Annotated in this window: 56 protein-coding genes, 1 tRNA gene and 1 pseudogene (1 of these 58 cut by a window edge); 26 read left to right on the top strand and 32 right to left on the bottom strand. The window is 71.4% G+C overall.

The window, feature by feature from the left end:
• Window positions 1-102: 102 nt before the first annotated feature.
• Both BJ979_RS11570 and BJ979_RS11565 read left to right on the top strand, forming a co-directional pair.
• On the top strand, window positions 103-654 hold the full coding sequence (locus BJ979_RS11570) for a YceI family protein (RefSeq protein ID WP_179568003.1): 552 nt from the start codon (window positions 103-105) through the stop codon (window positions 652-654).
• Window positions 655-725: 71 nt separating this feature from the next.
• Window positions 726-1,289: a TspO/MBR family protein gene (locus tag BJ979_RS11565; protein WP_179568001.1), complete on the top strand. Its 564-nt coding sequence runs from the start codon at window positions 726-728 to the stop codon at window positions 1,287-1,289.
• A gap of 21 nt (window positions 1,290-1,310) precedes the next feature.
• Here BJ979_RS11565 and BJ979_RS11560 read toward each other — a convergent pair whose 3' ends face one another.
• Window positions 1,311-2,285, bottom strand: coding sequence for an aldo/keto reductase (locus tag BJ979_RS11560; RefSeq protein WP_179570284.1), 975 nt, complete (start codon window positions 2,283-2,285; stop codon window positions 1,311-1,313).
• Window positions 2,286-2,471: 186 nt separating this feature from the next.
• On the opposite strand from BJ979_RS11560, the gene BJ979_RS11555 reads away from it, so the two are divergent.
• Both BJ979_RS11555 and BJ979_RS11550 read left to right on the top strand, forming a co-directional pair.
• Complete coding sequence (locus BJ979_RS11555; RefSeq protein ID WP_179567999.1) at window positions 2,472-3,053, top strand: methylated-DNA--[protein]-cysteine S-methyltransferase; 582 nt, start codon at window positions 2,472-2,474, stop codon at window positions 3,051-3,053.
• The gene (locus tag BJ979_RS11550; RefSeq protein ID WP_179567997.1) at window positions 3,050-3,652 is read left to right on the top strand and encodes a DNA-3-methyladenine glycosylase I; all 603 of its coding nucleotides are present in this window, start codon (window positions 3,050-3,052) and stop codon (window positions 3,650-3,652) included. The genes BJ979_RS11555 and BJ979_RS11550 overlap by 4 nt, the downstream gene beginning before the upstream one ends.
• 57 nt (window positions 3,653-3,709) lie before the next feature.
• Here BJ979_RS11550 and BJ979_RS11545 read toward each other — a convergent pair whose 3' ends face one another.
• The 13 genes from BJ979_RS11545 to BJ979_RS11485 all read right to left on the bottom strand — a co-directional run bounded on the left by BJ979_RS11545 (window position 3,710) and on the right by BJ979_RS11485 (window position 14,445).
• Complete coding sequence (locus tag BJ979_RS11545; RefSeq protein WP_179567995.1) at window positions 3,710-4,462, bottom strand: YaaA family protein; 753 nt, start codon at window positions 4,460-4,462, stop codon at window positions 3,710-3,712.
• Entirely contained in the window at window positions 4,462-4,983 is a 522-nt protein-coding gene (locus BJ979_RS11540; protein ID WP_179567993.1) for a P-loop nucleotide/nucleoside kinase family protein, read from the bottom strand. Before BJ979_RS11540 ends, BJ979_RS11545 begins: the two co-directional genes overlap by 1 nt.
• A gap of 13 nt (window positions 4,984-4,996) precedes the next feature.
• Window positions 4,997-5,257, bottom strand: coding sequence for a F0F1 ATP synthase subunit epsilon (locus BJ979_RS11535; protein ID WP_179567991.1), 261 nt, complete (start codon window positions 5,255-5,257; stop codon window positions 4,997-4,999).
• Window positions 5,258-5,259: 2 nt separating this feature from the next.
• Complete coding sequence (gene atpD, locus BJ979_RS11530; protein WP_179567989.1) at window positions 5,260-6,729, bottom strand: F0F1 ATP synthase subunit beta; 1,470 nt, start codon at window positions 6,727-6,729, stop codon at window positions 5,260-5,262.
• 23 nt (window positions 6,730-6,752) lie between these two features.
• Window positions 6,753-7,652, bottom strand: a complete 900-nt coding sequence (locus BJ979_RS11525; RefSeq protein ID WP_179567986.1) for a F0F1 ATP synthase subunit gamma — start codon at window positions 7,650-7,652, stop codon at window positions 6,753-6,755.
• A gap of 101 nt (window positions 7,653-7,753) precedes the next feature.
• Entirely contained in the window at window positions 7,754-9,391 is a 1,638-nt protein-coding gene (atpA, locus tag BJ979_RS11520; protein WP_179567984.1) for a F0F1 ATP synthase subunit alpha, read from the bottom strand.
• 24 nt (window positions 9,392-9,415) lie between these two features.
• Complete coding sequence (locus BJ979_RS11515; RefSeq protein ID WP_179567982.1) at window positions 9,416-10,204, bottom strand: F0F1 ATP synthase subunit delta; 789 nt, start codon at window positions 10,202-10,204, stop codon at window positions 9,416-9,418.
• A complete protein-coding gene (locus tag BJ979_RS11510) occupies window positions 10,205-10,768 on the bottom strand; it encodes a F0F1 ATP synthase subunit B (RefSeq protein ID WP_179567980.1) in 564 nt (187 codons plus the stop codon).
• A gap of 27 nt (window positions 10,769-10,795) precedes the next feature.
• Window positions 10,796-11,020, bottom strand: coding sequence for an ATP synthase F0 subunit C (gene atpE / locus BJ979_RS11505; RefSeq protein WP_179567978.1), 225 nt, complete (start codon window positions 11,018-11,020; stop codon window positions 10,796-10,798).
• A gap of 54 nt (window positions 11,021-11,074) precedes the next feature.
• Window positions 11,075-11,869: a F0F1 ATP synthase subunit A gene (gene atpB, locus BJ979_RS11500; protein ID WP_343046681.1), complete on the bottom strand. Its 795-nt coding sequence runs from the start codon at window positions 11,867-11,869 to the stop codon at window positions 11,075-11,077.
• Window positions 11,870-11,975: 106 nt separating this feature from the next.
• On the bottom strand, window positions 11,976-12,449 hold the full coding sequence (locus tag BJ979_RS11495; protein WP_179567976.1) for a Cg1360 family ATP-synthase-associated protein: 474 nt from the start codon (window positions 12,447-12,449) through the stop codon (window positions 11,976-11,978).
• 2 nt (window positions 12,450-12,451) lie between these two features.
• A complete protein-coding gene (locus BJ979_RS11490) occupies window positions 12,452-13,768 on the bottom strand; it encodes an MraY family glycosyltransferase (protein WP_179570280.1) in 1,317 nt (438 codons plus the stop codon).
• On the bottom strand, window positions 13,765-14,445 hold the full coding sequence (locus BJ979_RS11485) for an L-threonylcarbamoyladenylate synthase (protein ID WP_179567974.1): 681 nt from the start codon (window positions 14,443-14,445) through the stop codon (window positions 13,765-13,767). The genes BJ979_RS11490 and BJ979_RS11485 overlap by 4 nt, the downstream gene beginning before the upstream one ends.
• A gap of 43 nt (window positions 14,446-14,488) precedes the next feature.
• On the opposite strand from BJ979_RS11485, the gene BJ979_RS11480 reads away from it, so the two are divergent.
• Entirely contained in the window at window positions 14,489-15,106 is a 618-nt protein-coding gene (locus BJ979_RS11480) for an HAD family hydrolase (protein WP_179567972.1), read from the top strand.
• A gap of 53 nt (window positions 15,107-15,159) precedes the next feature.
• Here BJ979_RS11480 and prmC read toward each other — a convergent pair whose 3' ends face one another.
• From prmC to BJ979_RS11435, 9 genes are all read right to left on the bottom strand, one after another.
• Window positions 15,160-16,020, bottom strand: coding sequence for a peptide chain release factor N(5)-glutamine methyltransferase (gene prmC / locus BJ979_RS11475; RefSeq protein WP_179567970.1), 861 nt, complete (start codon window positions 16,018-16,020; stop codon window positions 15,160-15,162).
• A gap of 32 nt (window positions 16,021-16,052) precedes the next feature.
• Window positions 16,053-17,135, bottom strand: coding sequence for a peptide chain release factor 1 (prfA, locus tag BJ979_RS11470; protein ID WP_179567968.1), 1,083 nt, complete (start codon window positions 17,133-17,135; stop codon window positions 16,053-16,055).
• A 3-nt stretch (window positions 17,136-17,138) separates the two neighbouring features.
• A complete protein-coding gene (gene rho / locus BJ979_RS11465) occupies window positions 17,139-19,214 on the bottom strand; it encodes a transcription termination factor Rho (RefSeq protein WP_179567966.1) in 2,076 nt (691 codons plus the stop codon).
• Between the two features lie 168 nt (window positions 19,215-19,382).
• Window positions 19,383-20,321, bottom strand: a complete 939-nt coding sequence (thrB, locus tag BJ979_RS11460; RefSeq protein WP_179567964.1) for a homoserine kinase — start codon at window positions 20,319-20,321, stop codon at window positions 19,383-19,385.
• Window positions 20,318-21,403 carry a threonine synthase gene (gene thrC, locus BJ979_RS11455; RefSeq protein ID WP_179567962.1) on the bottom strand — a complete coding sequence of 362 codons (1,086 nt, stop codon included), beginning with the start codon at window positions 21,401-21,403 and terminating at the stop codon, window positions 20,318-20,320. The genes thrB and thrC overlap by 4 nt, the downstream gene beginning before the upstream one ends.
• Window positions 21,404-21,406: 3 nt before the next feature.
• Window positions 21,407-22,729 carry a homoserine dehydrogenase gene (locus BJ979_RS11450; RefSeq protein WP_179567960.1) on the bottom strand — a complete coding sequence of 441 codons (1,323 nt, stop codon included), beginning with the start codon at window positions 22,727-22,729 and terminating at the stop codon, window positions 21,407-21,409.
• Window positions 22,726-24,177, bottom strand: coding sequence for a diaminopimelate decarboxylase (gene lysA, locus BJ979_RS11445; protein WP_179567958.1), 1,452 nt, complete (start codon window positions 24,175-24,177; stop codon window positions 22,726-22,728). Before lysA ends, BJ979_RS11450 begins: the two co-directional genes overlap by 4 nt.
• Before the next feature lie 183 nt (window positions 24,178-24,360).
• The gene (locus BJ979_RS11440; RefSeq protein WP_179567956.1) at window positions 24,361-25,227 is read right to left on the bottom strand and encodes an LmeA family phospholipid-binding protein; all 867 of its coding nucleotides are present in this window, start codon (window positions 25,225-25,227) and stop codon (window positions 24,361-24,363) included.
• Window positions 25,228-25,282: 55 nt separating this feature from the next.
• Window positions 25,283-26,941, bottom strand: a complete 1,659-nt coding sequence (locus BJ979_RS11435) for an arginine--tRNA ligase (RefSeq protein ID WP_179567954.1) — start codon at window positions 26,939-26,941, stop codon at window positions 25,283-25,285.
• Window positions 26,942-27,058: 117 nt separating this feature from the next.
• Between BJ979_RS11435 and BJ979_RS11430 the strand changes: the two genes are divergently transcribed.
• The gene (locus tag BJ979_RS11430) at window positions 27,059-27,640 is read left to right on the top strand and encodes a hypothetical protein (protein ID WP_179567952.1); all 582 of its coding nucleotides are present in this window, start codon (window positions 27,059-27,061) and stop codon (window positions 27,638-27,640) included.
• A gap of 10 nt (window positions 27,641-27,650) precedes the next feature.
• On the opposite strand, the gene BJ979_RS11425 is transcribed toward BJ979_RS11430, so the two are convergent.
• Window positions 27,651-28,334 carry a pyridoxine/pyridoxamine 5'-phosphate oxidase gene (locus BJ979_RS11425; RefSeq protein ID WP_179567950.1) on the bottom strand — a complete coding sequence of 228 codons (684 nt, stop codon included), beginning with the start codon at window positions 28,332-28,334 and terminating at the stop codon, window positions 27,651-27,653.
• 88 nt (window positions 28,335-28,422) lie between these two features.
• Here BJ979_RS11425 and BJ979_RS11420 point away from each other — a divergent pair.
• Window positions 28,423-28,495, top strand: a tRNA-Arg gene (locus tag BJ979_RS11420).
• Window positions 28,496-28,570: 75 nt separating this feature from the next.
• Here the strand turns inward: BJ979_RS11420 and BJ979_RS11415 are convergent.
• A complete protein-coding gene (locus BJ979_RS11415) occupies window positions 28,571-30,010 on the bottom strand; it encodes a helix-turn-helix domain-containing protein (protein ID WP_179567948.1) in 1,440 nt (479 codons plus the stop codon).
• A gap of 201 nt (window positions 30,011-30,211) precedes the next feature.
• On the opposite strand from BJ979_RS11415, the gene BJ979_RS11410 reads away from it, so the two are divergent.
• From BJ979_RS11410 to BJ979_RS11375, 8 genes are all read left to right on the top strand, one after another.
• Window positions 30,212-32,098 (top strand): phosphoenolpyruvate carboxykinase (GTP), encoded by a 1,887-nt coding sequence (locus tag BJ979_RS11410; protein ID WP_179570278.1) that lies wholly within the window; start codon window positions 30,212-30,214, stop codon window positions 32,096-32,098.
• Between the two features lie 92 nt (window positions 32,099-32,190).
• Window positions 32,191-32,811 (top strand): sigma-70 family RNA polymerase sigma factor, encoded by a 621-nt coding sequence (locus BJ979_RS11405; protein WP_343046680.1) that lies wholly within the window; start codon window positions 32,191-32,193, stop codon window positions 32,809-32,811.
• Window positions 32,798-33,547 (top strand): hypothetical protein, encoded by a 750-nt coding sequence (locus BJ979_RS11400; protein ID WP_179567944.1) that lies wholly within the window; start codon window positions 32,798-32,800, stop codon window positions 33,545-33,547. The genes BJ979_RS11405 and BJ979_RS11400 overlap by 14 nt, the downstream gene beginning before the upstream one ends.
• A gap of 38 nt (window positions 33,548-33,585) precedes the next feature.
• The gene (locus BJ979_RS11395; protein ID WP_179567942.1) at window positions 33,586-34,416 is read left to right on the top strand and encodes an arginase family protein; all 831 of its coding nucleotides are present in this window, start codon (window positions 33,586-33,588) and stop codon (window positions 34,414-34,416) included.
• A 107-nt stretch (window positions 34,417-34,523) separates the two neighbouring features.
• Window positions 34,524-35,948, top strand: coding sequence for a dihydrolipoyl dehydrogenase family protein (locus tag BJ979_RS11390; RefSeq protein ID WP_179567940.1), 1,425 nt, complete (start codon window positions 34,524-34,526; stop codon window positions 35,946-35,948).
• Entirely contained in the window at window positions 35,915-36,385 is a 471-nt protein-coding gene (locus BJ979_RS11385; RefSeq protein WP_343046679.1) for a hypothetical protein, read from the top strand. The genes BJ979_RS11390 and BJ979_RS11385 overlap by 34 nt, the downstream gene beginning before the upstream one ends.
• Window positions 36,382-37,188: an SDR family NAD(P)-dependent oxidoreductase gene (locus tag BJ979_RS11380; protein ID WP_179567938.1), complete on the top strand. Its 807-nt coding sequence runs from the start codon at window positions 36,382-36,384 to the stop codon at window positions 37,186-37,188. The genes BJ979_RS11385 and BJ979_RS11380 overlap by 4 nt, the downstream gene beginning before the upstream one ends.
• A gap of 59 nt (window positions 37,189-37,247) precedes the next feature.
• Entirely contained in the window at window positions 37,248-38,006 is a 759-nt protein-coding gene (locus BJ979_RS11375; protein WP_179570274.1) for an alpha/beta fold hydrolase, read from the top strand.
• 6 nt (window positions 38,007-38,012) lie between these two features.
• Here BJ979_RS11375 and BJ979_RS11370 read toward each other — a convergent pair whose 3' ends face one another.
• Both BJ979_RS11370 and BJ979_RS11365 read right to left on the bottom strand, forming a co-directional pair.
• Window positions 38,013-38,369 (bottom strand): SIP domain-containing protein, encoded by a 357-nt coding sequence (locus BJ979_RS11370; protein ID WP_179567936.1) that lies wholly within the window; start codon window positions 38,367-38,369, stop codon window positions 38,013-38,015.
• Window positions 38,370-38,474: 105 nt separating this feature from the next.
• Entirely contained in the window at window positions 38,475-39,893 is a 1,419-nt protein-coding gene (locus BJ979_RS11365; RefSeq protein WP_179567934.1) for an amidase, read from the bottom strand.
• Window positions 39,894-40,012: 119 nt separating this feature from the next.
• Here BJ979_RS11365 and BJ979_RS11360 point away from each other — a divergent pair, with 119 nt between their 5' ends.
• The 3 genes from BJ979_RS11360 to BJ979_RS11350 are packed head-to-tail and all read left to right on the top strand — an operon-like array spanning window position 40,013 to window position 42,095.
• Complete coding sequence (locus BJ979_RS11360; RefSeq protein WP_179567932.1) at window positions 40,013-40,429, top strand: GntR family transcriptional regulator; 417 nt, start codon at window positions 40,013-40,015, stop codon at window positions 40,427-40,429.
• Window positions 40,426-41,316 (top strand): ABC transporter ATP-binding protein, encoded by an 891-nt coding sequence (locus BJ979_RS11355; RefSeq protein WP_179567930.1) that lies wholly within the window; start codon window positions 40,426-40,428, stop codon window positions 41,314-41,316. Before BJ979_RS11360 ends, BJ979_RS11355 begins: the two co-directional genes overlap by 4 nt.
• Window positions 41,313-42,095 (top strand): ABC transporter permease, encoded by a 783-nt coding sequence (locus tag BJ979_RS11350; RefSeq protein ID WP_179567928.1) that lies wholly within the window; start codon window positions 41,313-41,315, stop codon window positions 42,093-42,095. The genes BJ979_RS11355 and BJ979_RS11350 overlap by 4 nt, the downstream gene beginning before the upstream one ends.
• A 70-nt stretch (window positions 42,096-42,165) precedes the next feature.
• On the opposite strand, the gene BJ979_RS11345 is transcribed toward BJ979_RS11350, so the two are convergent.
• The 3 genes from BJ979_RS11345 to BJ979_RS11335 all read right to left on the bottom strand — a co-directional run bounded on the left by BJ979_RS11345 (window position 42,166) and on the right by BJ979_RS11335 (window position 44,278).
• The gene (locus BJ979_RS11345) at window positions 42,166-42,744 is read right to left on the bottom strand and encodes a GNAT family N-acetyltransferase (protein WP_179567926.1); all 579 of its coding nucleotides are present in this window, start codon (window positions 42,742-42,744) and stop codon (window positions 42,166-42,168) included.
• 107 nt (window positions 42,745-42,851) lie between these two features.
• Window positions 42,852-43,550 carry a uracil-DNA glycosylase gene (locus BJ979_RS11340; protein ID WP_179567924.1) on the bottom strand — a complete coding sequence of 233 codons (699 nt, stop codon included), beginning with the start codon at window positions 43,548-43,550 and terminating at the stop codon, window positions 42,852-42,854.
• A complete protein-coding gene (locus tag BJ979_RS11335; RefSeq protein ID WP_343046676.1) occupies window positions 43,547-44,278 on the bottom strand; it encodes a Type 1 glutamine amidotransferase-like domain-containing protein in 732 nt (243 codons plus the stop codon). Before BJ979_RS11335 ends, BJ979_RS11340 begins: the two co-directional genes overlap by 4 nt.
• Before the next feature lie 97 nt (window positions 44,279-44,375).
• Between BJ979_RS11335 and BJ979_RS11330 the strand changes: the two genes are divergently transcribed.
• Together BJ979_RS11330 and BJ979_RS11325 are read left to right on the top strand one after the other, a co-directional pair.
• Window positions 44,376-45,899 carry an MFS transporter gene (locus BJ979_RS11330; RefSeq protein WP_179567921.1) on the top strand — a complete coding sequence of 508 codons (1,524 nt, stop codon included), beginning with the start codon at window positions 44,376-44,378 and terminating at the stop codon, window positions 45,897-45,899.
• Between the two features lie 92 nt (window positions 45,900-45,991).
• Window positions 45,992-47,572: an AMP-binding protein gene (locus tag BJ979_RS11325; RefSeq protein WP_179567919.1), complete on the top strand. Its 1,581-nt coding sequence runs from the start codon at window positions 45,992-45,994 to the stop codon at window positions 47,570-47,572.
• 30 nt (window positions 47,573-47,602) lie between these two features.
• Here the strand turns inward: BJ979_RS11325 and BJ979_RS11320 are convergent, their stop codons facing one another.
• Window positions 47,603-48,373 carry an SDR family oxidoreductase gene (locus tag BJ979_RS11320; RefSeq protein ID WP_179567917.1) on the bottom strand — a complete coding sequence of 257 codons (771 nt, stop codon included), beginning with the start codon at window positions 48,371-48,373 and terminating at the stop codon, window positions 47,603-47,605.
• Window positions 48,374-48,440: 67 nt separating this feature from the next.
• Between BJ979_RS11320 and BJ979_RS11315 the strand changes: the two genes are divergently transcribed.
• From BJ979_RS11315 to BJ979_RS11290, 6 genes and pseudogenes are all read left to right on the top strand, one after another.
• Entirely contained in the window at window positions 48,441-49,559 is a 1,119-nt protein-coding gene (locus BJ979_RS11315; protein WP_179567915.1) for an acyltransferase family protein, read from the top strand.
• A 136-nt stretch (window positions 49,560-49,695) separates the two neighbouring features.
• A pseudogene (locus BJ979_RS11310) lies at window positions 49,696-51,033 on the top strand (bifunctional o-acetylhomoserine/o-acetylserine sulfhydrylase); the annotation flags it as partial.
• A gap of 82 nt (window positions 51,034-51,115) precedes the next feature.
• On the top strand, window positions 51,116-52,321 hold the full coding sequence (gene metX, locus BJ979_RS11305) for a homoserine O-acetyltransferase MetX (protein ID WP_179567911.1): 1,206 nt from the start codon (window positions 51,116-51,118) through the stop codon (window positions 52,319-52,321).
• 359 nt (window positions 52,322-52,680) lie between these two features.
• Window positions 52,681-53,841 (top strand): sensor histidine kinase, encoded by a 1,161-nt coding sequence (locus tag BJ979_RS11300; RefSeq protein ID WP_218853771.1) that lies wholly within the window; start codon window positions 52,681-52,683, stop codon window positions 53,839-53,841.
• On the top strand, window positions 53,838-55,130 hold the full coding sequence (locus BJ979_RS11295) for a hypothetical protein (protein WP_246286762.1): 1,293 nt from the start codon (window positions 53,838-53,840) through the stop codon (window positions 55,128-55,130). Before BJ979_RS11300 ends, BJ979_RS11295 begins: the two co-directional genes overlap by 4 nt.
• Window positions 55,131-55,168: 38 nt before the next feature.
• Window positions 55,169-55,840, top strand: coding sequence for a response regulator transcription factor (locus tag BJ979_RS11290; protein ID WP_141163299.1), 672 nt, complete (start codon window positions 55,169-55,171; stop codon window positions 55,838-55,840).
• A gap of 121 nt (window positions 55,841-55,961) precedes the next feature.
• Here the strand turns inward: BJ979_RS11290 and BJ979_RS11285 are convergent, their stop codons facing one another.
• Window positions 55,962-56,290, bottom strand: the final stretch of a protein-coding gene (locus BJ979_RS11285; protein ID WP_179567908.1) for an MFS transporter. It continues 910 nt past the right edge of the window; only the last 329 of its 1,239 coding nucleotides appear in the window; its start codon lies off the right edge, out of view — the gene reads right to left on this strand; the stop codon is at window positions 55,962-55,964.

The following is a 56,290-nucleotide window of genomic DNA, read 5'->3' as shown; positions in this document are numbered from 1 at the left end:
CCATGACGGCCCGGGATGCTCATCCCGGGCCGTCATGTCATGTTCCGAAACATTTCGGCGATTCGGGGAATGGAATCCGGTTCCATGCGATTGCATGGATTCATGACCACTCAGACTCACCCCGACTTCGCCACCGGCACCTGGAAGCTCGACCCCACGCACTCGGCGCTGAACTTCAGCGTGCGCCACCTCGCGATCAGCAAGGTGCGCGGCAGCTTCGAGACCTTCGACGTCACCATCACCGCCGGCGAGACCGCCGCCGACCTGACCGTCGACGCGACCATCGACGTCGCGAGCGTCAACACCAACCAGGCCCAGCGCGACGAGCACCTGCGCACGAGCGACTTCTTCCAGGTCGACGAGCACCCCACCGCGACCTTCCGCTCGACCTCGGTCGTGCTCGACGGCGACGACTTCACCGCCGAGGGCGAGCTCACGCTGCGCGGCGTCACCAAGGCCGTCACCCTCAAGGGCGAGCTGGGCGGCGTCGTCGTCGACGGCTACGGCCAGACCAAGGCGGGCCTCGAGGCGACCACCAAGATCAACCGTCACGACTTCGGCGTCAGCTGGAACGCCGCCCTCGAGGCCGGCGGCGTCACCCTCGGCGACGACGTCACGCTGAGCTTCGAGCTGCAGTTCGTCCTGCAGAAGTAACGACCTCCGCTTCCCCTGAGAGGGCGGCTCCCGCGATCGCGGGAGCCGCCCTCTCTTCGTAGCGTCGGGGCATGAGCACCGCATCCGCCCCGTCCTCGCTCCCCCGCCGCTCGGCCGGAACCGGTCCCGCGGCCGCGATCGGAATGCTGGTGGTGTTCCTCGCGATCTCCTTCGCGGTCGCCGCCCTCGGATCCCTCGCCACGCTGCAGAACGTGCAGGGCTGGTACGCGGATGCCGACAAGGCCTTCTGGACTCCGCCGAACGCCGTCTTCGGCCCGGTCTGGACGGTGCTGTACTCGCTCATGTCCGTCGCCGCCTGGCTCGTCTGGCTGCGCCGGGATCGCGACGGCGAGCCCGGGCGTCGCCTCGCTCGGCGTGCACTGGGAGCGTACGTCGCCCAACTCGTGCTCAACGCCGTCTGGACGCCGGTGTTCTTCGGGCTCTACCCGTTCGCCGGGCCGGCGGCGCTCTGGATCGGACTCGCGATCATCGTGCTGCTCGACGCCGCGGTACTGGTGACGATGCTGCGGTTCTGGCCCGTGCGGCGCCTGGCCGCGCTGCTCCTCATCCCCTACTGGGCGTGGGTGCTCTACGCGACGACGCTCAACGCCGCGCTCGCGGTGCTGAACCCCTGACCTGGCGGCAGTCCGGGTCGCTCAGTCGGCGACTGCGGCCGATGCCGGGAACAGCCGCGAGATCGCGCTGACCTCCTCGACGTCGGGGGTCCAGGCGGAGGCGGCGGCCGCGTTCTGCTGGATCTGCTCCGGCTTCGTCGCTCCCGCGATCACACTGGTCAGCGCCGGCTGAGCCAGCAGCCAGCCGATCGTCGCCTCGAGGATCGTCACGCCGCGCTCGGCCGCGAACGCCGTCATCGCCTCGATCGCATCCCACGGGGCATTGTCGGCGATATGGGGGCGCTGGCGGGAGATGCGGGTGTCGGCGGGGCGCTCGGTGCGCGAGAACTTGCCACTGAACAGACCGTTCGCGAGCGGGAAGTACGGCAGGAAGCCGACACCGAAGTGCTCGGCCGCCGGCAGCAGTTCCTGCTCGACGCCGCGCTCGAGAAGGCTGTACTCGTTCTGCGCCGAGACGAAGTGCGCGGTTCCGAGCAGCTGAGCGGTGAGCTCGGCCTCGGCGAGCTGCCAGCCCGAGAGGTTCGAGTGCCCGATGTAGAGCACCTTCCCCTCCTTCACGAGCTCGTCGAGCGCCGCAAGAGTCTCGTCGATCGGCGTGATCGGGTCGGGCGTGTGCAGCTGGTAGAGGTCGATCCGGTCGGTTCCGAGGCGGCTGAGCGAGCCCTCGACGGCCTGGCGGATGTAGCGGCGCGAGCCCTTCGCACCCCACCCGCTGATGGGAGCCGGGTAGCCGGAGTGGCCGAACTTGGTCGCGACGACGACCTCATCACGGCGCGAGCCGAGTGCGCGCCCCAGCATCCGCTCGCTCAGACCGTACTCGGCGCCGTACATGTCGGCGGTGTCGAAGAGTGTCACGCCGGCGTCGATCGCCGCGCCCACGACGGCGTCGGCGCCCTCCTGCTCGAAGGTCAGGGTGCCGGTGCGGCCGAGGTTGTTGCAGCCGAGGCCGACGGCGGAGACGCGGAGGCCCGAGCGGCCGAGGGTGCGGTATTCCATGCTCACGAGGCCAGCCTAGGACGGGATGAGGGGACGCCGCCCGGGTCGGCATCGGCGTGCGAGCGCGGCGGCCGCGCGCGGACTCGCGCGCGATCATGATCCCTCCCCATCACCGCCGTCGAGCTGTTCTCCACGGGCGGACGGATCACCCGGCCGGATGTCCGCGCCCCTCGCTACCGTGAGCACATGACGACCACCGTCCAGAACCCCCGCGCTCTGCGTCGCGTCGACTCCCCCATCGGCCGGCTCGAACTCGTCGGCGACGGCGAGGCCGTCGTGGCGCTCAGCATCGAGTGCCGTGGCCGGCTGCCGCACGACGAGCTGCCTGAGTCGAGCGACGCGGTGCTCGATCGCGCGGCCGAGCAGCTCGACGAGTACTTCGCCGGATCGCGGCGCGACTTCGACGTGCCGGTGAAGCTCGGCGGCACGACGTTCCAGACCTCAGTGTGGGAGGAGCTGGTCGACCTGGAATGGGGCGAGGTCGTGACCTACGGCGACCTCGGCCGGGCCACGGGCCGGGCCACTGCGGGGCGCGCCGTGGGCGGCGCCGTCGGGGCGAATCCGGTCCCCATCCTGGTCCCCTGCCATCGCGTGCTCGCGAGCGACGGCCGCATCACGGGCTACAGCGCCGGTGAGGGCGTCGCGACCAAGGCGTGGCTGCTCGAGCACGAGGGCATCCCCTTCCGGCTCCCCAGCACCCGCGAGGTCGAGACCGCCGTCGAACTCGCTCTCGGCCTCGACGAGGCCGCTGCCGAGAGCGCAGCGTGACGGAGCGCCCGGCGCTGCACACGGGCGCCGACGGCGTCGCCCGCTGCAGCTGGAGCGGCGACGACCCGGAGTACCAGCGCTACCACGACGAGGAATGGGGGCGGCCGCTGCACGGCGATCGCGCCCTCTTCGAGAAGCTGAGTCTCGAGGCCTTCCAGTCGGGCCTGTCGTGGATCACGATCCTGCGCCGCCGGCCGACCTTCCGCGCTGCCTTCGCCGACTTCGACATCACGACGGTGGCCGCCTTCGACGACGACGATGTCGTGCGGCTGCTCGCCGACCCGGGCATCATCCGCAACCGGGCGAAGATCGACGCCACGATCGCGAACGCCCGCACGCTCGCCGACCTCGTGCGCGACGACCCCGGCGCCCTCGACCGGCTCGTCTGGAGCTTCGCGCCGCCCGCCCGCGCGGCGGCCGACCGACCGCGAGCCTTCGACGACGTCCCCGCGATCACCGCCGAGTCGACCGCCGCGAGCAAGCAGCTCCGCAAGCTCGGGTTCCGGTTCGTCGGGCCGACGACGTTCTATGCGCTCATGCAGTCCGCCGGACTGGTCGACGACCACCTCGCCGGCTGCTGGCGCGCCGACGTCGCCTGACCGGTCCGCCTCGAACCCGGGCGACACTTCGCGCTCCGAGCCGTCGCTCCGCCGACGTCAGGGCTGCTCGACCACCAGATCGAGCTCGCCCACCGCACCACGGCGCAGAACGAATCCGGCTGACTCGGCCCAGGCGAGCAGCTCGTCCAGCGACGCGGGTGCGACCTCGGACTCAGCGAGAGCGCGAGTCAGACGCCCCTTGGCGGCCTTGTTGAAGTGGTTGAGCGCGCGAGCACGGCCGTCCGCGCCCTCGGTCACGACGCGCAGGTAGGCGCTGTCGGCGCGCACCGGCGCCGGGCCGAGGCCGGCGTACGCCTCCGAGCGCAGGTCGAGCACCACGCCGTCGACTCCGGCGAGAAGCTCCGTCTGTGCGGCCCGCCAGTGGCGGCCCAAGGAGAGACCGGGCAGGCGCGAGTCCGCGCTGAGCCGGTAGGCCGGAACCGGGTCGAGAGCACCCACCAACCCGAGCAGCGCCGAGGACACGACGACGCTGCGGCCGAGCCATGCGCGAGCCGGAGCCGCAAGCGAGGCGGCGTCGAGCGACTCGTAGAGCACGCCGTCGAAACGATCGATGGCCGGCATCGTCGGCGCATCGGCGAGATCGACGTTGAGCGCCGCATCCGCCGCCGACTTCGGCCCGAGCTTGAGCGCTCGGGCGGCGGCGGGAAGATCTCGGGAGAGCTCGGCGACCGCGGCGAGGGTCGCGCGTCGGTGCTCGGTGAGAGCAGGGAACGACAGCGCGGCGAGATCCAGCCCGGAACCCGAGCCGCCGCGACGCTTCGTCTCCGAGGGAGGCAGAAGCAGCAGCATCAGGCGCGCACGAACTCCACGGCCTCGGCGACGCACTCCTCGAGCGGGCGGAGCGTGTCGATCGTCAGGCGTCGCACGTCGGCGGACTCGCCGCTCCAGTCCTCCCACTCGTCGAGACTGCGCTCGACGGCGTGCCAGGTCGGCTCCTCGAGCGGAGCCAGGTCGCGCTCACGCGATTCCAGGCGCGAACGATGCACCTCCGGATCGGAGCACTCGACCGCGATGAACCGGACTGCGACGTCGCGGCGGGCAGCGAGGCGCACCCACTGCTCGCGCGCCGGCGTCACCGCGTTCACGGCATCGACGATCACGCCGCGTCCGCTCTGCAGCACCGCATCAGCGAGGGTCTCCGCCACGAGATAGGCGGCGAGACCCGTCGGCTGATCGCCGTCGATGCCGGCCTGCAGGATCGCGGATTCGATCGGATCGACCGACACGACCGCGAGGCCGAGTCGCTCGCCGATCGCATCCGCGATCGCGCTCTTGCCGACGCCGGGAAGCCCGGCCATGGCGATCAGCACGACGATGCTCGGATCAGACGAGGGTGGCGTCGCCTGCGACGACCGTCACCACGTCGTTGTCGACCGAGAGGAAGCCGTCGGCCGCGTTCGCGGTGACGACCTCGCCCTCCGTCGTGGTCACACGCACCTCGCCCTGGGCGAGGATCGCGAGGATCGGCTCGTGTCCGGCCAGGATGCCGATCTCTCCCTCGGTGGTCCGCGCGACGATCTGTCGCGCGGACCCCGACCAGAGTTCGGCGTCGGCGGAGACGACGCTCACCTTGAGGTCGGCCATGATCAGCCGTTCTCCTTCTGGATCTTGGCCCAGTTCTCCTCGACGTCCGAGATCGGGCCGACGTTGAAGAACGCCTGCTCGGCCACGTGGTCGAAGTCGCCGCGAGCGATCGCGTCGAACGACTCGATCGTGTCCTTCAGCGGAACCGTGGAGCCCTCGACACCGGTGAACTTCTTCGCCATGTAGGTGTTCTGCGAGAGGAACTGCTGGATGCGGCGCGCGCGGGCGACGGTGATCTTGTCCTCTTCGCTGAGCTCGTCGACACCGAGGATCGCGATGATCTCCTGCAGCTCCTTGTTCTTCTGGAGGATCTGCTTGACCGTCGTCGCGACGCGGTAGTGGTCGGCGCCCAGGTAACGGGGGTCGAGGATGCGGCTGGTCGAGGTCAGCGGGTCGACGGCCGGGTACAGGCCCTTCGACGCGATCTCGCGCGAGAGCTCGGTCGTCGCGTCGAGGTGCGCGAAGGTCGTCGCCGGGGCCGGGTCGGTGTAGTCGTCGGCCGGCACGTAGATCGCCTGCAGCGAGGTGATCGAGTGACCGCGCGTCGAGGTGATGCGCTCCTGCAGAACGCCCATCTCGTCGGCGAGGTTCGGCTGGTAGCCCACCGCGGAGGGCATGCGGCCGAGCAGCGTCGAGACCTCGGAGCCCGCCTGCGTGAAGCGGAAGATGTTGTCGATGAAGAGCAGCACGTCCTGCTTCTGCACATCGCGGAAGTACTCCGCCATGGTCAGGGCCGACAGGGCGACGCGCAGACGCGTTCCCGGCGGCTCGTCCATCTGGCCGAAGACGAGGGCGGTCTTGTCGAAGACGCCCGCCTCCTCCATCTCGTGGATGAGGTCGTTGCCCTCACGGGTGCGCTCGCCGACACCGGCGAACACCGACACACCACCGTGGTCCTGCGCGACGCGCTGGATCATCTCCTGGATGAGGACGGTCTTGCCGACGCCCGCACCGCCGAAGAGGCCGATCTTCCCACCCTGCACGTAGGGGGTGAGGAGGTCGATGACCTTGATGCCGGTCTCGAAGAGCTGCGTCTTCGACTCGAGCTGGTCGAACGACGGCGGCTTGCGGTGGATGGGCCAGCGCTCGGTGATCTCGATCTTCTCGTCGGGACCGAGGTTGAGGATCTGACCCGTGACGTCGAAGACCTTGCCCTTGGTGACGTCGCCGACGGGCACCGAGATGGCGGCGCCGCTGTCGCGCACCTCCTGGCCGCGGACGATGCCGTCGGTCGGCTTCAGGGCGATCGCGCGCACCAAGTCGTCGCCGAGGTGCTGGGCGACCTCGAGGGTGATCGTGGTGGTGTCGTCGCCGATCGTGATGTCGGTGTGCAGCGCGTTGTAGATCTCGGGGATCGCGTCGTGCGGGAACTCGATGTCGACGACGGGGCCGGTGACGCGGGCGACGCGTCCGACGCCGGCCGGCGCGGTCGACGACCCGGAGGTCTGGTTCTCGGTCGCGGTGGGAGTCATCTCGTGTCTCTCTTTTCCTGTGGTCACTTCGCCGAGCTGAGGGCGTCGGCGCCGCCCACGATCTCGGAAATCTGCTGGGTGATCTCGGCCTGGCGGGCGTTGTTCGCCAGTCGGGTGTAGTCGCGGATCAGCTTGTCCGCGTTGTCACTCGCGGCCTTCATGGCCTTCTGGGTGGCGGCGTGCTTGGCGGCCGACGACTGCAGCATGGCGTTGAAGATGCGGCTCTCGATGTAGACCGGGAGCAGCGAGTCGAGCACCGTGTCGGCGTCGGGCTCGAACTCGTAGAGCGGCAGAGCGCCCTGGGTCTCGACCTCGTCCGAGCCCTCGACGACCTCGAGCGGGAGCAGGCGCACGGTCTCGGGCGTCTGCACCAGCATCGAGACGAAGCGGTTGTACACGACGTGGATCTCGTCCACGCCGCCCTCCTCGGTCGGCTGCACGAACTTGTCGACGATCGTCTGACCGATCTCGCGCGCCGTCTCGAAGTCGGGGCTGTCGGTGCCGCCGATCCACTGCGCCTCGGACTCGCGGCGGCGGAACTGGAAGTACTGCACCGCCTTGCGCCCGATCAGGTAGTGCACGACCTGCTTGCCCTCGTTCTCGAGGCGCGTGCGCAGCTCGGAGGCCTCACGCAGCACCTGCGAGTTGAACGCGCCGGCGAGGCCGCGGTCGGAGGTGAACACGACGATCGCGGCGCGGGTCGGGTTCTGGGGCTCGGTCGTGAGGATGTGATCGACGTTCGAGTACGTCGCCACCGCCGACACCGCACGCGTGACCGCGCGGGCGTAGGGGGTGGACGCGGCCACCCGCTGCTGGGCCTTCTGGATGCGGGAGGCCGAGATCAGCTCCATGGCACGGGTGATCTTCTTCGTCGTCTGGGCAGAGCGGATCTTCTGCCGGTAGACGCGGAGTTGGGCTCCCATGTCGTTTCCTTGTCTGTTGTCGGTGCGGGCCCGGCGGCTCGGGGCTTCTCAGCGCCCGAGCCGCCGACCGCATCGGCGGTGTTCTCGGTGGGGGTGTCGCGTCAGCGACGGCCCTTGACGATCTTCTCCTGGTTGATGTCCTCGGCGGCGAGCTCGTCGCTCGACTCGGTGCCGGGGGCGCCGAGGGCGCTGCCGTCACCCGCCTGGAACTCCTGCTTGAAGGTGTCGATGTTCGACACCAGCTGCTCGACGACCTCGTCGCTGAGCACGTTCGTGTCGCGCAGCGTGGTCAGCACCTCGGTGTTGCGACCGAGGTAGTCGAGGAACTCGCGCTCGAAGCGCAGCACGTCCTCCACCGGCACCTCGTCGAGGTGGCCGTTGGTGCCGGCCCAGATCGAGACGACCTGCTGCTCGACGGGGAACGGCGAGTACTGCGGCTGGCGCAGCAGCTCGGTGAGGCGGGCGCCACGAGCGAGCTGGCGGCGGCTGGCCGCATCCAGGTCGCTCGCGAACATCGCGAAGGCCTCGAGCGAGCGGTACTGCGCGAGCTCGAGCTTCAGCGTGCCGGAGACCTTCTTGATGCTCTTGACCTGGGCGTCGCCACCCACGCGCGAGACCGAGATGCCCACGTCGACCGCCGGACGCTGGTTGGCGTTGAAGAGGTCGGACTGGAGGAAGATCTGACCGTCGGTGATCGAGATCACGTTGGTCGGGATGTAGGCCGAGACGTCGTTCGCCTTGGTCTCGATGATCGGCAGACCGGTCATCGAGCCGGCGCCCAGCTCGTCGGAGAGCTTCGCGCAGCGCTCGAGCAGACGCGAGTGCAGGTAGAAGACGTCACCGGGGTACGCCTCGCGGCCCGGCGGGCGGCGGAGCAGCAGCGACACGGCACGGTAGGCCTCGGCCTGCTTCGACAGGTCGTCGAAGATGATCAGCACGTGCTTGCCGCCGTACATCCAGTGCTGGCCGATGGCCGAGCCGGTGTAGGGGGCGAGGTACTTGAACCCGGCCGGGTCGGAGGCGGGGGCCGCGACGATGGTGGTGTACTCCATCGCACCGGCGTCCTCGAGCGCGCCCTTCACCGAGGCGATGGTCGAGCCCTTCTGGCCGATCGCGACGTAGATGCAGCGCACCTGCTTGTTGACGTCGCCCGACTCCCAGTTGGCCTTCTGGTTGATGATCGTGTCGATCGCGATGGCCGTCTTGCCGGTCTGGCGGTCGCCGATGATCAGCTGACGCTGGCCGCGGCCGACGGGGATCATCGCGTCGATGGCCTTGATACCGGTCTGCAGCGGCTCGTGCACCGACTTGCGCTGCATGACGCCGGGAGCCTGGAGCTCGAGGGCACGACGACCCTCCGCGGCGATCTCGCCGAGGCCGTCGATCGGGTTGCCGAGCGGGTCGACGACGCGACCGAGGAATCCGTCGCCGACGGGCGCCGAGAGCACCTCGCCGGTGCGGGTGACCTGCTGGCCCTCCTGGATGCCGTCGAACTCGCCGAGCACGATGACGCCGACCTCGTCCTCGTCGAGGTTGAGGGCGAGGCCGAGCGTGCCGTCGGCGAACTTGATGAGCTCGTTCGCCATGACGCCGGGGAGACCCTCGACGTGCGCGATGCCGTCAGCGGCATCGGTGACGACGCCGACCTCGGTGGTGCCGGCCTTCGTCGGCTCGTAGCCGGCGACGAAGTCCTTGAGCGCGGCGCGGATCTCGTCGGGGCTGATCGTGATGTCTGCCATGAGGTTCCTGTTCTGTGTGCCGGGTCAGCCGGCGAGCTGGATTCGGAGATCGTTGAGACGCGAGACGACGCTGCCGTCGATCACATCATCGGCGATCTGCACTCGGATCCCGCCGATGACGGCCGGATCGATGATCACGTTGAGCTGCGGAGCGGTTCCGTACCGCGCCTCGAGCGAGGCGGCCAGGCGCTTCTGCTGCTCGGCGCCGAGCGGCGCCGCGACAGTGACGGTCGCGACGACGGCGCCCGAGGCCGAAGCCACGATCTCCGCCGCGCGGCTCAGGGTCTGACGCACGCGACGACCGCGCGGGCTCTGCACGAGGTGTCCGACGATCGTGACGGCCGCCGGCGAGGCCTTGCCCCCGAGCAGCTTGTCGACGAGCGCGGCCTTCGCGGCGGGGTCGCCGAGCTTGCTGCTGAGAGCGAGCTCGAGCTCCGCGTCGCTGGCCACGACACGCTGCACGTCGAACAGCTCCCGCTCGACCGAGGCGCCCTTGGGCGCGGCCGAGACGGTCGCCCGGATGCCGAGCTCCTCGACGCCGTCGACCAGGTCGGACGGCGACGACCAGCGCTGCTCCGCCGCGGCGACAAGCACCTCGGCGGCAGCCGCCTCCAGCGAGCCGAACACGCGCGACACGATCGTGCGCTTGTCGGCGCCGCTCACGGCGGGATCGGCCAGGAGCGAGCGGAGCTGCAGCGACGAGTCGATGGCGCGCGCGGCCGAGAGCAGCTGCTCACCGGTCGCGGCGGTCGCCTTCTGAGCGCCGAGGGCGGCGATGCCGGCCTCGAGCGCGCTCCTGGTCGCGGAACCCATCTACTTGCCTGCCTTGCCGGCCGTCTCGCTGGCCTCGAGGTCCGCGAGGAAGCGGTCCACGAGCGCGGTCGACTTCGCGTCGTCGTTCAGCGCCTCGCCCACGACACCCGACGCGAGATCGAGTGCGAGCGATCCGACCTCGCTGCGGAGCGAGACGAGAGCGGCGGACCGCTCGGCCTCGATCTGCGCGTGGGCGTTCGCGGTGATGCGATCGGCCTCGACCTGCGCCTGCTGCTTGAGCTCGGCGATGATCTTCTGACCGTCGGTGCGGGCCTGCTCGCGGATGCGGCCGGCTTCGGCACGCGCCTCGGCGAGCTGGGCGGTGTAGTTGTCGCGCGCGGCGCTGGCCTCGGCCTGAGCGGCCTCGGCGCGCTCGATCCCGCCCTCGATCGCGTCCCGTCGGGCGTCGAGCGCGGCGTTGAGACGCGGCACGACCTTCCAGATGAAGACCACGAGGACGATCGCGAAGACCACGAGCGACCAGACGATGTCGTAGATCTCAGGCAGCAGCGGATTGCGAGCCGGAGTCTCCTCCGCGGCGGCGGTGAGGAATGCGTTGAGCATCCCGCCTCCTTCAGGCTAGGGAGCGGCTTACGGGAACGGGATGAAGCCGACGGCGATCGCGATGAACGCGAGCGCCTCGGTGAAGGCGATGCCGAGGAACATCAGACCGGTGAGGCGGCCCTGCAGCTCGGGCTGGCGCGCGACCGACTCGACGGTCTTTCCCACGACGATGCCCACACCGATGGCCGGGCCGATCGTGGCGATGCCGAAGGCGAGAGGGGCGAGGTGTCCGGTGACGTCAGCGAGGTTCACTGTGTTTCCTTCCGAAAGGGTGGCTGGAGTCCGAGGCCGGATGCCTGGACGTTCTTAGTGCTCGTCGGCCAGCGCGAGCTGGATGTAGACGGCGGTGAGGAGGGTGAAGACGTAGGCCTGCAGAGCTGCCACCAGCAGCTCGAAGAGCGTGAAGGCGAAGCCGAAGGCGAAGGTGCCGACGGAGAAGAGACCCCAGGCGCCACCCAGCGAGAACAGGAAGAACTGCGTCGCCGAGAAGCAGAGCACCAGCAGCATGTGGCCGGCGACCATGTTCATCAGAAGACGGATGGCGAGCGTCACGGGCCGGAGGATGAAGGTCGAGATGAGCTCGATCGGCGTGACGATGATGTACAGCGGCCACGGCACGCCCGACGGGAAGAGCGAGTTCTTGAAGAACGCGCCCGGGTGCTTGCGGATGCCGGCATAGATGAACAGGATCCAGGCGACGACGGCGAGCACGAGCGGAAGGCCGACGACCGAGGAGCCGGCGATGTTCAGGAACGGGATCACGCCCGTCAGATTGAGGCCGAGCACCAGGAAGAAGATCGACATCAGGATCGGCATGAAGCGCTTGCCGTCCTTCTCACCGAGGGTCTCGATGATGATGTTGTTCCGGACGAAGCCGAGCAGGAACTCGAGGCCGGCCTGGAAGCGACTCGGAACCACCTTCATCCGGCGGGTCCCGAGCCAGAAGAGCAGGACGATGACGACCATGACGAGCAGGCGGATCAGCATGATCCGGTTGAGCTCGAAGGGGGTCCCCTCGAAGAGCACGGCCTGGGGGAAGAACTCGTCCAGAGAGGGGCCGTGGAACGAGTCACCTCCGTCATCGGTCGCAGACGGAAGCACAGAGGTGAAGGCGTTGAATAGCAGCGCAGTTCTCCTGAATCGGGGCGCGCCGACGCGCGACGATCAAACGGGGAGGTGAGACGACCCTAACAGAGATTCACACCTGTCAGACACCGCCGCGGGGCTCGTCAGCCTGCGCGTCAGCGCCGTCCACGTCGCCCGGGAGCGTGGTCTCCACGTAGGGCACGCGCGACTTCTGGAACGCGACGACATCGATGACGAGCGAGCCCATCACGGACACCACGACCGTGATGAAGAACACGTAGGGGTTCAGCCACGGCTGACCGCGCAGGAGGATCGAGAAGACCAGGAACAGCACGAGCTTGAGCAGCCAGCTGCCGAGCACGACGCCGAAGAAGAGCGGGCTGCCGAGGTCTCCCCCGGTGACCCGGCCCGCGAGCAGCACGCTCGCGGCGGTGAGGGCCAAGAAGACGGCCGCGGCGAGTGCGCCGATCAGACCGCCGAGGAGTCCGGGCACCCCGGCCGCGATCAGCCCGATCCCGCCGCCGAGGACGGCGACGACGAGGGCGAGGATCGCGCCGTCACGGAGGATGCGGCGGAACAGCGGGGCGGTGGTCACGATCAGGGCTCCTGTCGGGGCGGGCGGCCGGTGCGGCCGGGCAGGGGGATGCCGCCGGTCGCGACGCGGCGGAGGGCGGCCTCGGCCGCCGCATCCGTGGGCTCCTCGTCGTCGCGGGCGGCCGAGTCGAGCGGGTCGTACTGCGCGAGCTGCGCATCCGGCTTCGCGCTCTGCACGGCGACCTCGACGGCCTTGCGCCGACTGAGCGGCGAGAGGGTGATGATCGCGCAGACCAGGAATCCGAGCGCGGTCACGATGAGCGCCCACCACCAGTCGACGAAGAGGAAGAGCAGGCAGCCGACCGAGGCGGCGAGCGTCCAGCCGTAGAAGATCAGCACGGCGTGCAGGTGCGAGTGGCCCATGTCGAGCAGGCGGTGGTGCAGGTGCTTGCGGTCGGCGCTGAACGGCGACTTGCCGGCGCGCAGGCGCCGCGTGACGGCGAGGGCGAAGTCCATGAGCGGCACGATGAGCACCGCGAACGGCAGCAGGATCGGGATGAACGCCGGGAGCAGCCCCGATCCGCCGAGCACGACGCCGCTGTCGGGCGTCGGCACCTGCACGGTCACGTTGCCGGGATCGAGCTGGCCCGTCGCGGCGATCGTCGAGGCGGCCATGAGCAGACCGACGAGCAGGGCGCCCGCATCCCCCATGAACAGCTTCGCTGGACGCCAGTTCAACGGGAGGAAGCCGATGCAGACGCCGATCACCGTCACGGCGAGGAAGGACGCCAGGTTGAAGTACTCGGTCTGGGTCGGCCCGACGCTGAGCACGTAGGTGTAGATGAAGAACACGCCGCTCGCGATGATCGCGACACCGGCCACCAGGCCGTCGAGTCCGTCGATGAAGTTGACCGCGTTCATCACGAGCATGCAGATGAAGATCGTCGCCGCGAGCGAGAGGAACGGCGAGCCGATCAGCAGACCGCCGGGGATCGGGAGCGACGCGAGCTGGGCGCCCTGCCAGGCGAGCAGCGCGGCCGAGATGACCTGGCCGGCGAGCTTCGTGACCCAGTCGAGGTCGATGAGATCGTCGATCACGCCGATCACGACCGTGAGCAGCGCGGCGCCGAGCACTCCCAGGATCTTGCCCGAGTCGGAGAACACGAGCTCGAAGGCCGGCAGCTTCGAGGCGACCGCGAAGGCGGCGATCACGCCGACGAACATCGCGATGCCGCCGAGGCGCGGCGTCGGGCGGGTGTGCACGTCGCGGGCGCGGATCTTCGGGTACAGCCGGTACTTGTGGCTGAGCCGGTAGATCAGCACCGCGACCGTGAAGGTCACGATCGCCGCGATGCCCGCGACGAGGACGTAGAAGACTATTCGCACCGATCGGCTCCCACGACGCGGATGATCTCGTCGTCGGGGATGACGCCGTGGCGCAGGAAGCGCAGCTTGCCCTCGGGGTGGTCGAGCAGCGTCGCGTCGACGATCGTCGAGCCGGTGCTCGCCGCCGCATCCGCGTAGCCCTCCCCCGCCGGTCCGCCGTCGAGGTAGACCGCGACGCTGTCGCCGAGCATCTCCTCGGCCTCCTGGGCCGTCATCGCGGCGGGCTTCCCGGTGAGATTCGCGCTCGACACGGCGAGCGGCCCGGTCTCGGCGAGGAGCTCGAGTGCGAGCGTGTCGCTCGGCATGCGGAGGCCGACGGTGCCGCGGGTCTCGCCCAGATCCCAGTCGAGGGTGGGGCGGGCGCGCAGCACGATCGTGAGGCCGCCGGGCCAGAACTCGTCGACCAGATCGCGCACCGGCTGCGGAACCGACTCGGCGAGGGCCTCGAGCGTGGCGATCCCGGGAACCAGCACGGGCGGCGGCGCGGTGCGATCGCGGCCCTTCGCCTCGAGCAGACGGTTCACGGCGGCCGCCGAGAACGCGTCGGCGCCGACCCCGTAGACGGTGTCGGTCGGCAGCACCACGAGCTCGCCCCGGCCGATCGCCTGCCGCGCGAGCCGCATGCCGGTGAGGAGCTCGGATGCGTCGGAGCAGTCGTAGATCGAGGTCATGGCGGTGGCAATCCTACTGTCGACCACCTGGAAGACTGGACCCGTGACTCTGCTCTTCGCCTTCGACATGGACGAGGTCATCTACGACTACGACTGGCGACGCCGGATGGCGGGCCTCAGCACGCTGACCGGGCTTCCGGTCGACGAGCTGCGCGCACGGTGGTGGACGCATCCCGAGGGCGAGATGAAGGCCGAGGCCGGCGGCTGGCGCACCGGCGACGAGTACCTCGCCGCCGTCAACTCCACGCTCGGCATCGACGTGCCGGGTGATGCCTGGCTGGCAGCGCGACGCGACGCGATGGCGCCGCGCCCCGCCGTCATCGCGGCGATCGAGCGGGCGAAGCAGCTCGGCGAGGTGACGATGCTCACCAACAACGGCGCGTTCATCGGCGAGAACCTGCACCGCCTCGTGCCCGAGGTCGCCGAGCTGTTCGGCGACGGCCTGCGCGCCACCGCCTACTACGGCGCCCGCAAACCCGACCCAGCCGTGTTCCGCGCCCTGCTCGCGGCCTACGACCGCGCCCCCGAGGACGTGTTCTTCGCCGACGACCTGACCGAGAACGTGGCCGGCGCCGCCTCCGTCGGGATCACGGCTCACCACTACACGGATGCCGAGCGACTGCTCGAGGCGATCGAGGACTTCGCGAGCGCTCGGGTCTGACCTGCGGCGCCGGCGTCTGCGCCGCCGTCCGAGCCGGAGCGGCGCTCCGGCCGTCAGCGCAGTGCGGTCGTCGCGCGGTCGCGGCCGAGCAGATCGCTCGACGTCGCCGCGGCGCGCCAGCCGTCGGCCGTGAGCAGCTCGCGGATCTCGGCGCCCTGCAGCTCGCCGTGCTCGAGCACGAGCGTGCCCCCCGGACGCAAGAGCGCAAGCGCGCGCTGCGAGAGGGCGCGCACGACGTCGAGGCCGTCCTCTCCCCCGTAGAGCGCGGCCGGCGGGTCGTAGAGACGCACCTCGGGGTCGCGCGGCACCGCGGCGGCCGGGATGTACGGAGGGTTCGAGACGACGACGTCGACGAGCCCGTCGAGCTCCGGCACGGCGACGGCGAGATCGGCGAAGACGAGGCGCAGGTTGTCGGCGCCGCTCTCACGCACGTTCTGCGTCGTCCAGGTGAAAGCCTGCGGCGAGTTCTCGACCGCGATGACGCGCGCGTGGGGAACCTCGGTGGCCAGTGCGATCGCGATGGCGCCGCTGCCGGTGCCGAGGTCGATGCCGACCGGCTCCGGCGTGGGCACGGCGCGCAGCGCGTCGATCGCGATCTGCGCGACCGTCTCCGTCTCCGGTCGCGGCACGAACACCCCCGGTCCGACCGCCAGCTCCAGCATGCGGAACGGGGCGCGTCCGGTGATGTGCTGCAGGGGCTCGCGAGCCGCGCGGCGCTCGACCAGCTCGACGACCTGAAGGCGCTGCTCCGCATCCACGCCGGCGCCGGTCGCGACCTTCGCCTGGATCTGACCGCGACTCAGGCCGAGCACGTGCCCGATCAGCAGCTCGGCATCCGCCTCGGGCGTCGGGATGTGCGCGGCCGTCAGCACGCGCACCGCCTCGCCACGCAGCTCTGCCACCGTGCGCGGCATCGTGCGCCCCGTCTCGGTCCCGGCCGACACGATCACGACGCGGTGTCGCCGAGGTCGGCCAGCTGGGCCTCCTCGTCGGCGGAGATCAGCGACTCGATGACCGGGCCGATCGCGCCGTTCATGACGGCGTCGAGGTTGTAGGCCTTGTAGCCCGTGCGGTGATCGGCGATGCGGTTCTCGGGGAAGTTGTACGTGCGGATGCGCTCCGAGCGGTCCATGGTGCGGATCTGCGTCTTGCGCGCATCCGAGGCCGCCGCCGCGAGCTCCTCCTGCTGACGCGCGAGCAGGCGCGCACGCAGCACGCGCATCCCCGCCTCGCGGTTCTGCAGCTGGCTCTTCTCGTTCTGCATCGACACGACGATGCCGGTCGGCACGTGCGTGATGCGCACGGCCGAGTCGGTCGTGTTGACGCTCTGACCGCCGGGGCCCGACGAGCGGAACACGTCGATCTTCAGATCGTTCTGGCTGATCTCGAGCTCTTCGGGCTCATCCACCTCGGGGAAGACGAGCACGCCCGTCGTCGAGGTGTGGATGCGGCCCTGCGACTCGGTCGCCGGAACGCGCTGCACACGGTGCACGCCGCCCTCGTACTTGAGGCTCGCCCAGACACCCTGCGCCGGGTCGGTCGCGGTCGACTTGATCGCGACCTGCACGTCCTTGTAGCCGCCGAGATCGCTCTCGGTGCGCTCCAGCAGCTCGGTCTTCCAGCCGCGGGACTCGGCGTAGTGCACGTACATGCGCAGCAGGTCGGCCGCGAACAGCGCCGACTCCTCGCCGCCCTCGCCGCCCTTGATCTCCATGATCACGTCGCGCCCGTCGTCCGGGTCGCGCGGGATCAGCAGTCGGCGCAGCTTCTCCTGGGCGGCGGCCAGCTGCTCCTCGAGCGCCGGCACCTCCTCGGCGAAGGCCTCGTCCTCCTTGGCCAGCTCGCGCGCGGCCTCGAGGTCGTCGCCGAGCTGCGTCCACGCGGAGTGGGCGTGCACGATCTGGCTCAACTCGGCATAGCGCCGGTTGACCTTCTTCGCGCGCGCGGCATCCGCGTGCAGGGCCGGGTCGGCCAACTGCTCCTGCAGCTGATCGTGCTCGGCCCGCAGCGCGGCGACGGACTCGAACACCGATTACTCCTTGTGCGCGGCGCCGCCCTGGTGGCCGCCCGCCGGGAGCGAGTTCTGGATCTGAACCAGGAACTCGGTGTTCGACGACGTCTCCTTGAGCTTGCCGAGCACGACCTCGAGCTGCTGCTGCAGCTCGAGACCGGCCAGCGCACGACGCAGGCGCCAGGTGATCTTGACCTCGTCGGCGCTGAGCAGCTCCTCCTCGCGGCGGGTGCTCGACGCGTAGATGTCGACCGCCGGGAAGATGCGCTTGTCGGCGAGCTGACGCGAGAGGCGCAGCTCCATGTTGCCGGTGCCCTTGAACTCCTCGAAGATCACCTCGTCCATCTTCGAGCCGGTCTCGACGAGCGCGGTCGCGAGGATGGTCAGCGAGCCGCCGCCCTCGATGTTGCGCGCGGCGCCGAAGAAGCGCTTCGGCGGGTAGAGCGCCGAGGCGTCGACGCCGCCGGAGAGCACGCGGCCGCTGGCCGGCGAGGCCAGGTTGTAGGCGCGGCCGAGGCGCGTGATCGAGTCGAGCAGCACGACGACGTCGTTGCCCAGCTCGACGAGGCGCTTGGCGCGCTCGATCGCGAGCTCGGCGACCGTGGTGTGGTCTTCGGCCGGGCGGTCGAAGGTCGAGGCGATGACCTCGCCGCGCACGGAGCGCTGCATGTCGGTGACCTCTTCGGGGCGCTCGTCGACGAGCACGACCATGATGTGGGTCTCGGGGTTGTTGACCGCGATCGCCTTGGCGATGGCCTGCAGGATGAGCGTCTTGCCGGCCTTCGGCGGCGCGACGATGAGGCCGCGCTGGCCCTTGCCGATCGGCGCGACGAGGTCGATGATGCGGGTCGACAGCTTGCCGGGCTCCGTCTCGAGACGCAGGCGCTCGTTGGGGTAGATCGGGGTCAGGTCGCCGAATTCGACGCGGTTCTCGACCTGGTCGACGGGCTGGCCGTTGACCAGGTCGACCTTGACGAGCGCGTTGTACTTCTGGCGGCTGCTCTGGCCGTCGCCCTCGTTCGGCTGGCGGATGGCGCCGACGACGGCGTCGCCCTTGCGCAGGTTGTACTTCTTGACCTGGCCGAGCGAGACGTAGACGTCGTTCGGGCCGGGCAGGTAGCCGGTGGTGCGCACGAAGGCGTAGTTGTCGAGCACGTCGAGGATGCCGCCGATCGGGATGAGCACGTCGTCATCGCTGATCTCGGGCTCGTCGTCGCCCCCCTGGCCGCGGCCGCGCTTGCGGTCGCGGTAGCGGCTGCGACGGCTGCCGCCCTGGCCGTCCTGCTGGTCGTCGTCGCGGGCGCCCTGCTGCTCGGGGCCGTTGCCGCCCTGGGCGTCGTCGCCCTGGTCCTTGGCCTGGCCGTTCTGGTTCTGGCCGCCCTGGTTCTGGCCGTTGCCGCCCTGGCCGTTCTGGTTCTGGTTGCCCTTGCCGCGGTTGCGTCCACGGCGACGGCCCGAACCCTGGCCCTCGCGGCCCTGGTTGTCGCCGTCGTTGGCGTTCTCGGCAGTGGTCGACGCCTCCTCGGCGCCCGACTCGGTCGTCTCGACGGTGCCGGACTCACCGCCGGCGACGTGCTGGTCGGCGCCGCGGCGGTCGCCCCGGCGACGACGACCCGAGGTCTGCTCGCGCGGGGTCACGCCCTCGGCAGCGGCGGTCTCCACGGCGGGAGCCTCCGCGGCCGGGGTCTCGGCGGCGTCGGCGGCGGTCTCGGTCGCGGGGGCCTCGGCGGGGGCGCTCTCGACGGCGGTCGCCAGCGCGGCGACGTCGGCGGTGGATGCGGTGGCACGACGCGAGCGGCGGGCGCGGCTCGCGGTGGCCGGCGCGGCCTCGGCGACGGGCGCCTCGACAGCGGCCGGAACCTCGGCGGCGGGCGCCTCGACGGCAGCCGGAGCCTCGGCGACGGGCGCCTCGGTGCTCGGCGCGGCGGGAGCGTCGGCGCTCTCCACCGAGCTGAGCAGCAGCTCGACGAGCTCGCCCTTGCGCAGGCGCGCGGCGCCGGGCACGTTGCGCTCGGCGGCGATGGCCTGCAGCTCGGCGAGCTTCAGCTTGGTCAGCGCGGCGCGGTCGCCGGGCAGGGGTGCAGTGATGTCAGTCACGGGATTGCGGTTCCTTCTCTCGATCCGAGCACAGAAACGCTCGGGGACGGGACACACGGGTGATCCGCGGCTCCGAAGTGCTCTCCTCCGCTCCGTGCGGGAGCTCAGGGCGGGATCGTGCGGAACCGCGTTCGGCGAATGCCGGGTGAATGCTCCGGGTCGTGCGGGCTAGGCCACTGCGGCGACCGGAAGCGGTCCCACTGTAGCACCGCGGAAGTCGACGGCCAGCATGAGCGGACGCCAGGTCGTGCTGGCGTGTCGCTCGATGAGCTCGGCGGCGACGAGGCGCTGCGCGGGGTCGCTGCCGAGCACGAGGATCGACGGACCCGCCCCGGAGACGACCGCGGCGAGGCCGTTCTCGCGCAGCACGCGGATGAGAGCATCCGTCTCGGGCATCGCGCTGGCGCGGTAGCTCTGGTGCAGACGGTCCTCGGTGGCGGCGTGCAGCAGCTCGGGGCTCTGGATGAGCGCGGCGATGAGCAGCGCCGAACGGGACACGTTGAAGATCGCGTCCTGGTGCGGCACCGACTGCGGCTGCAGGCTGCGCGCGAGCGCGGTCGACATGGTGATCTGCTCGGGCACGGCGACGAGCGGCGAGACGCCCCGGTGCACGCTGAGCTTCTTGAACTCGGGGCCGTCCTCCGAGGTCCAGGCGATCGTGAGACCGCCGAACAGCGCCGGAGCGACGTTGTCGGGGTGGCCTTCGAGCTCGGTCGCGAGACGCAGCAGGGTACGCGAGTCGAGGTCGACGACGCCCTCGAGCAGACCCTTCGCGGCCATCACGCCGGCGACGATCGCGGCGCCGGAGCTGCCCATGCCGCGGCCATGCGGGATGCCGTTGCGCGCCACGAGTCGCAGACCCGGCAGCGTCTGCCCCTGGTCGGCGAAGACGTGCGCGATCGAGCGCGCGACGAGGTTGGTCTCGTCGGTGGGCACCTCGCCCTCGCCGACGCCGTGCACCTCGACGATGACGCCGGGCTCGGCCACCGCGGTGACCTCGAGCTCGTCGTAGATCGACAGGGCGAGGCCGAGGGTGTCGAAGCCGGGGCCGAGGTTCGCGGTGGTCGCCGGCGTCTTCACCGCGACGGCGCGGCCGACGATGCTCATGCCGGGGCGTTCGCGGCGAGGCCGAGCTGGCCCGCCACATCCGCGAGGTCGACGTCGACGACGGTCGGCGAGACCTCCCCGCCGTCGGCGGCGCGCAGGGCCCACTGCGGGTCCTTGAGGCCGTGGCCGGTCACCGTCAGCACGACGGTCGCGTCCTTCGGGATCGCTCCGGCGGCGCTGCGCTCGAGCAGACCCGCGACGCTGATCGCCGACGCCGGCTCGACGAAGATTCCGACCTCGGAGGAGAGGATGCGGTGGGCGGCGAGGATGTCGGCGTCGCTGATCGAGCCGAAGTAGCCGTCGCTGTCGTCGCGGGCGGCGAGGGCGAGCTCCCACGAGGCGGGGTTGCCGATGCGGATCGCGCTGGCGATCGTCTCGGGGTCGCGCACGACCTCGCCGCGCACGATGGGCGCGCTGCCCTCGGCCTGGAAGCCGAACATGCGGGGCTTGCGTCCGGCGGCGCCGCGGGCGAGCTCCTCGCCGTAGCCGCGGTGGTAGGCGGTGTAGTTGCCGGCGTTGCCGACGGGCACGAAGTGGAAGTCGGGGGCATCCCCGAGCACCTCGACGACCTCGAATGCGGCCGTCTTCTGGCCCTCGATGCGGTCGTTGTTGACCGAGTTGACCAGGTGCACCGGGTAGTTGGCGGCGAGGTCGCGGGCGATGTCGAGGCAGTCGTCGAAGTTGCCGCGCAGCTGCAGGATCGAGGCGCCGTGCGCGACGGCCTGGCTCATCTTGCCCATCGAGATCTTGCCCTCGGGCACGAGCACGGCGGCGGTGATGCCCGCGTGCGCCGCGTAGGCGGCGGCCGACGCGGAGGTGTTGCCGGTCGAGGCGCAGATGATCGCCTTCGCGCCGGCTTCGACGGCCTTCGTGACGGCCATCGTCATGCCGCGGTCCTTGAAGGAGCCGGTCGGGTTCATGCCCTCGAACTTGACCCAGACGCGGGCGCCGGTGCGGGCGCTCAGCGCCGGCGCCGGGATGAGCGGCGTTCCGCCCTCGCCGAGCGAGATGATCGGGGTCGAGTCGCTGACGTCGAGACGGTCGGCGTATTCGCGGACGACTCCGCGCCACTGGTGGGCCATGAACTAGATTCCTTCGACTCGGAGCACGCTGGCGACCTCGGTGACGGCATCGCTGGCCGTCAGCTCGGCGACCGTGGCGGTCAGCGCCGCCTCGGTGGCCGTGTGGGTCACGATCACCAGGGTAGCGGTGGCGGACCCGGGCTCCGTGCCACCGGAGAACGGCGACTGCTGCACGGTCTCGACCGAGACGTCGTGGCGGCTGAAGACACCCGCGACGTGGGCGAGCACACCGGGCTCGTCGATCACCCGCAGGGTCACCTGGTAGCGGGTGACGACGTGCGCGATCGGCAGCACGGGCAGGTTCGCGTGCGTCGACTCGGCGACGCCCGGGCCGCCGAGCACGTGGCGGCGCGCCGCCGAGACGACGTCGCCGAGCACCGCCGAGGCGGTCTGCAGCCCGCCGGCGCCCGCACCGTAGAACATGAGCGGGCCGGCGGCCGCTGCCTCGAGGAACACGGCGTTGTTGCCGCCGTGCACCGCGCCGAGCGGATGCGTGCGGGGAACGAGCGCCGGGTGCACGCGCACGCTCACGCCCTCCTCCCCCGAGGTCGGGTCGACGAGGCGCTCGCAGACGGCGAGCAGCTTGACGACGAAGCCGGCCTCGCGGGCCGAGCGCACCTGCTCGCGCGTGACGTTCGTGATGCCCTCGCGGTGCACCGACTCGAGCGGCACCGTGGTGTGGAAGGCGAGGCTCGCGAGGATCGCGGCCTTCTGCGCGGCGTCGTAGCCCTCGACGTCGAGCGTCGGGTCGGCCTCGAGGTAGCCGAGCTCGAGCGCGATCTGCTGCGCGTCCTCGGCGGCGAGGTCGTCGGCGTCCATGCGGTCGAGGATGTAGTTGGTCGAGCCGTTGACGATGCCGTAGATGCGCTCGATGCGGTCGCCCGCGAGGCTCTCGCGCAGCGGGCGGATGATCGGGATCGCCGCGGCGACCGAGGCCTCGTAGTAGAGCTGGGCGCCGAGCTGCTCGGCGAGCTCGAACAGCTCGGGGCCGTGGGTGGCGAGCAGCGCCTTGTTGGCGGTGACGACATCCGCGCCGCTCGTCATCGCGAGGGTGATGAGCTCACGCGCCGGCGAGAGACCGCCCATGACCTCGACGACGATGTCGGCGCCGACGATGAGTGACTCGGCATCGGTCGTGAACAGCTCGAAGGGGATGTCGGAGTCGCGATGCTTCTCCGGGTCGCGCACTGCGACGCCCACGAGCTCGAGGCCCGCGCCGACGCGCTGGGCGAGCTCGTCGCCGTGCTCGAGCAGGAGGGCTGCCACCTGGGAGCCGACGGAGCCGGCCCCGAGGAGGGCGATGCGGAGGTTGCGGTATTCGATCACGCGATCTTCTCTGTCGTCGAAGGGGCGGCTGAGGGGGTGGCGGAGAGCTCGACCGGACTCGCGTCGACATCGCGCGCCAACACGTCGTCGATGCTCTCGCCGCGCACGATCACCCGCGCGCTGCCGTCGCGCACGGCGACGACGGCGGGGCGGCCGAGGTGGTTGTAGTTGCTGGCGAGCGACCAGCAGTAGGCGCCGGTCGCGGGCACGGCGACGAGGTCGCCGGCGGTCACGTCGCCGGGCAGGTAGTCGGCCTGCACGACGATGTCGCCCGACTCGCAGTGCTTGCCGGCGAGGCGCACGAGCGCGGGCTCGGCGGTCGAGGCGCGGCCCGCGAGACGGACGGAGTAGTCGGCGCCGTAGAGCGAGGGTCGGGCGTTGTCGCTCATGCCGCCGTCGACGCTGACGTAGCGGCGCACCGCCGCATCCTCGCCGTCGCCGACGCGCACGTCCTTGATCGTGCCGACCTCGTAGAGGGTCACGCCGGCCGGGCCGATGATCGAGCGGCCGGGCTCGATCGCGATGCGCGGCACCGGGATGCCGAGGCGCGCGCTCTCCGCGGCGACGACCGCGGCGAGCTCGTCGGCGATGGTCTCGATCGGGGTGACCTCGTCGGCGGTCGTGTAGGCGATGCCGAAGCCGCCGCCGATGTTGAGCTCGGGGACGGGCGCGACGACGGAGAGCTCGGCGTGCAGAGCGAGCAGCCGCCGTGCCGCTTCGCCGAAACCCGACGACTCGAAGATCTGCGAGCCGATGTGCGAATGCAGGCCGAGGAACTCGAGGCTCTCGTGTGCGCGGATCAGCTCGACCGCCGCCGCGGCGTCCGCGATCGGGATGCCGAACTTCTGATCCTCGCGCGAGGTCGCCAGGTACTCGTGGGTGCTGGCGTGCACGCCGCTGTTGATGCGCAGGCGCACCGCCTGCACGCTGCCGTGGCGGCGGGCCGCCTCGGCGACACGGCCGATCTCGACGACGCTGTCGAGAACGAGCGCGCCCACGCCCCGACCGACCGCGAGGTCGATCTCGGCGAGGCTCTTGTTGTTGCCATGGAACCCGACGCGAGCCGGCTCGACGCCCGCCGCGAGGGCGACGGCGAACTCGCCGCCGCTGCACACGTCGATGCGCAGCCCCTCCTCGACCATCCAGCGCGCGACGGCGGCGCTGAGGAAGGCCTTCCCCGCGTAGTAGACGCCGACGGTCGTGCCGATCTTCTCGAACGCGCTGTCGAAGGCGGATCGGATGCGAGCGGCGCGTGCCCGCGCATCCGTCTCGTCGACGACGTAGAGCGGGGTTCCGTGCTGGGCGGCGAGCTCGGTCGCGGCGACGCCGCCGACGTGGAGCCGGCCCGCTGCGTCGCGCATCGCGCTCGACGGCCAGATCGAGTTGGGCAGCTCGTTCGCATCGACGGGGTGGGCGAGCCACTCCGGGGCGAGCGGGTTCACAGTCACGCAGGGCCTCGCGGTCGGGTCAGGATCGGTTCGAGGCGAGCGGACCCGGCTTGGTCCCTGAAGCCGCGTCCATGCTAGCGAACGCGGCGGCCTCCCCCGCGCCACCCGGCGTTCACCGCGATCGGGCGGCGACGCCGACGCGCCGGGCCGTCGGACGCGCGGCGCGAACGGGACGCACTCGGCTCAGGAGCAGGCGCCCTTCGCCGATCCGCCGGCCAGCGCGACGTCACGCCCGCCGAAGCGCAGGGTGACGTCGCCGCCCTTCATCACCGCGCTCTGCAGGCCGATGCCGTTCGGCAGCTGCTCGTTCACGCAGTAGGTCTTCGGCCCGATGTACTTCGCCAGCGCTCCGCCGAAAGGGCTGTCGGCGACGTCGGCCAGATCGATCGAGCTGCCCGCGATGTCGACCGTGGTCGGCGTGAACACGAGCGCCCCGCCCGCGGCGCCCACACCGACATCCACCGACACGGGGATGCGCTGGCCGAGCAGCGACAGCGAGGTGCCCAGCCGCGCGCGATCGCCCGCGAAGGTCACCGAGTCGAACCCGGCGCTGCGGAAGTAGTCCGAGAACCCGGCCGCCTGCTCGCTGTCGACCGTGAAGGTCGCCGCCACCCGGTCGGCCGTGCCGCCGCCGCGGATCGGCACGCCGCTCGCCTCCAGGTGCAGGGGCCCGGTGACCGCGGCGACCTTCGCGTCGGGCAGATCGACCGTCACCCGGTCGACCTGCCCGCTGAGCGCCTGCAGCACGAGCGAGCCGCCGCCGAGGTCGACGTCGACGCGCGAATCCGGATCCTGGTCGAGCGCGGCGACGACCTTCTCGCGCACGACACCGGCCGCGATCGAGCGCCCCGCGGTCTCGGCGACGATCACGAGCGCGACCAGCACCACCACGATCGCGGCGATCACTCCGATGAGGATGCGGCGGCCGCGACGGCGCGCACGCGGGGGCGTCGACGGCTCGAGGCTCGGGGAGGACACGGCCGGGGCGGACGGGGTCGGTGCGCCGTCATCGGCAGGCGCGCCCGCGGGACGGTCGGCGGGGTCGGTCATGCGGATCCTCTCCTCGATCGTCCGGGCCGCGCAACGGCGGCCGCGGGCGCGGTCGTCACATGCGCTCGGGCGCGCTCACTCCGAGCAGCTCGAGTCCGTTGCGCAGCACCTGGCCGGTCGCCGCATTGAGCTGGAGGCGCGTGCGGTGCACGGTCTCGATCGGCTCCTCGCCCATCGGCGTCACGCGGCAGCTGTCGTACCAGCGGTGGTACGAGCCGGCGAGCTCCTCGAGGTAGCGGGCGACGCGGTGCGGCTCGCGCAGCTCCGCGGCCTGCGCGACGACGCGCGGGAAGTCGGCGAGGGCGCCGAGCAGCGCGCTCTCGGTCTCGTGCGTGAGCAGGCTCGCGTCGAACTCGGTCGCCTCGACGCCGAGCTGCGCCGCGTTGCGGGCCACCGCCTGGGTGCGGGCGTGCGCGTACTGCACGTAGAACACCGGGTTGTCGTTCGTGCGGCGCTGCAGGATCTCGGGGTCGAGCGTGATCGGCGAGTCGGCCGGGTAGCGCGCGAGCGAGTAGCGGAGCGCATCGGTGCCGAGCCAGGCCTGCAGGTCGTCGAGCTCGATGATGTTGCCGGCGCGCTTCGACAGCTTCGCCCCGTTGATGTTGACGAGCTGCCCGATCAGCACCTCGACATTCTTCTTCGGGTCGTCGCCCGCCGCGCCGGCGATCGCCTTGAGACGGTGCACGTAGCCGTGGTGGTCCGCTCCGAGCAGGTAGATCTTGTGCGCGAAGCCGCGGTCGGTCTTCGACAGGTAGTACGCGGCATCCGCGGCGAAGTAGGTGTAGACGCCGTTGCCGCGACGGATCACGCGGTCCTTGTCGTCGCCGAAGTCGGTCGTGCGCACCCACACCGCGTCGTCGGCGTCGTAGACGTGACCCTGCGCGCGCAGGCGGTCGACGGCGCCGTCGATCGGGCTCGGGGTGCCGTCCTCCCCCGCGGCGTGCAGCACGCGCTCGCTGAACCAGACGTCGAAGTGCACGTTGAAGCGCGCGAGCGAGGCGGTGATGTCAGCGAGCTGCAGCTGGTAGGCGAGCTCGCGCACGCGCGGCTGCGCCTCGTCATCCGACAGGTCCTCGATGCCCGGCTCGGCCTCGAGCACGCGCGCGGCGAGATCGGTGACGTAGGCGCCCGGGTAGCCGTTCTCCGGCGTCGGACGCCCGCGCAGCGCGGCGAGCACCGAGGCGCCGAAGCGGTCCATCTGCTCGCCGGCGTCGTTGATGTAGAACTCGCTCACCAGCTCGGCGCCGCTCGCCTTGAGCAGGCGCGCCAGCGCATCCCCCAGCGCCGCCCAGCGGGTGTGGCCGATGTGCAGCGGACCCGTCGGGTTGGCCGACACGAATTCGAGGTTGATCGTCTGCCCGGCGGCCGAGTCGTTGTGGCCGTAGGCGGCGCCTTGCTCGACGATCGTCAGCGCGAGTGCGCCTGCGGCGGCGGCGTCGAGGCGGATGTTGAGGAAGCCGGGACCGGCGACCTCCACCGAGGCGACCCCATCGATGGCCGCGACGCCGTCGGCGATCTCCTGCGCCAGCTCGCGCGGCGCGACGCCCCACGGCTTCGCCAGGCGCATCGCCACGTTCGTCGCCCAGTCGCCGTGGTCGCGGTTGCGCGGGCGCTCCAGCACGATGCCGTCCAGCGCCGGAGCCTCGGCCCCGCGTCGCTCGGCGGCAGCGGAGACGACCTGGAAGATGGCGGCGGAGAGCTCGGCGGGATTCACGGGGGTCGAGTCTATTCGCGTGCACGGCGAGCATGACGACGACCGCCGTGCGCGCCGACTGCGTCACACGCCGCGCGCGCTCCCCCGCCCCGGTCGCCGTCGCGGCAGGATGAGCGCGTGAGCCGTTCCCTCCGCACCGCCGCCCTCGCCGCCTCCGCCGGCGCCGCGCTCCTGCTCCTCGCCGCCTGCACGCCGGCGGGCGACTCGGATGCGAGCCCGAAGCCGACCACGAGCCGGAGTGCGTCTCCCTCCGCCTCGTCGTCGCCGTCCGGCTCGCCGTCGCCCTCGGTCTCGCCGACGGCCACCCCGGTCGACGTCTCGTGCAGCAAGCTCGTCTCGGCGCAGACCGTCTACGACTTCAACCCGAACTACGTGCTGCTCACCAAGCCGTCGATCCCCGCGGGCAGCGCGGCCGCGCAGGCGCAGGCCGACGGCGGCGTCGCATGCGCGTGGCAGCAGACCACCACCGGCCATGTCATCTATCTGTCGGCGGCGCGCTACCCCGCCGACAAGATCGAGCAGCTGAAGGCCGCGGCGGGCCCCACCACCACCGCGTTCGGCGCCGGCAGCGGCTACTGGAGCGGCACGACCGGCACCGCCTTCGCCGGCGACGCCTGGATCGTGGCGACGTCGGTCGACTTCTACGAAGCCGCCGATGCGAGCACCTTCATCGACTCCGCCGCCGCCGCGCTCGGCTGATCCCGGCGGCTCAGGTCCAGAGCCGCTGCCACCGCCACGTGCCGCCGCCCGCGTCGGGCGTCGCGGAGAAGCGGTCATGCGCGCGCCCCGTCGCGGCGGCCCAGAACTCGATCCGCTCGGGAGCCAGCAGGTAGGCCGACCAGGCGGGCGCGACCGTCTCGGGATCCGCATCCAGCCGGCGCTGCGCCGCCTCGAGCAGAGCCGTCGCCTCGGCCTCGTCGACACGAGGGGCGCTCTGCCGATCGACGAGCATCTCGCGCCGCGCCACCACGCTGCGCTCACGGAAATCGTGTGCGCTCACGTCCGCTGACGGAATCGACACCGTGCCGGTCACGCGCACCTGACGGCCCGACTCGCGCCAGTAGAGCGTCAGCGCCGCCCGCGGATCCGCGGCGAGATCCGCACCCTTCGGGCTCGTGCTCGACGACGAGAACCAGACCCCTTGGGCCGTCAGATCCTTGACGATCAACATCCGATTCCCGACCGCGCCGTCGGCGCCCGCCGTCGCGAGCGCCGCGACGTGCGGCTGCGCGACCCCGGCGACGATCGCCTCGTCGAGCCAGCGCTCCAGCAGCGTGAGCGGATGCGGCGGCAGCTCCCCGGCCGAGAGGCCGCGCAGGTCGCCGGTCAGCACGGGCAGCGCTCGCAGCCTCGAACGCCAGTCGTCGCGGCCCAGGATCGCATCTTCGGTCATCCCGCCACGCTAACGCGGCGCGTGCGATGCGGGACGTGCGTCGTGGCGCGAATCGCGCCCCCGGTCATCGGGTAGGCTCGCTGCACCGGCGTCTGTAGCTCAGTGGATAGAGCACCGCCCTCCGGAGGCGGGTGTCGGAGGTTCGAATCCTCTCAGACGCACTTCATCACCCATCCGCTTGCACGATCGAGCAGGTCTCGCCGAAGGTATCGCCGGCAAACACCGCATCCCGCTCGTCAGAGCGAGGCGTCAGCGGCGTGCGCCTCGAGGAACTCGAGCAGCTCGCGGTCGTCGACTCCCGGGAACCGGCCCGATGGCAGCGGCGCGAAGATGTGCGCGTGCACCTTGGCGCTCGACCAGGCGCGTCCGGTCCAGTGCTCGGCGAGCTCGGTCGGCGGCTTCTTGCAGCAGTTCGCGTCGGGGCAGCGTGAGGTCTCGCGCAGCGTGGTCTCGCGGCCGCGGAACCACTTCGCGTGCGCGAACGGCACGCCGACCGTGATCGAGAACTCGTCGTGAGTGCCCGTGCCGGTCTGGCTCGACTCGAAGAAGGTGCCCTCCGGCGTGTCGGTGTACTGGTAGAACTCCGTCGTCCGGTTCGTGCGCGCGAAGGCCGTGCGCGCCGCCCAGTAACGGCACACCGGCTGCCCCTCGGTCGAGCCGGTCACATCGAGCGGCAGTCGCAGACCGTCGTTCTCGTAGGCCTTGTAGACCGCGCCGTCGTCGCCGACGCGCAGGAAGTGCACCGGGATGTCGAGGTGCACGGTCGCGAGATTGAGGAAGCGCAGCGCGGCCGACTCGTGCGTCACCCCGAAGGCGTCGCGGAAGTCCTCGACGGCGATGTTGCGGTCGCTCTTCGCCTGCTGCAGGAACGCGACCGACTGGCTGAGCGGCATGAGGCACGCGGCGGCGTAGTAGTTGATCTCGAGCCGCTGCTTCAGGAAGTCGGCGTAGCTGGTGGGGGCGCTGTGGCCGAGCACCCGGTGCGCCATCGCCTGCAGCGCCATGGCGCGGAGGCCGTGACCACCGGGGATGGATGCCGGCGGCAGGTAGATGCGTCCGTTGGCCAGGTCGGTCACCGAGCGGGCCGAGTGCGGCAGGTCGTTGACGTGCACGAGCTGCAGGCCGAGGTTCTCGGCCATGAGGCTGACCGTGCGATGCGTGAGCGCGCCCGTGTTGTGGCCGGCGGCGGCGAGCTGGGCCTCGGCGAGGGCATCGATCTCGGGGAAGAAGTGGTCGCGCTCGCGCATCATCTGGCGCAGCTCGGTGTTCGCTCGGCGCGCCTCCTCCGGAGTGGCGATCGCCTCGGTCGCCCGGCGAGCGAGTTCGCGGTGCAGTCCCACGATCGCCTCGAGCGTGTCGTCGCTCATCGTCTTGCCGGCACGCACAGCGGGCAGGCCGAGCTCGGCGTACGCGGATGAGCTCTGGGCTCGCTCGAGCTCGATCTCGAGCTCGGCGCGGCGGCTCGGCGGGCGTTCGTCGAGCAGGTCGGCGAGCGGGATGCCGAGCCGCTGCGCGATCGCGGTCAGCAGGGAGAGCCGCGGCTCCCGCTTGCCGTTCTCCATGAGCGAGAGCTGACTGCCGGCGATGCCGACGTCAGCGCCGAGCGCGTCGAGCGTGAGTCCGGCGGCGGAGCGGAAGTGGCGCATCCGCTGGCCGAGGGTCGCGAGATCCTGCATGCCGGAAGAATAGCGAAGGAATGCGGATTCTTTAGTTCCACTTTGGACGCTCGCCGCCAGATCGGGCGCGCAGGATCGACTCAAGCGGGAAATCTTCCCCGCCGACGACCGCAGCGCCGAGAGGATGTGACCCGCGTGACTCTGCTCGAATCGACCGAGACCATCGCCACCACTCCGGAGGCCGAGGCCTACGACGACGCGATGCACGACGAGACCGTGCACGACGCCAGCTGGGCGCTCGCTCCCGAAGGCACCAACCCCGAGATCGTCGCCTGGGTCGAGCAGCTCGCCCACCTCTTCACGCCCGACACCGTCGTCTGGTGCGACGGCTCGCAGCGCGAGCGCGACGAGCTGAACCGCCGCATGGTCGCCCAGGGCACGCTCGTGCAGCTCAACCCCGAGCTGCGACCGTACAGCTTCCTCGCCCGCAGTCACCCCGCCGACGTCGCCCGCGTCGAGTCGCGCACCTTCATCTGCAGCGCCGACGAGGCGGATGCCGGCCCCAGCAACAACTGGATCGCCCCGGACGAGATGCGCGCGACCCTCGGCGGCCTGGCCGACGGCGCCATGCGCGGTCGCACGATGTACGTGCTCCCGTTCTCGATGGGTCCGCTCGACAGCCCGCTCTCCCGTTTCGGCGTGCAGGTCACCGACTCCCCCTACGTCGCCGTCAGCACGGGCATCATGACCCGCCTCGGCGCCGAGGCGCTGCAGCGCATCACCCCGGGCACCGCGTGGGTGCGCGCCGTGCACACCGTCGGCGCCCCGCTCGCCCCTGGCGAGCTGGATGTCGCCTGGCCCAGCAACGAGACCAAGTACATCTCGCACTTCCCCGAGACGCGCGAGATCTGGTCGTACGGCTCCGCCTACGGCGGCAACGCCCTGCTCGCGAAGAAGGCCTTCGCCCTGCGCATCGCCAGCGCGATGGCGCGCGACGAGGGCTGGCTGGCCGAGCACATGCTGCTGCTCAAGGTCACCAACCCGCGCGGCCGCGTCTTCCACGTCGCCGCCGCCTTCCCCAGCGCCTGCGGCAAGACGAACCTCGCGATGCTGCGCCCCTCGATCCCCGGCTGGGAGGTCGAGACGGTGGGCGACGACATCGCCTGGCTCGCACCCGACGCCTGGGGCCGCCTCAAGGCGATCAACCCCGAGGCCGGCTTCTTCGGCGTCGCGCCGGGCACCGGCGCATCGACCAACCAGACCGCGGTCGACACCCTCTGGGGCAACACGGTCTTCACCAATGTCGCGCTCACCGATGAGGGCGATGTCTGGTGGGAGGGGCTGACGGACACGCCGCCGTCGCACCTCACGGATTGGCAGGGAGAGTCGTGGACGCCGTCCGCCGACCACCCCGCCGCGCATCCGAACTCCCGTTTCACGGTGGCGGCCGCCCAGTGCCCGACGATGTCGGACGACTGGGAGGACCCTGCCGGCGTCACCATCGACGCGATCATCTTCGGCGGCCGCCGTGCAACCAACGTGCCCTTGGTGGTAGAGGCGCGCGACTGGGATCACGGTGTCTACCTGGGCGCCACGATCTCTTCGGAGCGCACGGCGGCCGCCGAGGGCACCATCGGGGAACTGCGTCGCGATCCCTTCGCGATGGCCCCGTTCTGCGGCTACAACATGGCCGACCACTGGCAGCACTGGCTGAACGTGGGCGACCAGCTGCGCCGCAGCGGCCGGGTGCCGCGCATCTTCCAGGTCAACTGGTTCCGCAAAGACGACGACGGCTCGTTCCTCTGGCCCGGGTTCTCGGAGAACAGCCGCGTGCTGGCGTGGATCCTCGACCGAGTGGATGGCGCCGCGCCCGCTGTCGCCGGTCCGCTCGGCTGGACTCCGCCCGGCGACGCGCTGCCGCTCGAAGGTCTCGACCTGCCCGAGAACGCGCTCGAGAAGCTCTTCGCGGTCGATCCGTCGGCGTGGACCGCCGAGCTCGACGACACCGAGCGCTTCTTCGCCGGCTTCGGCGACCGCGTGCCCGAGAAGCTCGAGCGTCAGCTGCGGCTCGCCCGCGAGCACATCGCCGCCGTCGCCGAGCGTCAGGGCGACGCGTCGGGTTCGGCTCCGGCTCCCGCCGCGGCCTGACGCGCGGCGCATCCCAACGTTTCCCGCACCTCCGTCGTCTGACAGGGTGAGGAGCCGAGACCGGCTTCTCACCGACGACGGAGGTGCGGCACGTGGCGCGTGACTGGGAGGCGGTGGTCGCCGAGCTGGTGCGCGTGCGCGGCGACGCGCTGATCCGCTACGCCACGCTCGTCAGCGGCCGCCGCGACGAGGCGGCCGATCTCGTGCAGGATGCGCTGGTCAAGACCTTCGGCCGACTGCGCAACGGCTACACGGTCGACAACGCCGAGCCCTACGTTCGCCGAGCGATCATGACGCTCTGGCTCGACCGCGCCCGCCGCGCGAGCCGCTGGCGCGCGATCGCCCCGCTCGAGTACCGCCCCGATGAGACCCCGGCGCCGAGCGGCGGCGTGGATGCGCGCCTCGACCTGCACCGCGAGCTCGAGCGGCTGTCGCCGCGCGAACGCGCGTGTCTCGTGCTGCGCTACTACGACGACCTGAAGGTCGACGACATCGCGGCGACACTGCGGATCAGCCCGGGCACGGTCAAGCGCTACCTCAGCGACGGGCTGGCGAAGATGGCGATCGCGCTCGCCGACGACGGCACGATCGAGGACCGGCTGGGCACGGCGGGCGCGGCTGACGCGACGGGCGCCTCGGGGTCGGCGCCTGCGGAGACCCGCGAAGCACGGCGCCGCCCGCGCCGGAAGGAGGACCGCCGTGGACGAGTCTGAGCTGCGGTCGCAGCTGCGCGAGGCCGACGAGGATGCGCCGCGCGTCGACGTCGATGCGGTGCTGCGTCGGTCACGACGTCGGCGGGCGCCGCGTGTCGCCCTGGTCGGCGGCGCCGCCGCGCTGCTCGTCGTCGGACTCGCGGTGCCCGCGGTCGGAACGTTCGTCATGGCGAGCAGCGGAGGCGGGGCCTCGAGCGCCGGATCGGCCGGCTCCGGCTCCTCCGGCGACGCCGAGGATCAGGGCATGACGCCGGAGCGGCAGGATGCCACGGCCGGTCCCCTGGGCGACGACGGCGACCAGAGCGTCGCCTCCGGAACCGCCGAGCTGCTGCGCTGCGGCGTCGCGAGCCCCCCGGCATCGGGAACCGGCCTGCGGCTCGAGCTCGGCCTCGACCGCACCGCTTCCCCTGACGGCACTCGCACCGGCGTCGCCACGCTGACGAACACGGGGGCGGTCGCCGTGCACGGCACGACCCCCGCGGTCGCGCAGGCGGGCCTCGCCCAGTCGGGCCGGCTCGCCGCCGTGCACGCGGCCTCCGACATCCAGTCGGTCTTCGAGGTGGATCTGCAGCCCGGGCAGACGGTGCAGGTGCCGGTGTCGATCGAGCCCGTCGGCTGCGACGGCGACGCCCTCGCGGCCGGCGACTACGCGGCCGTGGCAGCCCTCCGGATCGTGCTCGACGACGGCTCCACCCGCGCAGTCGTCTCGAGTCCGGTCGACGTGAGGGTCGGCTAGCCCGACGACGATCTCCCCCACCGGAATACAGTGTCGCCATGGCCGTCAGCTTCGTCGTCGTGCCCGAGTGGCAGGGTTCCGGGTCCGCGCGCGCGATGCGTCTGGTGGATGGGGCGCTCGCGATCCGCGAGGATCTGCCGCCGGGAGCGACCGTCACCCTCGATGTGCCGCTCGAAGCCGGCGACCGCGAGGGCACCGGCATCCACCGCTTCAGCTCGCTGCGTCTCGTGCGCGAGCGCTTCGCCGACGCGGTCGCGCATCTGACCGACCCGGTCGTTCTCGTCGGCGGCGACTGCGCCGCCGAGTACGGCGCGGTCGCCCACGCGGTGCGACGTGCCGGCTCCGCCGCACCGACGATCGTCTGGTTCGACGCGCATCCCGACGCGAACGGCCTCGAGTCCTCGCCGAGCGGCGACTTCAACGGCATGGTGCTGCGCGCGCTCGCCGACGACGGCGTGATCGATGCCGCGCGCATCGTTCTCGCGGGCGCCCGAAGCCTCGACGCCGCCGAGGACGAGTGGATCACCGAGAACCACGTGCCGCTCGTGCGCGCCGATCGGCTCACCGACCCGGCGGCCCTCGTCGCCGCGATCGCGGCCACCGGCGCCACGAGCGTCTACCTCCACATCGACGTGGATGTGCTCGACCCGGCTGAGCTCCGCGGCATCGGGGATCCCGAGCCCTTCGGCGTGAGCGCGGAGACGCTGCTCGCCGCGATCCGCGCGGTGCGCGCGCGCTTCACGCTCGCCGGGGCCGGCCTGACGCAGTACTCCCCCGCCGACGAGGACTCGATCAGCGACGACGCCGGCACGCTGCTGCGCATCATCGGCGCGCTCGCGTGCGGCGGCGCCGACACACCCGCCGCCTGAGCCCGGACGCTCGGGCGCCCGGACGGCGGGTGCCGCCCAGCGGACAGATTCCTGAACGACGCCCGATCCGCCGGTGAGAGCGCCCTGCTCCCCCGTAGCGTGGGCGCATGCAGACCCGTGAGACCGATGTCATCGTGATCGGAGCCGGCGCTGTCGGCGAGAACGTCGCCGACCGCACCGTGCAGGGCGGCCTGGAGACCGTCATCGTCGAGGCCGAGCTCGTCGGCGGCGAGTGCTCCTACTGGGCGTGCATGCCCTCGAAGGCCCTGTTGCGCAGTGCGGCCGTGCTGCGCGAGGCGCGCGCGGTCGACGGTGCGAAGCAGGCCGTGACCGGCGAGCTCGACGTGGCCGGGGTGCTGCGCCGCCGGGATGCGATGACGCACGACTGGAACGACTCCTCGCAGGTCGAGTGGCTGAACGGCGCGGGCATCGACCTGGTGCGCGGCCACGCTCGCATCACGGGCGAGCGCGAGCTCGTCGTGACCGCCGAGGACGGCGCCGAGACGCGCATCACCGCGCGTCACGCGATCGTCGCGGCGACCGGCTCGGCCGCGCTGCTGCCGGACGTGCCCGGCCTGCTCGACCTGAAGCCCTGGACGAGCCGCGAGGCGACGAGCGCGCACGAGGTCCCGGCGCGTCTCGCCGTGATCGGCGGCGGCGTGGTCGGCGTCGAGATGGCGACCGCCTACGCCGGCTTCGGCAGCGACGTGACCGTGATCGCCCGCAGCGGCCTGCTCGGCGGGCTCGAGTCCTTCGCCGGTGAGGCCGTCGCCGAGGGGCTGCGCGAACTCGGCGTCACCGTGAAGACCGGCGCCGACCTCGTGGCGGCGCGGCGCGAGGGCGACGACGCCGTCCTCGAGCTGAGCGACGGCACGACCATCCACGCCGACACCGTGCTCGTCGCGACCGGCCGCGTGCCGCACACCGGCGACCTCGGGCTCGAGACGATCGGACTCGAGCCGGGCGCCTGGCTCGACGTCGACGACACCCTGCGCGTGCGCGGCGTCGACTGGCTCTACGGCGTCGGCGACGTCAACCACCGCGCGCTGCTGACCCACCAGGGCAAGTACCAGGCCCGCGCCGCCGGCGACGTGATCGTCGCGCGGGCGAAGGGCACGACCGTCGACGACGCGCCCTGGGGTGCGCACGTCGCGACCGCCGATCACAGCGCCGTGCCGCAGGTGGTGTTCTCGCATCCCGAGGTCGCCTCCGTCGGGCTCACCGAGAAGCAGGCGCGGAATGCCGGGCTCGAGGTGCGCGTGCTCGACTACGACCTCTCCTGGGTCGCCGGCGCCTCGACCGTCTCCGACGACTACCGCGGTCAGGCGCGGGCGATCGTGGATGCGGAGCGCGAGGTGATCGTCGGAGCCACCTTCGTCGGCCCGGCTGTCGGCGAGCTGCTGCAGGCTGCCACGATCGCGATCGTCGGCGAGGTGCCGATCTCACGCCTGTGGCACGCGGTGCCGCCGTACCCGACGGTCAGCGAGGTGTGGCTGCGGTGGCTCGAGAGCTTCGGGCGCCCGACCCCCTGACGCCGGCCCCGCCGACGCCCGGCGAACTGCGGCTCGCCCGACTGTGCGCCGCGGTCGCACGAGTGCGCTGGCTGCGGGCGCTGCTGCTGTTGCCCCCGATCGCGCTCAGCGGCTATGCGATCGCGACCGCGGCGGGCTGGATCTGGGGCGCCGCGTTGCTGCTCGCGCCGGCGCCGCGCTCGCAGGGCGGCGTCGTCGTCTGCGACGGTCTGCCTTCCTGGGCGTTCGGCCGCGGCGGCACGACTGTCGGCGCGATCTACCTCACGCGCGATAACGTCGCCGAGCGGGTGCTGCGCCACGAGGCCGTGCACCGGGCGCAGTGGCGCCGCTACGGTCTCGCGTTCATCCCGCTCTACTTCGCCGCCGGGCAGGACGCCCGCGGCAACCGCTTCGAGATCGAGGCGGGTCTGGCCGACGGAGGGTACGCCGACACATGAGCAAGACCATCGTGATCACGGGAGCCAGTTCGGGCATCGGGCGCGCCGCCGCGCTCGCTCTCGCCGCCGAAGGGCACGAGATCGTCGTGGTCGGGCGCGACCCCGAGCGCACCCACGAGGTCGCCGAGCGCATCGACGCCGTCCACCACCTCGTCGACTTCGACTCGATCGCCGACGTGCGCCGCCTCGCCCGCGACCTCGCGGAGCGGCACGAGCGCATCGACGTGCTCGCGAACAACGCCGGCGGACTCGTCGACCGTCGCGAGCCGACCGCCGACGGCGTCGACGTCACCTGGCAGCGCAACGTGCTCGCGCCCTTCGTGCTCACGACCGAGCTGCTGCCGAAGCTGGTCGACAACGGCACCCGGGTGCTGTTCACCGGCAGCGTTGCCCAGGCCTTCGGCCGGGTGGATGCGGTGAACCCCGGCCGAGCCGGGCGCCCCTGGGTGGGCGGCTGGTCGGCCTACGGAGCCGCGAAGCGCGCTGACATCATGCTCGCCAAGGAGCTCGCCGCGCGCACCGGTCTGGAGAGCTACTCCTTCCATCCCGGCTTCATCGCGAGCCGCTTCGCCGGTCTCGACGTGAGCCCGCTCGCGCCCATCGTCGCGCAGGTCGCGGGCAGCCCCGAGGAGGGAGCCTCCCCGCTGATCTTCCTGGCCACCGCCGAGCTGCCCGGCATCCCGAACGGCACCTACTTCGACCGCCTCAAGCCCTTCGGCCGGCTGTCGGCGCAGGCGAAGGACCCGGGCGAAGCCGCGAAGCTGTGGGAGTCGCTCGAGCGGCTGGCGTCGCGCATCTCCTGACCCCGCTAGCGTTGTCGCACGTGAGTCTCGTGCCCGACAGCCCCGCCCCGCGTTCCGTCATGTCCCGCGACGGGCTCGCCCTCGCGACCTACGACTTCGGCGAGGCGGCCGGGCTCGACGAGACGGCCGCGACCGTGCTGGCCGTGCATGGCTTCGCCTCGAGCGCCCGCGCGAACTGGCTCGCGACCGGCTGGGTACGCGAGCTCACCCGCGCCGGCTTCCGCGTGGTCGCCCTCGACCAGCGCGGTCACGGCGCGAGCGCCCGCCCGCACGAGAGCGCCAGCTACTCGATGCAGGCGCTCGTCGGCGATGTCGTCGACGTGCTCGACACCTACATGATCGACGACTGCGCCTACGTCGGCTACTCGCTCGGCGCCCGCGTCGGCTGGCACGCCGCGCTCGAGATCCCCGAGCGGCTGACCCGCCTGGTGCTGGGCGGCATTCCCGACGGCGACCCGCTCACGCGGTTCCGGGTGGATGAGGCGCAGGCCTTCGTCGACCAAGGCACGCCGGTCGAGGATCCGCTGACGCAGGGCTACATCACGATGGCGAGCGGCGTCGCCGGCAACGATCTCGCCGCGCTCGTGGCGCTCGTCGGCGGGATGCGGGGCGGGCTGCAGCCGGATCCGGCCGATCCGCCGCGTCAGCCGGTGCTGTTCGCGACCGGCAGCGACGACGGGATCCTGGCGAAGTCGAAGGCGCTCGCCGCCGCGACGCCGCTCGGCGAGTTCGTGGAGATCCCCCGGCGCAACCACTTCAATGCGCCGGTCGCCCGCGAGTTCCGCGAGGCGGGCGTGGAGTTCCTCACGCGCGACTGACCGGCGTCAGGCCGAGGTGATGGCGTGCGCGGCACGGTCGCCCGCGATCCACGCGTAGACGCGGTGCTCGCGCTCGAGCTCCAGCGGCAGCATCTCGGCGAGCCACGCGTCGACCGCGATGCGCAGCGACTGCCCGCGGTCGCGCACGAGCCAGCTGACGCAGACGCGACCCGGGGTCTCGAGGTGCCCAACCTGCTCCGCGCTCTCGACCTCGACGAAGATCCGTCCGCGAGCGCGGGCGGGAAGAGTCGCGACGAGGGTCTCGATCACCGGCAGCTCGGCCGCGTCGGCGGCGAGCAGGATCGTGTCGCCCGCGTCGGGCTGCCAGCTGACGGAGGCAGCGAGGACGTCGGAGAGGAGCATGATGGGGCAAGTATAGGCTTACCTAACCTCGCGCGCACCCCTGTTCCGGCTGAGAGATCGCCGCACCGCCAGCGGAGCGGATCTCCCCGGCGGTCGGCTCGCGGCTCACCACTGCGGCGGGTGCCGTCGATCCCAGTGCAGCCGGCGCTCGAGCTGCGCGCCGATCGCGAGCAGCACGTCCTCCCGGCCCGGCCGCCCGATCAGCTGCACGCCCATCGGCAGCCCGTCGGCAATCTGGTGCACGGGCAGCGTGATGGCGGGCAGGCCGACGACGTTCACGAAGCTCGTCCACGGCGTGTAGGCGCACTGCTGAGCGAAGTTGCGCTCGGGGTCGTCGTGGTCGTACCAGCCGATCGGCCGCGGCGTCATCGCGAGCGTCGGCGTGATAATCGCGTCGTAGCCCGAGAAGGCGCGGATCGTGCGGCGCTCGAAGTCGCGCAGCCAGGAGATCGCACGGCCGAGATCGACCGCCGTGAGCTTCCGTCCCTCGTCGACGAGCCAGCGCGTCAGGGGCTCGAGCAGGTCCAGACGTTCCTCCTCGACGGGGATGCCGGCGGCACCGGACTGCCACACCGTGCGGAACGCCGCGGCGTACCCGGGCTCGGCGCCGGGGTCGGGCAGGTCCTCGATGCCGTGACCCAGCGCATCCAGCTCGCGCAGCGCGAGGGCGAGTGCGTCGTCGCTCTCGGGATGGGGCGCGATCTCGTACTCGTCCGACCACGGCGACCAGCGGGTGACGCCGAGCTGGAAGCGGCCCTCGCCGCGCACGGCGGCATTGAGATAGGCGCCGCCGTCCCAGCTGGGCGCCCGCGTGGCATGGTCGTACTCGCCGGCGCCGACGAGCGCATCGAGCAGCAGGGCGGCGTCGGCGACGCTGCGCGCGAGCGGACCGGGCACCACGAGGCCGCCGAGGCCGTCGAGTCCGGTGCCGGCGGGCACGCGTCCGCGTGAGGGCTTGAGCCCGACGAGTCCGGTCGCGGCGGCGGGGATGCGCACGCTGCCGCCGCCGTCGCTGCCGGGCGCGATGGGCAGCAGCCCGGCCGACACGGCGACCGCCGCTCCGCCGCTCGACCCACCGGCGCCGCGCGCGGTGTCCCAGGGCGTGCGCGCCGGCGGGGCGACGAGCGACTCGGTATAACTCGGCATTCCGAACTCCGGTGCGTTGGTCTTGCCGAGGCTGATGCCGCCGGTCGCGTCGAGCGCGTCGGCGAGCTCGTCGCTCGCCTCGGGCACGTAGCCCGAGAAGGCGCGCGAGCCGTATCCCGTCGGCACCCCGGCACGGGCCGTGAGGTCCTTGTCGGCGAGCGGCAGCCCCCAGAGCGCCGCGGCACGCCCGGGCGACGAGGCCAGCTCCTCCGCGCGTTGACGGGCCTGCTCGGGCGTCACGGTCACGAAGGCGCCGAGATCCCCATCCAGTCGCTCGATGCGGGCGAGGTAGTGATCGACCAGCTCGCGCGGCGAGATCTCGCCGCGGCGCAGCCAGTCGAGCTGGTCGACGGCACTGAGGTGATGCAGCTCGAACACGCTCCGAGCCTAGGTCGGCGAGTGCGACCGGCGCAGGGCGCCGACGCGGAACCACGGCACGAGATCGCCGCGAGGGGTTGACGGATCACCGCCCGCCTGGTTGGTTAGTTACATGACTAATGAACCAACCAGCCGCACCGCGCGACGCTGCACGGTTCCCCGACGGAACGAGAGCCACCGTGGATGACTCGCGGCCGATCTTCCTGCAGATCGCAGAGCAGATCGAGAACGACATCATCGCGGGGCAGCTCGCCGAGGAGACGCAGGTCCCCTCGACCAACGAGTTCGCCGCCTTCCACCGCATCAACCCCGCCACCGCCGGCAAGGGAGTCAACCTCCTGGTCGACGCCGGCGTGCTCTACAAGAAGAGAGGAATCGGGATGTTCGTCGCCGAGGGCGCCCGCGCCCGGCTCATCGACGACCGCCGCACCGCCTTCGCGGAGCAGTTCGTCACCCCCCTGCTCGCCGAGGCCGCCAAGCTCGACATCACCCCCGAGCAGCTCAGCGCCATGATCACCGAGAGGAGCACACGATGACCGCCGTCGTGCGCACCCGCGGGCTCACCCGCGAGTACAAGGAGCTCACCGCCGTCGACGACGTGACGATCGAGTTCGAGGAGAACCGCATCCACGGCCTGCTCGGCCGCAACGGCGCCGGCAAGACGACGCTCATGTCGCTGCTGACGGGCCAGGAGTTCGCGACCCGCGGCGAGATCGAGGTCTTCGGACAGGACCCGGTCGAGAACGCGGCCGTGCTGTCGCAGGTCTCGTTCATCCGCGAGAGCCAGCGCTACCCCGAGGACTTCCAGGTGCGGCACGTGCTCGGCACCGCCCCGCGCTTCCTGCCGCACTGGGATCAGGACTTCGCCGACCGCCTGATCGACGACTTCCGCCTGCCGGTCAAGCGCCGCATCAAGAAGCTCTCGCGCGGCCAGCTCAGCGCGGTCGGCGTCATCGTCGGCCTCGCCGGACGCGCCCCGCTGACCTTCTTCGACGAGCCGTACCTGGGGCTGGATGCGGTCGCACGGCAGCTGTTCTACGACCGGCTGCTCGAGGACTACAGCGAGAACCCGCGCACGATCGTGCTCTCCACGCACCTGATCGACGAGGTCGCGCAGCTGCTCGAGCACGTGATCGTGATCGACAACGGCCGCATCGTCGTCGACCAGGAGGCTGACGCGCTGCGCGGCAGCGCGACCACGGTCGTCGGCCGCCGCGCCGACGTCGAGGCTTTCGTGGGCGCTCGCGAGGTGCTCGGCCGCGAGGGGATCGGCGGTCTCGCCTCGGTCACCGTCGCCGGCCTCTCCCCCGACGAGCGCCGCGCGGCGACGGCAGCGGGCCTCGAGCTCGCGCCGGTCTCGCTGCAGCAGCTCGTCGTGCGCCTCACCGGCGCCACCGATACGGATCTGGAGAAGAGCGCATGACCTCCGCCACCATCCCCTCGAACGCGGCCCCGCTGCCGTCGACCCCGTCGCTCGGCCGCCGACTCGGCAACGTCGTGCGGCTGCACCTCGCGAACCCGACCACGATCCTCGTGGTGCCGCTCTCGGTGCTCGCCGTCGTCTTCGTCGTGATGATGGCGATCGCCGGCATGATCCTCATCAACGCGGGCGACACCACGACCGTCGAGAAGGTGTCCACGGGCTTCCAGTACAGCGGCGCCGGGTTCTACATCTTCGTCTACATGATGGTCGTCGCCATCCAGGCCATGAACGCGACCTTCAACTACGCGCTCGGCCTCGGCGTCACCCGCCGCGACTACTACCTCGGCTCGGCGGTGACCTTCGTGCTGCTCTCGCTCGCCTTCACCGTGTTCTTCGCGGTCATGGGCGCAATCGAGGATGCGACGAACGGCTGGGGCGTCGGGGTGCGCATGTTCACTTCGATCTACTACGGCGACTCCGTGGCGACGCGCTTCGTGGTCGTGCTCTGCGCCTTCCTGTTCTTCTTCTTCGCCGGAACCGTGTTCGCCGCGGTGTTCGTGCGCTGGAAGGGCATGGGGCTGACGCTGCTGTTCCTGGTGCTCGCCCTGCTCGGCGTCGGCGCGGCGTTCCTGGTCACGATCACGCGCAGTTGGGATGCAGTATGGGGCTGGGTGAACACGACCGGCTACCTGGGGCTCGCGCTGTGGAGCCTCGTGGTCACGGTGATCATGGGCGTGGCCGGCTGGGCGCTGCTGCGGCGGGCGACACCGCGCGGCTGACGCCACCGCGCTGGGCGACGGCGGCACACGACGAGGCCCGCATCCGCTCACCGGATGCGGGCCTCGCCGTCTACTTCAGCGACTTCTGCAGCAGCACCGTGCCGAGCCAGCGGCCGAACTTGAAGCCGACCTTGCCCATGTGCCCGGTCTGCTTGAAGCCCTGCTTCTCGTGCATCGCGATCGAGGCCTCGGCCCCGCGGTCGGCGATCACGGCGATGATCTCCTTGATGCCGGCCGCCTTCGACTCCGCGATCAGCGCGGCGAGCAGGGCCTTGCCGAGGCCCTTGCCGGTGGAGGCGGGACGCAGGTAGATCGAGTTCTCGACCGTGAAGCGGTAGGCGGCCTTGGGCTTCCACGGGAAGACGTAGGCGTAGCCGATCAGCTGACCCGAGGGCGTGACGGCAGCGATCCACGGATAGCCGAGCTTGCGCACCGCCGCGAGCTTCGCCCGCATCTCCCTCAGCGTCAGCGGGTCCTCGTCGAAGGTGACCGTGGTGTTGGCGACGTAGTGGTTGTAGATCTCGAGCATGTCGGGCACGTCGGTCGGCTCGGCGGCGCGCAGCTCGTAGGAGAACTCCGGCTCGGCGGTCGGCTCGGGGCGCAGGTGGCGCGGCAGCTGGCGGCGCGGGTTGTACTCCTCTTCGAGCACGGCTCCTCCGTTTCCGCTCCGCCCGGCACGGTGCATGGTCCCACCCTGACACGGCGCGGTCACCGCCGGGTCTCCGGGGTGTTTCGTCGTCGTGTCGAGCAGGGCGGTCAGTCGGGGATGCGCCAGTCGACCGGCGCCGCGCCGAGCGACTCGAGCGCCGCGTTCGCCCGGCTGAACGGCTTCGAGCCGAAGAAGCCGTTCGACGCCGAGAGCGGGCTGGGGTGCGGTGAGGAGATGATCGGGGTCTCGCCGAGCAGCGGCCGCAGCGTGCCGGCGTCGCGTCCCCAGAGGATCGCGACGAGCGGGCCGCCCCGCTCGACCAGCGACTGGATCGCCCGCTCGGTCACCGCCTCCCAGCCCTTGCCGCGATGGGATGCCGCTGATCCGGCTCGCACCGTCAGCACGCGGTTGAGCAGAAGCACGCCCTGGTCGGCCCAGGCCGTCAGGTCGCCGTGCTCGGGGGTCGCGATGCCGAGGTCGTCGCGCAGCTCGCGGTAGATGTTGCCGAGACTGCGCGGCACCGGCCGCACGTGCCGGTCGACCGCGAAGGAGAGCCCGATGGGATGCCCGGGGGTCGGGTAGGGATCCTGGCCGACGATCAGCACCCGCACGTCCGCCAGCGGACGTGCGAAGGCCCGCAGCACGGCGTCGCCGGCCGGCAGGTAGCGGTGCCCGGCGGCGGTCTCCGCGCGCAGGAAGTCGCCGAGCTCGTGCACGCGCGACTCCACCGGCGCGAGAGCTGTGGCCCAATCCGGCGCGACCAGCTCGGCGAGAGGTCTCGGAGCCGCGGCCGCGTCGGCGGTCACTCGCCTCCCCCGAGCGTCGCCACCGCGACGCCGTCATCCGTCTCGACGATCTGCCACACATTGCCCGTGCCGCCGACCGCGAGCGACTCGTCGCCGACGATCAGCACGGTGCCCTCGTCGATCGCGACTCCGCCGGGCACGAGTCCGGCCTGTGTCGCCGCGACGAGGCGCGACAGCGTGCCCCACTGCGCCGCGTGCACGTCGATCGCGAGGTCGACCAGCCCGAGACCCGACACCACCGTGACCTCCTCGAGGTCCTCCGCGGTGTCGGAGGGGCAGACGACGATCCCGTCGATCTGCCAGCCGCCGATGAGCGCGTGCTCGGCGGCGATCATCGCGCCCGCCGAGAACCCGAGGTAGGGCAGGCCGTCGGCCACGAGCAGACGCACCTCGTCGTAGAGCGGCTCGAGGGCGTGGTGGTAGGCCGGGGTGAGCCCGCCGCCGACGAAGAGCGCGTCGATGTCGCTGAGCACCGAGCTCGCGATCTGCTCGCCCTCGGCGACGACCGTGACGACCGGATCGCAGGGCGCGACCGCTTCGAGAGCGGCGCGGTAGCGGCGTCGCAGCTCACCGGCGTCGGCGTCCTCCTCGGCGATCACGACGACGCCGATGCGCGGCACCATGCGCGAGCTCCCCGCGGCGCGCACCGAGGCTTCGGCGATGAAGCGGCCGTAGACCTCCGGGTCGCCGGCGTCGCGCCAGCCTCCGCCCACGAGATGGATGCTCACACCGGCTCCTTCCTCGCCGCCGCACCGCGCGATCGGCCCCGCCAGGCTATCGGCGCGGCCGTCGCACCCGAGGCGAGGATCGCTCTAGCATCCGTGCATGACGACGCCGCGCCTCCCCGATCCCCCGACCGCGTCGCCACGTCGCCGCCCGGGCTCGATCACCCTGTCGCTCGTCGGGTTCCTGTTCCTGGTCGAGCTGGCCAGCGGCATCCTGCAGGGCTACTACGTGCCGCTGATCAGCGACATCGTCGGGCACCTCGGCATCCACGACGCCGACTTCAACTGGTTCGAGGCCGGCCAGCTGCTGCTCTCGGCGGCGACCGTGCCGCTGCTGGCGAAGCTCGGCGACATGCTCGGCCACAAGCGGATGCTGCTGATCTCGATCGCGGTCACCGCGCTGGCCTCGTGGGCGCTCGTGCTCGCGCAGGACTTCACGACCTTCCTCATCGCCTGGTCGCTGCAGGGGGTCGCCGCCGTCTGGCTGCCGCTCGAGGTCGCCCTGATCTTCGACCGCGGGCGGCGCACCGGCACCGCCGCGACGGCGACGCGCCGCTCGGCCGGGCTGCTGGTCGTCGCGCTCGAGGTCGGGGCGATCGCGGGTGCCCTCGGCGGCGGACGACTGTTCGCGGCGCTCGGCGAGCAGGTGCCGCCGACGCTCATCGCCCCGGCGGTCGTGGTCTCGCTCGTGTTCTTCGCCGTGCTGTTCGGCGTGCCCGAGTCGGAGCCCCTGCCGGGTCGTCGCCTCGACGGCGGCGGCTTCGCCCTGCTCGCTCTGAGCCTGGTGCTCGTCACGAGCGGGCTCACCTTCCTGCGCCTGAACGGGCCCGGCGCGTGGTGGGTCTGGGCGTGCATCGCCGCCGGGGTGCTGCTCCTCGTGCCCTGGGGCCGCCTCGAGCTGAAGCATCCGGATCCGGCGATCGACCTGCGCGCGCTGGGCCGCCGATCGATGTGGCCGATCCAGCTCACCGCGGGTCTCTTCGGCATCAGCGTGCTCGGCGCGCAGGTGCCGCTCTCGACCTACGCGGGCACCGATCCCGCTAACGGCTACGGACTGGGGCTGGATGCGGGCGACCGCTCGATCGTGATCGGCATCTACCTGGTCGCGCTGATCATCGGAGCCGGCGTCTTCGCGGCGCTGTCGCGCGTCATCCGCCCGCGAACGATGCTGCTGATCGCCGCGCTGCTCGTCGCGCTGGGCTACCTGCTGTTCGTGCCCTTCCACCTCACGCTCGCCGAGGTGCTGACGAACATGGTGATCGCGGGGCTCGGCAGCGGCGCCCTCGTCGCCGCCCTGCCCTCCGCCGCGGCCGCCGCCGCCCCGCGCGGTCAGACGGGGGTCGCGACCGGGCTCACCAACACGACCAAGACGATCGGCGGCAGCTTCGCCTCCAGCGTCTTCGGCGTCGTGCTCGTGACCGGAGCGGGCATGTCCGCCGCCTCGCTCGGCGGCTACCTCACGGTCTGGATCGTGTGCGGTGCCGGCGCGCTCGCCGCGTTCGGGGCGCTGCTGCTCGTGCCGCGCTCCGCGTTCTCCGACAGCGACCCCGGGTCGGGGCGCGACGGAGACGCCGCTGCCGATCCGATCGTCGTGCCGCCGGAGCCGCACAGCCCTGCTGTCTGATTCCCGCGACGATCGCCTCGGCGCTTGTCGCGACGGGCGACGGCGGCGAGGATCGAGACAGCAGCCCACGACAGGTGTTCAAAGGAGAGCGCATGTTCCGCAGCCCCTTCCCCGACGAGACGATCCCCGAGGTCAGCCTCTTCGACTACCTCTTCTCGGGGATCGACGAGGCCGACCTCGACCGCGTCGCCCTGGTCGACGGCCCGAGCGGCGCCGAGACGACCTACCGCCAGCTGGTCGGCCAGGTCCTCACCCTGTCGGGGGCGCTCGCCGCCGAGCGCATCGGCGTCGGCGACGTCGTCGCTCTGCACAGCCCGAACGTGCCCGCGTTCGCGACCGTCTTCCACGGCATCCTGCGCTCCGGCGCGACCGCGACCACCGTGAACGCGCTCTTCACGGCCGAGGAGATCGTCAAGCAGCTGCGCGACTCGGGGGCGCGGATGCTGTTCACGGTCTCGCCCCTCCTGCCGGCCGCGCTCGCGGCGGCGCGCGAGGTCGGCATCCCCGACGCGCGCATCGTCGTGCTCGACGGAGCCGAGGGCTTCCGATCGCTGCGCGACCTGCTCACCCTCGGAGCGCCGCCGCCCGAGGTGCGCTTCGATCCCGCCACCCATGTCGCCGTCATGCCGTATTCATCCGGCACGACCGGTCGTCCCAAGGGCGTGATGCTGAGCCACCGCAACCTCGTCGCGAACGTGCAGCAGTGCGCGCCGGTGCTCGACATGTCGCCGGATGATCGCATCCTCGCAGTGCTCCCCTTCTTCCACATCTACGGCATGACGGTGCTGCTCGACCTCGCCCTGCAGCGTCGCTCGACGCTCGTCACGATGCCCCGCTTCGATCTGGTGCAGTTCCTCGAGCTGATCCAGAACCAGCGGCTCAGCTTCCTCTTCATCGCGCCGCCGATCGGCGTCGCGCTGGCGAAGCACCCGCTGGTCGACCAGTACGACCTGAGCAGCCTGCGCGGGCTCATGTCCGGAGCGGCGCCCTTCGACACGGCCCTCGGCGAGGCCGTGCAGGCCCGCACCGGTGCACGGGTCCAGCAGGGCTACGGCATGAGCGAGTCGAGTCCGGTCACGCACGTCATCCCGCCGAGCCGGGCCGATCTGCCCATCGGCTCGATCGGCTTCCCGATCGCGAACACCGAGTGCCGGCTCATCGACGTCGAGACCGGCGACGAGATCACGGCACTCGACGGCGACGCCGAGCGCAGCCGCTCCGGCGAGCTCTGGGTGCGCGGCCCGAACATCATGCTCGGCTATCTCGGCGACGCCGAGGCGACCGCCCAGACGGTGGATGCCGACGGCTTCCTGCACACCGGCGACATCGCCCAGATCGGCGCTGAGGGCGAGTACTACATCGTCGACCGGCTCAAGGAGCTCATCAAGTACAAGGGCTACCAGGTGCCGCCGGCCGAGCTCGAGGCGCTGCTGCTGACCCATCCGCTCATCAGCGACGCCGCCGTGATCGGCGTGCCCGATGACGAGAACGGCGAGGTGCCGAAGGCCTTCGTCGTGCGGGTCGCCGACGCCGAGCTCGACGAGCCGACCGTGATCGACTTCGTCGCCGAGCACGTCGCGCCCTACAAGAAGGTGCGTCAGGTGGAGTTCATCGACGCGGTGCCGAAGTCGACCGCCGGCAAGATCCTGCGCAAGGACCTCCGCGGGCGCTGAGCACGGATGGGGCCGCGGGTCGGCCGCCGATCAGTCCTTCGGCGCGAGCGGCCCGCGAGCGAGCTTGTAGGGCGCGCCCTGCGCCACCGGCTTGATCGTCACGAGGTCGAGGTTCACGTGACCGGGAAGCTCGATCGCGTGCACGATCGTCTCGGCGATGTCGTCGGCCGTGAGCGGGTTCTCGACGCCCTGGTACACCGCGTCGGCGCGCTCCTGGTCGCCGCCGAAGCGCACGAGCGAGAAGTCGGTCTTGACCATGCCCGGCGCGACCTCGATCACCCGGATCGGCTCGCCGACGAGCTCGAGCCGCAGCGCGCCCATCAGCGCGTGGGCCGCGAACTTCGCCGCGTTGTAGCCCCCGCCGCCCTCGTAGGCGACCTGCGCGGCGATCGAGGTGATGGTGAGGATGTCGGCGTTGCCGTGCTCGGCGGCACCCCGGCGCAGCGCCGGCAGAAGTGCGCCGATGAGCTGCTTCACGGCGATGACGTTGATCTCGAACATCGCGCGCCAGTCGGCGACGTCGCCGTGCTCCACCGTGTCGAGGCCGAAGGCCCCACCCGCGTTGTTCACGAGCGCATCGAGCGGGCCGAGGGCCGAGATCTCGACAGCGGCTCGTTCGAGCGCCGCGTCGTCGGCGAGGTCCGCGACGACGGGCACCAGGCCGATCTCGGCCTGCAGCTCGGCGAGCCGCTCGGCTCGGCGCGCGACGCCGACGACCTCCCAGCCGTTCGCGGCGAACCGTCGCGCGGTCGCCTCCCCGATCCCCGAGCTCGCACCGGTCACGACCACACGCTTCGTCATGTCTCAACGCTAGGACATGGCGGGCTGACGGCGTGCGCCGAGACCGCGCCGCTACGCTGACGGCACGATGACGACCACCGCCGCCGCGTCCGCGCCCGCCGCCCCGAAGCCGAAGGTGCGCATCCCCCTGTGGGACAACGCCCGCTGGGCCTCCGTCGCGCTCGTCGTCATCGGCCACGCGATCCAGCGCCAGACCTCCGACTCCGACAACGCGCTGGCGCTCTACCTCTTCATCTACGCCTTCCACATGCCGGCGTTCGCGATCATCAGCGGCTACTTCGCCAAGGCCGATCCGCCGACCGGGCGCAGCATGCGCCGGCTCATCGGCGACATCCTCGTGCCGTACATCGTCATGCAGGCGATCTGGACCTTCGTGCAGTGGCTCGTCGAGGGCAAGAACAGCTTCAATCCGACGCAGCCGCACTGGACGCTCTGGTTCCTGCTCGCGCTCGGCATCTTCCGAGTGGTGCTGCCCTACCTCGTGCAGCTGCGCTGGCCGATGCTCTGGGCCGTGCTCTTCGCGGTCGGGGTCGGCTACTTCGACAACGTCGACTCGACGTTCTCGCTCTCGCGGGCGATCGGCATCGCGCCGTTCTTCCTGCTCGGCTGGTACCTGCGCAAGTGGCCGGTGGTCGACTGGTGGCGCCGCGCCGGCGCCGGCGCGGTCTGGGGCGTGCGCGCGGCCGCGGTCGCCGTGTTCGCGACCTGGTTCGCCGTCGTCTACGTCAACGTCACGCCGTTCCGCGACTTCGACCTGCGCTACTGGTTCTTCTACGACGACTCCTTCAAGGGGCTCGGCGAGAACGAGTGGTGGGCCGGGTTCCTGCGATTCGGGCTCATGCTCTTCGCCGTGCTGCTCTCGGCGGCGTTCTTCGCGCTCATCCCCCGCCGCGAGACCTGGTTCACGGCCTTCGGGCAGGCGACCATGTACATCTACCTGCTGCACTCCTTCGTGCTGTACCCGATCCGCGAGACCGGCATCCTCAAGGACGAGCACGCCTCGGCCACCTGGCTGCTGACCATGGTGCTCGCCTCGCTCGCCATCGCGATCTTCCTCGCGAGTCCGCTCGTGCGGCGGATCTTCCGGCCCGTGATCGAGCCGCGGGTCGACTGGCTCTTCGTCGAGCGGGATCCCCGTCGCCCGGGGCCGCGACGCACGGATCCGATGGGATCCCGCCGCCGCTGAGACGCGCTCGCGCCACCGCGCTCGAGTCCTCGATCGCGCCCGGGTTACGCCTCGTGTCGGGCTCCGTTGACCGCCGCGCACCCCCTGCCTAATCTCGTGACGAGCCGGGCACCCGAACCGGAGTCCATCCCGAGACGATGAAACAGGGGAGACCATGAGCGACTGGCAGTTCGAGACCCGACAGGTGCACGCGGGGGCGGCGCCCGACCCGGTGACCAACGCCCGTGCGACGCCGATCTACAAGACGACCTCGTACGTCTTCAACAGCGCCGACCACGCCAAGAACCTGTTCGCGCTCGCGGAGTTCGGCAACATCTACACCCGCATCAACAACCCGACACAGGATGTGCTCGAGCAGCGCATCGCGGCGCTCGAGGGCGGCACGGCGGCGCTCGCGGTCGCCTCGGGCTCCGCGGCCATCAACTACGCGATCCTGAACATCGCCGAGGCCGGCGACCACATCGTCTCCTCGTCGTCGATCTACGGCGGCACCTACAACCTCTTCAAGTACACCTTCGCCAAGCTCGGCATCGAGGTCACCTTCGTCGAGAACCAGGACGACCTCGAGGAGTGGAACGCGGCCGTCCGCCCGAACACGAAGGCGTTCTTCGCCGAGACGATCGGCAACCCGCGCATCAACGTGCTCGACATCGAGGGCGTCTCCGCGGTCGCGCACGAGGCCGAGCTGCCGCTCATCGTCGACAACACGATCGCGACGCCGTACCTCATCCGCCCCTTCGAGTTCGGCGCCGACATCGTCGTGCACTCGGCCACCAAGTTCCTCGGCGGCCACGGCACGGTCATCGCCGGCGTCATCGTCGACGGCGGAAAGTTCGCCTGGAGCCAGCACGTCGACAAGTTCCCCGGCCTCACCGAGCCCGACCCCTCGTACCACGGCGCCAGCTACACGACCGTGCTCGGCGACAGCATCGCCTACGTCATCAAGGCCCGCGTGCAGCTGCTGCGCGACACCGGCGCGGCCCTCTCGCCCGACAGCGCCTTCACGGTGCTGCAGGGCGTCGAGACGCTCAGCCTGCGCATCGAGCGTCACACCGCGAACGCGCAGGCGATCGCCGAGTGGCTCGAGCAGCACGCCGACGTCGCGAGCGTCAACTACTCGGGACTCGAGTCGAGCCCGTGGCACGCCGCCGCGCAGAAGTACGCGCCGCTCGGCGTCGGCGCCGTCGTCAGCTTCGAGCTGAAGGGCGGCGTGGATGCGGGCCGTGCCCTGGTCGAGAGCGTCAAGCTGTTCAGCCACCTGGCGAACATCGGCGATGTGCGCAGCCTGATCATCCACCCGGCGTCGACGACGCACTCGCAGCTCACCCCCGAGCAGCAGCTCACGACCGGCGTCACCCCCGGCCTCGTGCGTCTCTCGGTCGGCATCGAGAACGTCGACGACCTCAAGGCCGACCTCGAGGCCGGCTTCGCCGCCGCCCGCGCGGTCTCGGCGCAGTCCGCCGCGGAGGCCTGAGCCACCGCATCCGCATCACCGGCAGGAGCCCGGTCGTCGTAACACGGCGGCCGGGCTCCTCCGCGTCCGGGATGATGGAGGCGTGGACTGGCAGACCCCCGAAGACGCCGTCCCCTCCGCCTTCGTCACCGAGTCGAACCGCCGCGCGCTCATCGGAGCCCCGCCGGTCTCCGGAGCCTGGCGCGACGGGGACGCTCCCGGCGACCGCCGTTTCACCGGCATCGGCCCGCTCGACCTCGAGCGCGGCGGCGCGCTGCCGCACGTCACGATCGCCTGGGAGAGCTGGGGCGAGCTCAACGCCGACCGCAGCAACGCGGTGCTCGTGCTGCACGCGCTGACCGGCGACAGCCACGTGATCGGACCCGCGGGCGACGGGCACGCGACCGCGGGATGGTGGTCGGGCGTCGTCGGCGAGGGGCTCGCGCTCGACCCGGCCGAGTGGTTCATCCTCGCGCCGAACATGCTCGGCGGCTGCCAGGGCTCGACCGGCCCGGCGGCCCTCTCCCCCGACGGCCGCGAGTGGGGATCCCGCTTCCCGTACCTGACGATCCGCGATCAGGTCGCCGCGCAGGTGCGCCTCGCCGACGAGCTCGGCATCGCCCGCTGGGCGCTCGTCGTCGGCGGATCGATGGGCGGCATGCACGCCCTCGAGTGGGCGATCGAGCACCCGCAGCGCGTCGACAGGCTCGCCGTGCTCGCCGCTCCCCCGCTCTCGGGCGCCGACCAGATCGCGCTCAACTCGGTGCAATCCGAGGCCATCCGCATGGATCCGGCCTTCGCCGGCGGCGACTACTACGACGCCGACGACGGCAGCGGGCCCCACCACGGCCTCGCCCTCGCCCGCCGGATGGCGCTGCTCAACTACCGCTCGCCCACCGAGCTCGACGACCGCTTCGAGCGCAGCTGGCAGTCGGGGCTGAACCCGCTCGGGGGCGGCGGCGTGTTCGCGGTCGAGAGCTACCTCGGCTTCCACGGCAACAAGTTCACCCGGCGCTTCGACGCGAACAGCTACCTGGTGCTGGTGGATGCGATGAACTCGCACGATGTCGGCCGCGACCGCGGGGGGGTCGCCGCCGCGCTCTCCCGCGTGACGGCCCGCACGCTCGTGCTCGGCGTCGACAGCGACCGCCTGTTCCCGGTGAGCGGCCAGGAGGTCATCGCCCGCCACGTGCCCGGCAACATCGACGGCGACGTGCCCGTCGTGCTGAGCTCGCCCTACGGGCACGACGCGTTCCTCATCGAGTTCGCCGAGGTGGGCGCGGAGCTCGCGCGGCTGCTGCGCGACTGAGCGCACCCGACGACGGAGTCCCCGCGTGGGCGTGGCCTCCGCGACGACCGGCGCAGAACCCCGGAAACGAGGAAGGGACCGCATCCCCCGATGCGGTCCCGCTGTTTCCCCCGAGGTCCGCATCCCCCGATGCATGACCTCGAACCGGACTCGCATCCCCCGATGCGTGTCGACGCGCATCCCCCGATGCGGAGTGTCGACGCCGGTCCTAAGAACGTGGCTTCCGATCCCGTGGGATCGGCCCCCTCTTTCCGTGAGCAACGCTAACGGCTTGTCCGTACCGCGTGGCACCCCCATAAACGGGGACAGTCTGGGAACATGAGGCTCGCGCACAGAGGAGGAACGCCGGCGTGGAACTGATGACGCGGGAACGCGACGGTCTTCTGCAGCGCATCGCGCGCATCTACGGCCTCGGGTTCGCGGCCGTCGCGCTGCTCTGTCTCGTCGGCGGCGTCGAACCGCCGACCCTCGCCGTGGCGGCCGTCCCCTTCGTCGTGCTCGTGCTCGGGCTGTGGCGTCTCGGCGCGAGCCGGTCGCTGCTCTGGCCGATCCTCGTCGTGCTCGCGGGCGGCGGCACGATCGTCGCCGTGCTCTCCCTCGGCCCCGACACGCCGTCCTCCGGCGCGATCGCCGGGGTCACCGCCATCGCGGCCGGAGCTACCGCGAGCGTCGCCCTCACCCTCACCTCGTCGATCGGCCGGGTCATCCTGCTCGTCATGAGCTTCGTCGCGATCGGCGGCACGACGCTGGTGTTCGCCGGCTCACTCGGGCCCACCGAGCTCTTCCTGCTGCGCATGGCGGGGCCGGTTCTGCTCGGCTGGGCGGTCGCCGCGTTCATCGCCGTCTGGCTCAGCGCCGGCCTCCCCCGCGTCTCGCGACGCATCGCGAGCATCGGCCGCGCCCACCGCGCCGAACGTCAGGCGAGCGAGACCGAGGCGCAGCGCCGCCAGGGCGCCCGCCTGCTGCACGACACCGTGCTGGCCACGCTCACCCTGCTCGCGCACTCCGGCGTCGGAGTCAGCGAGGACGCGCTGCGCGAGCAGGCCGCCGGGGATGCGAAGCTGCTGCGCCAGCTCCGGCTCGGCGCGACCCCCGCCCCGGCCAGCGCCGGGGTCTACAACCTCACGCCGGTCGAGCAGACCGAGCTCGGCACGACCCTCGAGTCGGTCAAGTCGCGGTTCGGCCGGATGGGGCTCGAGGTCACCTGGCACGGCACCGGCCAGCTGCTGCTGCCCAGCCACATCCTCGACGCCTTCCTGCTGGCCCTCGCCGAGTGCCTCGAGAACGTGCGCCGCCACTCCGGCGTGACGCAGGCGCACGTGACGATCACCGAAGACGAGAAGACGGTGCGCGCGATGGTCACCGACCAGGGCGTCGGCTTCGACATCGCCGACGTGAGCGAGGCCAAGCTCGGCTTCGCGGAGTCGGTGGTCGCGCGCCTGCGCGACGTCGGCGGCAACGCCCGACTGTTCTCGGCCCCCGGCGCGGGCACGACCGTGGTGCTGGAGGTTCCGCGATGAGCATGAAGCGCACGGGCGGCTCGACCGCCGGAGCAGGCGGCATCGAGAGCATCGTCCCCGAGGAGAACACCCTCGGCATCGTCGTCGGCCGCGCCGGCCGCGCCGTCGTCGGCACGGCCCGCCGTCTCACCCGGCCGGGCTCGCCGCACCGGGCGAGTCTCGGCACGACCTTCCTCGGCTTCGGCGCCGCGGTCGTGGTGGGGCTGCGCTCGATCTACGGCCTCACCGAGTTCCTGGGCTCCTGGGGCACGTACCCGCAGCCGATCATCGCCCTGCTCGCGTGGATCGTGCTGCTCGCCGCCTTCGCCGCGGTCATCGTGACCGAGCGGGTCGTCGGCGACCGGCTTCCGACCTGGATGTTCGTGCTTTTCCTCGCCGGCGTCGCGGCCGCGGTCGCGCTCGACCTGACGGCGACCTGGGGCTTCTCCGACCTGGGCGGACACGCCACCGCGGCGGCCGTGGCCGGGATGGGGATGCTGCTGGTCGTCGGCCTCCGCGGTCGGGCGGAGGTCATCTGGGCCACGAGCGCGCTGGCCGCGGTGCTCATCATCGCGATCTTCCTCGGCACCCCCATCGCGGCCGAGAACTGGGCCGACCAGGTCTACCTGCTCGCCGGCGCCGTGCTCCCCGCCGTGATCGGCATCGCGGTGGTCGAGGGCTTCCGCGAGATGGTGCAGACCGAGCTCGACCGCTCGCTCGTGCAGAGCACCGTCTCCGCTCCCCGCTTCGCGGTCGGCATGCTCGCCTCCGAAGAGCTGGCACGACTCGACCTCGCCGCCGAGGAGCTGCTCGACGGCGTCGCCGAGGGGCGCACCCGCCTGCCGCTGAGCCCCCGCTCCGCCTCCGTCGCCGCGTCGCTCGCGACCGAGCTGCGCCTGCACCTCATCGAGGGCCGTCGCGAGACCTGGCTGTACCACGCGGTCAGCGAGTCGGAGCTGCTCGGCCGGGCGGTCACGCTCATCGACAAGTCCGGCCTCGCCGGCCTGCTCGACGCGGCGCAGCGCGACGGGCTGCTCGCCGCCGCATGGTTGCTCGTCAACGACACCACCAAGGCCGCCGCGCGCTCGCTGACGATCGAGATCGGCCCCGTCGTGGGCGGCGCCGCCGCGGCGGTGCCCGGCAAGATCTCGGTGCCGATCGTGCTCACCTCGGCCGGAGTTCCGCGCAATCGTGTGGATCCGTCGATCTGGGACGCCCTCGGCCGGGTGGGGCGATACTCTGACAGCACTCAGGATTCCAGCCTGCGCGTCGACATCGACTGTCTCGTCGACAACCCGGCGGAGCACTGACATCCGGTCGGAGGGGCCGGAGAACGGAAGGACACATCGTGAGCAACTACCCGGAGCGCATCCGGCTGGCGCTGGTCGACGACCACAGGATGCTGCTCGGCGCGCTGACCGAGTGGATCCGCAATGCCGCCGACGACATCCAGATGGTGGCGGCGGTGACGACGTGGCCGGAGCTGCTGACGCACCCCGAGTTCCCCGTCGACGTCGTGCTGCTCGACCTGGACCTCAAGGACAACATCCCGGTCGCGCTCAAGATCTCGACGCTCAAGACCACGGGCGTGCGCGTCGTGCTGATGAGCACCTACTCCGAGCCGAACGTCGTGCGTGAGGCCCTCGCGGCCGGTGCGCTCGGCTACCTGGTGAAGAGCGAGGACGCGTCGATGATCGTCGAGGCGATCCGCGCGGCTGCGCAGGGCGAGAGCTTCATCTCGGCGGAGCTCGACCTCGCCATCAACGCGGCCGACATCGGCGGCGCCCCGAAGCTCAGCGCCCAGGAGCGCCGCGTCATGGCGCTCTACGGCGGCGGCGAGCCGGTCAAGGCCGTCGCCTACAAGCTCGGCATCTCGGAGGAGACCGCGAAGAGCTACCTCAAGCGCATCCGCGAGAAGTACCGCGTCGCCGGCATCGACGTGGGCACGAAGGTGGCACTGCGTCGCCGCGCCATCCAGGACGGCATCCTGATCCAGGACTCGCCCACCGGCACCTTCTGAGCCCAGCCCCGAACGCCACGGAGCCCCGGACGATCTCGTGTCGTCCGGGGCTCCGTTCGTTCGGGCTCCGATCGCGCGGTTTCCGTCACCGCGGGCTCAGCCCCGGCGCGGATGCGCGGCCTCAGTCGGCCAGGTTCAGCCCGGCGATCGGTGTCATGGTGTCGGGTCGGGCCCGCTCGAGCGCGAAGCTGATCAGCGCGAAGACGAGACCGAGGGCCGCGACCGCGGCGCCGACCCACGCCGGCGAGGTGTAGCCGAGCCCCGCGGCGATCGTCGCGCCGCCGAGGGCCGCGCCCATGCTGTTGCCGATGTTGAGAGCCGAGTGGTTGAGGGCGGCGGCGAGCGTCTGCGCCTCGCCGGCCACATCCATCAGGCGCGTCTGCACGGCCGGACCGGCGCCGCCGCAGACGAAGCCGACCAGCAGCAGGCTGATGAAGAGGCCGACGGGCC

Origin of the sequence: Schumannella luteola, from assembly GCF_013408685.1 — a bacterium.
GTDB classification, from domain to species: domain Bacteria; phylum Actinomycetota; class Actinomycetes; order Actinomycetales; family Microbacteriaceae; genus Schumannella; species Schumannella luteola.
Note: the sequence above shows the minus strand (reverse complement) of the source record. Positions and strands in the feature narration are given on the sequence as shown.

Coding starts and splice junctions, on each gene's coding strand:
- prmC (WP_179567970.1), bottom strand. CDS start 16,020: ATGCCGCGCACGGTGGCAGAGCTGCGTGGCGAGGCGGTGCGCGTGCTG.
- BJ979_RS11485 (WP_179567974.1), bottom strand. CDS start 14,445: ATGACCTCGATCTACGACTGCTCCGACGCATCCGAGCTCCTCACCGGC.
- atpA (WP_179567984.1), bottom strand. CDS start 9,391: ATGGCAGACATCACGATCAGCCCCGACGAGATCCGCGCCGCGCTCAAG.
- BJ979_RS11410 (WP_179570278.1), top strand. CDS start 30,212: ATGCACGACGAGACCGTGCACGACGCCAGCTGGGCGCTCGCTCCCGAA.
- BJ979_RS11350 (WP_179567928.1), top strand. CDS start 41,313: ATGACCTCCGCCACCATCCCCTCGAACGCGGCCCCGCTGCCGTCGACC.
- BJ979_RS11570 (WP_179568003.1), top strand. CDS start 103: ATGACCACTCAGACTCACCCCGACTTCGCCACCGGCACCTGGAAGCTC.
- BJ979_RS11510 (WP_179567980.1), bottom strand. CDS start 10,768: ATGCTCAACGCATTCCTCACCGCCGCCGCGGAGGAGACTCCGGCTCGC.
- BJ979_RS11320 (WP_179567917.1), bottom strand. CDS start 48,373: ATGACGAAGCGTGTGGTCGTGACCGGTGCGAGCTCGGGGATCGGGGAG.
- BJ979_RS11525 (WP_179567986.1), bottom strand. CDS start 7,652: ATGGGAGCCCAACTCCGCGTCTACCGGCAGAAGATCCGCTCTGCCCAG.
- BJ979_RS11535 (WP_179567991.1), bottom strand. CDS start 5,257: ATGGCCGACCTCAAGGTGAGCGTCGTCTCCGCCGACGCCGAACTCTGG.
- BJ979_RS11370 (WP_179567936.1), bottom strand. CDS start 38,369: ATGCTCCTCTCCGACGTCCTCGCTGCCTCCGTCAGCTGGCAGCCCGAC.
- BJ979_RS11330 (WP_179567921.1), top strand. CDS start 44,376: ATGACGACGCCGCGCCTCCCCGATCCCCCGACCGCGTCGCCACGTCGC.
- BJ979_RS11555 (WP_179567999.1), top strand. CDS start 2,472: ATGACGACCACCGTCCAGAACCCCCGCGCTCTGCGTCGCGTCGACTCC.
- BJ979_RS11560 (WP_179570284.1), bottom strand. CDS start 2,285: ATGGAATACCGCACCCTCGGCCGCTCGGGCCTCCGCGTCTCCGCCGTC.
- BJ979_RS11325 (WP_179567919.1), top strand. CDS start 45,992: ATGTTCCGCAGCCCCTTCCCCGACGAGACGATCCCCGAGGTCAGCCTC.
- BJ979_RS11565 (WP_179568001.1), top strand. CDS start 726: ATGAGCACCGCATCCGCCCCGTCCTCGCTCCCCCGCCGCTCGGCCGGA.
- BJ979_RS11390 (WP_179567940.1), top strand. CDS start 34,524: ATGCAGACCCGTGAGACCGATGTCATCGTGATCGGAGCCGGCGCTGTC.
- BJ979_RS11395 (WP_179567942.1), top strand. CDS start 33,586: ATGGCCGTCAGCTTCGTCGTCGTGCCCGAGTGGCAGGGTTCCGGGTCC.
- BJ979_RS11545 (WP_179567995.1), bottom strand. CDS start 4,462: ATGCTGCTGCTTCTGCCTCCCTCGGAGACGAAGCGTCGCGGCGGCTCG.
- BJ979_RS11425 (WP_179567950.1), bottom strand. CDS start 28,334: ATGACCGAAGATGCGATCCTGGGCCGCGACGACTGGCGTTCGAGGCTG.
- BJ979_RS11300 (WP_218853771.1), top strand. CDS start 52,681: ATGACGCGGGAACGCGACGGTCTTCTGCAGCGCATCGCGCGCATCTAC.
- atpD (WP_179567989.1), bottom strand. CDS start 6,729: ATGACTCCCACCGCGACCGAGAACCAGACCTCCGGGTCGTCGACCGCG.
- thrC (WP_179567962.1), bottom strand. CDS start 21,403: ATGGCCCACCAGTGGCGCGGAGTCGTCCGCGAATACGCCGACCGTCTC.
- BJ979_RS11295 (WP_246286762.1), top strand. CDS start 53,838: ATGAGCATGAAGCGCACGGGCGGCTCGACCGCCGGAGCAGGCGGCATC.
- BJ979_RS11355 (WP_179567930.1), top strand. CDS start 40,426: ATGACCGCCGTCGTGCGCACCCGCGGGCTCACCCGCGAGTACAAGGAG.
- BJ979_RS11415 (WP_179567948.1), bottom strand. CDS start 30,010: ATGCAGGATCTCGCGACCCTCGGCCAGCGGATGCGCCACTTCCGCTCC.
- BJ979_RS11380 (WP_179567938.1), top strand. CDS start 36,382: ATGAGCAAGACCATCGTGATCACGGGAGCCAGTTCGGGCATCGGGCGC.
- BJ979_RS11315 (WP_179567915.1), top strand. CDS start 48,441: ATGACGACCACCGCCGCCGCGTCCGCGCCCGCCGCCCCGAAGCCGAAG.
- BJ979_RS11360 (WP_179567932.1), top strand. CDS start 40,013: ATGAACCAACCAGCCGCACCGCGCGACGCTGCACGGTTCCCCGACGGA.
- BJ979_RS11515 (WP_179567982.1), bottom strand. CDS start 10,204: ATGGGTTCCGCGACCAGGAGCGCGCTCGAGGCCGGCATCGCCGCCCTC.
- thrB (WP_179567964.1), bottom strand. CDS start 20,321: ATGAGCATCGTCGGCCGCGCCGTCGCGGTGAAGACGCCGGCGACCACC.
- BJ979_RS11440 (WP_179567956.1), bottom strand. CDS start 25,227: ATGACCGACCCCGCCGACCGTCCCGCGGGCGCGCCTGCCGATGACGGC.
- BJ979_RS11375 (WP_179570274.1), top strand. CDS start 37,248: ATGTCCCGCGACGGGCTCGCCCTCGCGACCTACGACTTCGGCGAGGCG.